Annotated in this window: 62 protein-coding genes, 3 tRNA genes and 1 riboswitch (2 of these 66 only partly in view); of the genes, 24 read left to right on the forward strand and 41 right to left on the reverse strand. The window is 65.5% G+C overall.

Annotated elements, in window-relative coordinates:
- From MTR62_RS01120 to MTR62_RS01130, 3 genes are all read right to left on the reverse strand, one after another.
- On the reverse strand, positions 1-123 hold the 5' portion of the coding sequence (locus MTR62_RS01120; protein WP_244016433.1) for a hypothetical protein. It extends 18 nt beyond the left edge of the window; only the first 123 of its 141 coding nucleotides appear in the window; its start codon is at positions 121-123; the stop codon falls past the left edge of the window.
- 3 nt (positions 124-126) lie between these two features.
- Positions 127-867, reverse strand: coding sequence for a heme ABC transporter permease CcmC (gene ccmC / locus MTR62_RS01125; protein WP_244016434.1), 741 nt, complete (start codon positions 865-867; stop codon positions 127-129).
- Between the two features lie 111 nt (positions 868-978).
- Positions 979-1,055, reverse strand: a tRNA-His gene (locus MTR62_RS01130).
- Positions 1,056-1,236: 181 nt separating this feature from the next.
- Between MTR62_RS01130 and MTR62_RS01135 the strand changes: the two genes are divergently transcribed.
- The gene (locus MTR62_RS01135) at positions 1,237-1,869 is read left to right on the forward strand and encodes a prolyl hydroxylase family protein (protein ID WP_244016435.1); all 633 of its coding nucleotides are present in this window, start codon (positions 1,237-1,239) and stop codon (positions 1,867-1,869) included.
- A 295-nt stretch (positions 1,870-2,164) separates the two neighbouring features.
- The gene (locus tag MTR62_RS01140) at positions 2,165-2,536 is read left to right on the forward strand and encodes a PilZ domain-containing protein (RefSeq protein WP_244016436.1); all 372 of its coding nucleotides are present in this window, start codon (positions 2,165-2,167) and stop codon (positions 2,534-2,536) included.
- 82 nt (positions 2,537-2,618) lie between these two features.
- Here the strand turns inward: MTR62_RS01140 and rpmE are convergent, their stop codons facing one another.
- From rpmE to MTR62_RS21550, 11 genes are all read right to left on the reverse strand, one after another.
- Complete coding sequence (gene rpmE / locus MTR62_RS01145) at positions 2,619-2,846, reverse strand: 50S ribosomal protein L31 (RefSeq protein WP_244016437.1); 228 nt, start codon at positions 2,844-2,846, stop codon at positions 2,619-2,621.
- A gap of 144 nt (positions 2,847-2,990) precedes the next feature.
- Positions 2,991-3,443: a 3-hydroxyacyl-ACP dehydratase FabZ gene (fabZ, locus tag MTR62_RS01150; RefSeq protein WP_244016438.1), complete on the reverse strand. Its 453-nt coding sequence runs from the start codon at positions 3,441-3,443 to the stop codon at positions 2,991-2,993.
- A gap of 35 nt (positions 3,444-3,478) precedes the next feature.
- Positions 3,479-4,195, reverse strand: a complete 717-nt coding sequence (locus tag MTR62_RS01155; protein ID WP_244016439.1) for an OmpH family outer membrane protein — start codon at positions 4,193-4,195, stop codon at positions 3,479-3,481.
- Positions 4,195-6,870 (reverse strand): outer membrane protein assembly factor BamA, encoded by a 2,676-nt coding sequence (gene bamA / locus MTR62_RS01160; RefSeq protein ID WP_244016440.1) that lies wholly within the window; start codon positions 6,868-6,870, stop codon positions 4,195-4,197. Before bamA ends, MTR62_RS01155 begins: the two co-directional genes overlap by 1 nt.
- Positions 6,871-7,027: 157 nt before the next feature.
- Positions 7,028-8,413, reverse strand: coding sequence for an RIP metalloprotease RseP (gene rseP, locus MTR62_RS01165; protein WP_244016441.1), 1,386 nt, complete (start codon positions 8,411-8,413; stop codon positions 7,028-7,030).
- A 58-nt stretch (positions 8,414-8,471) separates the two neighbouring features.
- Positions 8,472-9,623: a 1-deoxy-D-xylulose-5-phosphate reductoisomerase gene (locus MTR62_RS01170; protein ID WP_244016442.1), complete on the reverse strand. Its 1,152-nt coding sequence runs from the start codon at positions 9,621-9,623 to the stop codon at positions 8,472-8,474.
- 20 nt (positions 9,624-9,643) lie between these two features.
- Positions 9,644-10,420: a phosphatidate cytidylyltransferase gene (locus tag MTR62_RS01175; protein WP_244016443.1), complete on the reverse strand. Its 777-nt coding sequence runs from the start codon at positions 10,418-10,420 to the stop codon at positions 9,644-9,646.
- The gene (uppS, locus tag MTR62_RS01180; protein ID WP_244016444.1) at positions 10,407-11,096 is read right to left on the reverse strand and encodes a polyprenyl diphosphate synthase; all 690 of its coding nucleotides are present in this window, start codon (positions 11,094-11,096) and stop codon (positions 10,407-10,409) included. The genes MTR62_RS01175 and uppS overlap by 14 nt, the downstream gene beginning before the upstream one ends.
- Before the next feature lie 31 nt (positions 11,097-11,127).
- Positions 11,128-11,685: a ribosome recycling factor gene (gene frr, locus MTR62_RS01185; RefSeq protein ID WP_244016445.1), complete on the reverse strand. Its 558-nt coding sequence runs from the start codon at positions 11,683-11,685 to the stop codon at positions 11,128-11,130.
- Position 11,686: 1 nt separating this feature from the next.
- Positions 11,687-12,409 (reverse strand): UMP kinase, encoded by a 723-nt coding sequence (pyrH, locus tag MTR62_RS01190; RefSeq protein WP_244016446.1) that lies wholly within the window; start codon positions 12,407-12,409, stop codon positions 11,687-11,689.
- A 108-nt stretch (positions 12,410-12,517) separates the two neighbouring features.
- Complete coding sequence (locus tag MTR62_RS21550; RefSeq protein WP_456152703.1) at positions 12,518-13,225, reverse strand: winged helix-turn-helix transcriptional regulator; 708 nt, start codon at positions 13,223-13,225, stop codon at positions 12,518-12,520.
- Here MTR62_RS21550 and MTR62_RS01205 point away from each other — a divergent pair.
- Positions 13,116-13,724: an NAD(P)-dependent oxidoreductase gene (locus tag MTR62_RS01205; RefSeq protein WP_244016447.1), complete on the forward strand. Its 609-nt coding sequence runs from the start codon at positions 13,116-13,118 to the stop codon at positions 13,722-13,724. The genes MTR62_RS21550 and MTR62_RS01205 overlap by 110 nt on opposite strands.
- Positions 13,725-13,732: 8 nt before the next feature.
- Here MTR62_RS01205 and MTR62_RS01210 read toward each other — a convergent pair whose 3' ends face one another.
- From MTR62_RS01210 to MTR62_RS01240, 7 genes are all read right to left on the reverse strand, one after another.
- Positions 13,733-14,263, reverse strand: coding sequence for a P-loop NTPase family protein (locus MTR62_RS01210; RefSeq protein WP_244016448.1), 531 nt, complete (start codon positions 14,261-14,263; stop codon positions 13,733-13,735).
- 94 nt (positions 14,264-14,357) lie between these two features.
- Complete coding sequence (gene tsf, locus MTR62_RS01215; RefSeq protein WP_244016449.1) at positions 14,358-15,284, reverse strand: translation elongation factor Ts; 927 nt, start codon at positions 15,282-15,284, stop codon at positions 14,358-14,360.
- Positions 15,285-15,409: 125 nt separating this feature from the next.
- A complete protein-coding gene (gene rpsB, locus MTR62_RS01220) occupies positions 15,410-16,165 on the reverse strand; it encodes a 30S ribosomal protein S2 (protein ID WP_244016450.1) in 756 nt (251 codons plus the stop codon).
- A 249-nt stretch (positions 16,166-16,414) separates the two neighbouring features.
- Entirely contained in the window at positions 16,415-16,888 is a 474-nt protein-coding gene (locus tag MTR62_RS01225; protein ID WP_244016451.1) for a hypothetical protein, read from the reverse strand.
- 411 nt (positions 16,889-17,299) lie between these two features.
- Positions 17,300-18,145 (reverse strand): CDP-diacylglycerol--serine O-phosphatidyltransferase, encoded by an 846-nt coding sequence (gene pssA / locus MTR62_RS01230; protein WP_244016452.1) that lies wholly within the window; start codon positions 18,143-18,145, stop codon positions 17,300-17,302.
- Complete coding sequence (locus MTR62_RS01235; RefSeq protein WP_244016453.1) at positions 18,142-18,891, reverse strand: phosphatidylserine decarboxylase; 750 nt, start codon at positions 18,889-18,891, stop codon at positions 18,142-18,144. Before MTR62_RS01235 ends, pssA begins: the two co-directional genes overlap by 4 nt.
- 107 nt (positions 18,892-18,998) lie before the next feature.
- A tRNA-Tyr gene (locus tag MTR62_RS01240) sits at positions 18,999-19,084 on the reverse strand.
- 221 nt (positions 19,085-19,305) lie between these two features.
- Here MTR62_RS01240 and MTR62_RS01245 point away from each other — a divergent pair.
- Entirely contained in the window at positions 19,306-20,046 is a 741-nt protein-coding gene (locus MTR62_RS01245; protein WP_407672567.1) for a TrmH family RNA methyltransferase, read from the forward strand.
- 51 nt (positions 20,047-20,097) lie between these two features.
- Positions 20,098-20,973, forward strand: coding sequence for a hypothetical protein (locus MTR62_RS01250; protein WP_244016455.1), 876 nt, complete (start codon positions 20,098-20,100; stop codon positions 20,971-20,973).
- Positions 20,974-21,209: 236 nt separating this feature from the next.
- On the opposite strand, the gene MTR62_RS01255 is transcribed toward MTR62_RS01250, so the two are convergent.
- The 8 genes from MTR62_RS01255 to MTR62_RS01290 form a co-directional block, all read right to left on the reverse strand.
- Entirely contained in the window at positions 21,210-21,482 is a 273-nt protein-coding gene (locus MTR62_RS01255; RefSeq protein ID WP_039394254.1) for an HU family DNA-binding protein, read from the reverse strand.
- A 387-nt stretch (positions 21,483-21,869) separates the two neighbouring features.
- Positions 21,870-22,238 (reverse strand): 50S ribosomal protein L19, encoded by a 369-nt coding sequence (gene rplS, locus MTR62_RS01260; RefSeq protein ID WP_244016456.1) that lies wholly within the window; start codon positions 22,236-22,238, stop codon positions 21,870-21,872.
- Positions 22,239-22,242: 4 nt separating this feature from the next.
- Entirely contained in the window at positions 22,243-22,980 is a 738-nt protein-coding gene (gene trmD, locus MTR62_RS01265) for a tRNA (guanosine(37)-N1)-methyltransferase TrmD (protein ID WP_244016457.1), read from the reverse strand.
- Positions 22,981-23,599: 619 nt separating this feature from the next.
- Positions 23,600-24,109 carry a ribosome maturation factor RimM gene (rimM, locus tag MTR62_RS01270; RefSeq protein WP_244016458.1) on the reverse strand — a complete coding sequence of 170 codons (510 nt, stop codon included), beginning with the start codon at positions 24,107-24,109 and terminating at the stop codon, positions 23,600-23,602.
- An 18-nt stretch (positions 24,110-24,127) separates the two neighbouring features.
- Positions 24,128-24,544, reverse strand: coding sequence for a 30S ribosomal protein S16 (gene rpsP / locus MTR62_RS01275; RefSeq protein WP_244016459.1), 417 nt, complete (start codon positions 24,542-24,544; stop codon positions 24,128-24,130).
- Between the two features lie 38 nt (positions 24,545-24,582).
- Positions 24,583-26,040 (reverse strand): signal recognition particle protein, encoded by a 1,458-nt coding sequence (ffh, locus tag MTR62_RS01280; protein ID WP_244016460.1) that lies wholly within the window; start codon positions 26,038-26,040, stop codon positions 24,583-24,585.
- A gap of 167 nt (positions 26,041-26,207) precedes the next feature.
- Positions 26,208-26,283: transfer RNA gene (locus MTR62_RS01285), tRNA-Ala, on the reverse strand.
- Between the two features lie 196 nt (positions 26,284-26,479).
- Positions 26,480-26,800 (reverse strand): FYDLN acid domain-containing protein, encoded by a 321-nt coding sequence (locus MTR62_RS01290; protein WP_244016461.1) that lies wholly within the window; start codon positions 26,798-26,800, stop codon positions 26,480-26,482.
- Between the two features lie 187 nt (positions 26,801-26,987).
- On the opposite strand from MTR62_RS01290, the gene aroA reads away from it, so the two are divergent.
- The 6 genes from aroA to gloB all read left to right on the forward strand — a co-directional run bounded on the left by aroA (position 26,988) and on the right by gloB (position 32,746).
- Entirely contained in the window at positions 26,988-28,334 is a 1,347-nt protein-coding gene (gene aroA / locus MTR62_RS01295; protein WP_244016462.1) for a 3-phosphoshikimate 1-carboxyvinyltransferase, read from the forward strand.
- The gene (locus tag MTR62_RS01300) at positions 28,331-28,954 is read left to right on the forward strand and encodes a (d)CMP kinase (protein WP_244016463.1); all 624 of its coding nucleotides are present in this window, start codon (positions 28,331-28,333) and stop codon (positions 28,952-28,954) included. The genes aroA and MTR62_RS01300 overlap by 4 nt, the downstream gene beginning before the upstream one ends.
- Positions 28,955-29,047: 93 nt before the next feature.
- Positions 29,048-29,443, forward strand: coding sequence for an excalibur calcium-binding domain-containing protein (locus MTR62_RS01305; protein ID WP_244016464.1), 396 nt, complete (start codon positions 29,048-29,050; stop codon positions 29,441-29,443).
- Positions 29,444-29,709: 266 nt separating this feature from the next.
- A complete protein-coding gene (rpsA, locus tag MTR62_RS01310; protein WP_244016465.1) occupies positions 29,710-31,416 on the forward strand; it encodes a 30S ribosomal protein S1 in 1,707 nt (568 codons plus the stop codon).
- A gap of 119 nt (positions 31,417-31,535) precedes the next feature.
- Positions 31,536-31,916, forward strand: coding sequence for a hypothetical protein (locus tag MTR62_RS01315; protein WP_244016466.1), 381 nt, complete (start codon positions 31,536-31,538; stop codon positions 31,914-31,916).
- A gap of 68 nt (positions 31,917-31,984) precedes the next feature.
- On the forward strand, positions 31,985-32,746 hold the full coding sequence (gloB, locus tag MTR62_RS01320; protein ID WP_244016467.1) for a hydroxyacylglutathione hydrolase: 762 nt from the start codon (positions 31,985-31,987) through the stop codon (positions 32,744-32,746).
- Between the two features lie 52 nt (positions 32,747-32,798).
- On the opposite strand, the gene MTR62_RS01325 is transcribed toward gloB, so the two are convergent.
- A complete protein-coding gene (locus MTR62_RS01325; protein ID WP_244016468.1) occupies positions 32,799-33,617 on the reverse strand; it encodes a hypothetical protein in 819 nt (272 codons plus the stop codon).
- A gap of 190 nt (positions 33,618-33,807) precedes the next feature.
- Positions 33,808-34,040: riboswitch (cobalamin riboswitch) on the forward strand.
- A 181-nt stretch (positions 34,041-34,221) separates the two neighbouring features.
- Here MTR62_RS01325 and MTR62_RS01330 point away from each other — a divergent pair.
- Positions 34,222-35,316, forward strand: coding sequence for a 5-methyltetrahydropteroyltriglutamate--homocysteine S-methyltransferase (locus MTR62_RS01330; RefSeq protein WP_244016469.1), 1,095 nt, complete (start codon positions 34,222-34,224; stop codon positions 35,314-35,316).
- A 196-nt stretch (positions 35,317-35,512) separates the two neighbouring features.
- Here MTR62_RS01330 and MTR62_RS01335 read toward each other — a convergent pair whose 3' ends face one another.
- The 8 genes from MTR62_RS01335 to MTR62_RS01370 all read right to left on the reverse strand — a co-directional run bounded on the left by MTR62_RS01335 (position 35,513) and on the right by MTR62_RS01370 (position 42,377).
- Positions 35,513-36,088 (reverse strand): F0F1 ATP synthase subunit B family protein, encoded by a 576-nt coding sequence (locus MTR62_RS01335; protein WP_244016470.1) that lies wholly within the window; start codon positions 36,086-36,088, stop codon positions 35,513-35,515.
- Complete coding sequence (locus MTR62_RS01340; protein WP_244016471.1) at positions 36,081-36,575, reverse strand: F0F1 ATP synthase subunit B family protein; 495 nt, start codon at positions 36,573-36,575, stop codon at positions 36,081-36,083. Before MTR62_RS01340 ends, MTR62_RS01335 begins: the two co-directional genes overlap by 8 nt.
- A gap of 113 nt (positions 36,576-36,688) precedes the next feature.
- A complete protein-coding gene (locus MTR62_RS01345; RefSeq protein WP_039394300.1) occupies positions 36,689-36,916 on the reverse strand; it encodes a F0F1 ATP synthase subunit C in 228 nt (75 codons plus the stop codon).
- Positions 36,917-36,967: 51 nt separating this feature from the next.
- A complete protein-coding gene (locus MTR62_RS01350) occupies positions 36,968-37,753 on the reverse strand; it encodes a F0F1 ATP synthase subunit A (RefSeq protein WP_244016472.1) in 786 nt (261 codons plus the stop codon).
- A 55-nt stretch (positions 37,754-37,808) separates the two neighbouring features.
- Entirely contained in the window at positions 37,809-38,129 is a 321-nt protein-coding gene (locus MTR62_RS01355) for an AtpZ/AtpI family protein (protein WP_244016473.1), read from the reverse strand.
- A gap of 329 nt (positions 38,130-38,458) precedes the next feature.
- Positions 38,459-38,863 (reverse strand): YdbL family protein, encoded by a 405-nt coding sequence (locus MTR62_RS01360; RefSeq protein WP_244016474.1) that lies wholly within the window; start codon positions 38,861-38,863, stop codon positions 38,459-38,461.
- On the reverse strand, positions 38,863-39,147 hold the full coding sequence (locus MTR62_RS21555) for a YnbE family lipoprotein (protein ID WP_407672563.1): 285 nt from the start codon (positions 39,145-39,147) through the stop codon (positions 38,863-38,865). The genes MTR62_RS01360 and MTR62_RS21555 overlap by 1 nt, the downstream gene beginning before the upstream one ends.
- Positions 39,144-42,377: an intermembrane phospholipid transport protein YdbH family protein gene (locus MTR62_RS01370; protein ID WP_244016475.1), complete on the reverse strand. Its 3,234-nt coding sequence runs from the start codon at positions 42,375-42,377 to the stop codon at positions 39,144-39,146. Before MTR62_RS01370 ends, MTR62_RS21555 begins: the two co-directional genes overlap by 4 nt.
- 53 nt (positions 42,378-42,430) lie before the next feature.
- Here MTR62_RS01370 and radC point away from each other — a divergent pair, with 53 nt between their 5' ends.
- From radC to MTR62_RS01400, 6 genes are all read left to right on the forward strand, one after another.
- Entirely contained in the window at positions 42,431-43,207 is a 777-nt protein-coding gene (gene radC / locus MTR62_RS01375) for a RadC family protein (RefSeq protein WP_244016476.1), read from the forward strand.
- Positions 43,208-43,561: 354 nt separating this feature from the next.
- Complete coding sequence (locus tag MTR62_RS01380; protein ID WP_244016477.1) at positions 43,562-45,358, forward strand: SLC13 family permease; 1,797 nt, start codon at positions 43,562-43,564, stop codon at positions 45,356-45,358.
- 133 nt (positions 45,359-45,491) lie between these two features.
- Positions 45,492-46,805, forward strand: a complete 1,314-nt coding sequence (gene purB / locus MTR62_RS01385) for an adenylosuccinate lyase (RefSeq protein WP_244016478.1) — start codon at positions 45,492-45,494, stop codon at positions 46,803-46,805.
- 154 nt (positions 46,806-46,959) lie between these two features.
- Positions 46,960-47,331, forward strand: a complete 372-nt coding sequence (locus MTR62_RS01390) for a LapA family protein (protein ID WP_244016479.1) — start codon at positions 46,960-46,962, stop codon at positions 47,329-47,331.
- Entirely contained in the window at positions 47,328-48,005 is a 678-nt protein-coding gene (pyrF, locus tag MTR62_RS01395) for an orotidine-5'-phosphate decarboxylase (RefSeq protein WP_244016480.1), read from the forward strand. Before MTR62_RS01390 ends, pyrF begins: the two co-directional genes overlap by 4 nt.
- A 183-nt stretch (positions 48,006-48,188) precedes the next feature.
- Positions 48,189-48,956, forward strand: coding sequence for an SIMPL domain-containing protein (locus MTR62_RS01400; RefSeq protein ID WP_244016481.1), 768 nt, complete (start codon positions 48,189-48,191; stop codon positions 48,954-48,956).
- 48 nt (positions 48,957-49,004) lie between these two features.
- On the opposite strand, the gene MTR62_RS01405 is transcribed toward MTR62_RS01400, so the two are convergent.
- Positions 49,005-49,427: a DUF4019 domain-containing protein gene (locus tag MTR62_RS01405; RefSeq protein WP_244016482.1), complete on the reverse strand. Its 423-nt coding sequence runs from the start codon at positions 49,425-49,427 to the stop codon at positions 49,005-49,007.
- Between the two features lie 57 nt (positions 49,428-49,484).
- Between MTR62_RS01405 and MTR62_RS01410 the strand changes: the two genes are divergently transcribed.
- Positions 49,485-50,141 carry a phosphoribosylanthranilate isomerase gene (locus MTR62_RS01410; protein WP_244016483.1) on the forward strand — a complete coding sequence of 219 codons (657 nt, stop codon included), beginning with the start codon at positions 49,485-49,487 and terminating at the stop codon, positions 50,139-50,141.
- A 32-nt stretch (positions 50,142-50,173) separates the two neighbouring features.
- On the opposite strand, the gene MTR62_RS01415 is transcribed toward MTR62_RS01410, so the two are convergent.
- Together MTR62_RS01415 and MTR62_RS01420 are read right to left on the reverse strand one after the other, a co-directional pair.
- Entirely contained in the window at positions 50,174-50,659 is a 486-nt protein-coding gene (locus MTR62_RS01415; protein WP_244016484.1) for an outer membrane protein, read from the reverse strand.
- A gap of 499 nt (positions 50,660-51,158) precedes the next feature.
- Complete coding sequence (locus MTR62_RS01420) at positions 51,159-51,632, reverse strand: outer membrane protein (protein WP_244016485.1); 474 nt, start codon at positions 51,630-51,632, stop codon at positions 51,159-51,161.
- Positions 51,633-51,900: 268 nt separating this feature from the next.
- Between MTR62_RS01420 and trpB the strand changes: the two genes are divergently transcribed.
- The 5 genes in view from trpB to MTR62_RS01445 are tightly spaced (at most 35 nt apart) and all read left to right on the forward strand, a layout consistent with a single transcriptional unit that may run on beyond the window.
- Positions 51,901-53,157 (forward strand): tryptophan synthase subunit beta, encoded by a 1,257-nt coding sequence (gene trpB, locus MTR62_RS01425; RefSeq protein WP_244016486.1) that lies wholly within the window; start codon positions 51,901-51,903, stop codon positions 53,155-53,157.
- The gene (locus MTR62_RS01430; protein WP_244016487.1) at positions 53,154-53,345 is read left to right on the forward strand and encodes a hypothetical protein; all 192 of its coding nucleotides are present in this window, start codon (positions 53,154-53,156) and stop codon (positions 53,343-53,345) included. Before trpB ends, MTR62_RS01430 begins: the two co-directional genes overlap by 4 nt.
- A gap of 35 nt (positions 53,346-53,380) precedes the next feature.
- Positions 53,381-53,695, forward strand: a complete 315-nt coding sequence (locus MTR62_RS01435) for a cupin domain-containing protein (protein WP_244016488.1) — start codon at positions 53,381-53,383, stop codon at positions 53,693-53,695.
- Positions 53,692-54,468 carry a tryptophan synthase subunit alpha gene (gene trpA, locus MTR62_RS01440; RefSeq protein WP_244016489.1) on the forward strand — a complete coding sequence of 259 codons (777 nt, stop codon included), beginning with the start codon at positions 53,692-53,694 and terminating at the stop codon, positions 54,466-54,468. Before MTR62_RS01435 ends, trpA begins: the two co-directional genes overlap by 4 nt.
- A gap of 28 nt (positions 54,469-54,496) precedes the next feature.
- On the forward strand, positions 54,497-54,656 hold the start of the coding sequence (locus tag MTR62_RS01445; RefSeq protein ID WP_244016490.1) for a bifunctional folylpolyglutamate synthase/dihydrofolate synthase. The gene runs 1,178 nt beyond the window's last position; the window shows 160 of its 1,338 coding nt (coding positions 1-160); its start codon is at positions 54,497-54,499; the stop codon falls past the right edge of the window.

The raw sequence follows: 54,656 nt of genomic DNA on the forward strand, positions 1-54,656 counted from the left end.
GTCGCGGCGGCTTTCGGCGCGGCGCATCGTCATCAGCGCCCAGGCGATCATCGCGCTCGTGCCGCCAACACCGATCGCATAGGCCGCAATCACGTAGGGCCAGGCATCCATCGTTTCGCGCATCGCTCAGTTCCCCTCGGCCATGGCCTTGCGGCGCAGCCGCGCCTCGGCCTGCTGGTTGGCCAGAATGGCCCGCATCCGCGCCATCACCACGCCCGCAAAGATCAGCGTGAAGCCAAGCATCGCGATCAGCAGCGGCCACAGGAAAGCCCCCGACATGGCCGAACCGCCGGTGGTGATGCTGGGCGGCTGGTGCTGGCTGTTCCACCAGATTACCGAATAGTGGATGATCGGGATGTTAACCGCGCCGACCAGCCCGAAGATCGCCGGAGCCCGCAGCGCGCCCGAACCCTCCCCGCCATCGGCCGCCTCGCTCGCCTGCGACAGCGCCATCCAGCCAAAGTAGAGAAACAGCAGGACCAGCATCGAGGTCAACCGCCCATCCCACACCCACCATGTCCCCCAGGCCGGGCGGCCCCAAAGCGAACCGGTGATGAGGCAGATGGCGGTAAACACCGCACCGGGCACGGCGCAGGCGCGCGCGGCGATCCCGGCGAGCGGATGGCGCCAGACCAGTTCGGTAAAGCTTGCCGCGGCAATCCCCATCCAGCCCGACATGCCCAGCCAGGCGGCGGGTACGTGCAGGTAGACGATGCGCACCGTCTGCCCCTGCAACCGCTCGGCCGGCGCCACGAACAGGCCCCAGGACAGGGCAGCGAAAGCGATGGCGATGCCCGCGACCAGACACACCGGCATCAACCAGCGAGCCAGGCGCAAGAAACGGGCAGGATTGGCAAAACCGTGCATGATGCGGGCTTTCTAAAGACCGCGACGAAAGGAGCAAGAGGCTCGACGAAAAGCGCAACGCTTTTCAGTGCCCTATTGGTCCAAAGCATCAGATGCAAAAGGGGGGAAGAATGGGGCGATTGATGGGATTCGAACCCACGACCTCCGGTACCACAAACCGGCGCTCTAACCAACTGAGCTACAATCGCCACACAGCCCGGCGTGGACTGGCCACGCTGCGGGAAAGCCGCCTCGATGCGTTCGTGCGAGCGTCATCAGTGCGGGAGCGCGCCTTTGCACAAGGATGAGCGACTTGCCAAGCGAAAAAAGCGCCTCCTGCAAAAACAGGTGCGATTTTCTTGTGTCGGCACCGGGGCTAACCTTGTGCGCATGACCTTTCGCAGCGAATCGTACCCCGTTCCGATCCAGGCCCATCCTGAAGCGCGCGCGCTCGCCTCGGCACGAATCGAAATGTACACGCTGCCCGGTTTTCTCAACGCACAGGAATGCGCCGGACTGATCGCACGGATCGAGGCGCATCATCGCCCCTCGACGATCACCGGCTACAGCGGCGACGATGCCTTTCGCACCAGTTCGACCTGCGACCTGCCCGCCAGCGACCCACTGGTGGCCCGCGTGCGCCAGAGGCTCTGCGCGTTGGCCGGGTGCCCCGAAAGCCACGCCGAACCGCTTCAGGGCCAACGCTACGCGATCGACCAGGAGTTCAAGGCACACACCGACTATTTCGAGCCCGACCGCCCCGAATTCGCGCAATACTGCTCCCACGCAGGGCAGCGGACCTGGACCTACATGGTCTATCTGAACGCCGTCGACGCGGGCGGCGCAACCCGCTTCAAGGTGCTCGAACGCATCATCCAGCCCGAAACGGGCAAGCTGGTGTGTTGGAACAACCAGCGCCCCGATGGTTCGCCCAACGCAGCAACGCTGCACCACGCCATGAAGGTGCGCAGCGGGCGCAAGTACATCATCACCCAGTGGTTTCGCGAACGCGCCTGGGGCTAGAGCCTTTTTCCGGTCAGGCAAAAACATCGGACGGTTCCAAAAGTGCGCCAAGACAAAGGCCCGGAGCGGCCTAGCGGCTCCCGTCCGATCGAAAGCCCTCCAGCACCACCCCCTTCGCGCGCCGCCCTTCGCGCGCCTCGCTTCGCAGCGACCATCAGGGCATCGCCCGAGGCAATCCTTAACGCGGCTCTCGCCCGGCGCGCGCGATAACCGGACCAGGGCGTTTTTTCCGAGTCACTTCGTGTTCCACTGCCATCGAAAAGCGCTCCACAACCCCGACAGGAGCACCCGACCGGTGAGCCAACGCCTGGCCCGACTGCCTTCCATCCACACGCTCAAGCCCGCCGAGCGGCGCCGCGAGGGGCGTCACCCCAGCCGCCATGGCGTCGTCGTGCGCTGCGACGCCGCACTGCGCGGTTCGGCCTGGCTGATCGACATTTCGCCCTATGGCTGCGCGCTGTGGGGGCGCGGCCTCGCGCTGCGCTGCGGCGTCGTCGTCACCCTGCGCCCGATCGAGGCGCCCCACAGCGCAGAAACCGATCTGGACGCCATCGTGCGCTGGATTCGCGAGGACACTGCGGGTCTCGAATTCCTGCGTCCGCTAACCGGCTCGGCCAAACGCCCGGCCGCCGTGTGGCAGGCCATCGTCAGCGAGAGCCCCCCCTGACCCGCCCCGAACAGCCCCAAAACGAAAAAAAGGCGGCCCGAAGACCGCCCTTTCCCGAATTCGTGTCTGGCGAAACGCCCGCTCACTTCTTGTTGAGCGAGAGACCACCGAAACGCTTGTTGAACTGGGCAACGCGGCCGCCTTCGTTGACGCGCTGCTGACCACCGGTCCAGGCCGGGTGCGTGGTGGGATCGACGTCGAGGACGAGCGTGTCACCTTCCGAGCCCCAGGTCGAACGGGTCTGGAACGTGCTGCCATCGGTCATCTGCACGGTGATCATGTGGTAGTCGGGATGCGTATCGGCCTTCATCGTCGTAATCTCTCTTGCATATGGCCGGTTCCGACCGGCCTGCCTAGGAAAGCGGGGCGCTTACAGCGAACCGCGCAAAATAGCAAGCCCTACCCGCTCCGCCGCGACCACCAGAGCCGCGTGCGCAAACGGGCAGGTCCCGGATCAGGCGTCGGCAATCATCGCGGTGAAGTTGACCTCGCAGGTCACCTTTCCATCGATCGACGCCTTGCCCCAGAACTTGCACACCCGCGCGCGCTTCTGAACGAAGCCGACCTTGAGGTCGAGCAGGTGGCCAGGCGTCACGGGCGAGCGGAACTTGGCTTCCTCGATCGCCATGAAGAACACCAGCTTGCCCGAACCCGCCAGGCCCAGAGTCTCGATCGCGAGGATACCGGCGGTCTGCGCGAGCGCCTCGATCTGGAGGACGCCGGGCATGATCGGACGACCGGGGAAATGGCCCTGGAAGAAATCCTCGTTGAAGCTCACAGCCTTGACCGCGTGGATCTCCTCCTCGTCGAAGGAGACGACGCGATCGACCAGCAGCATCGGATAGCGATGCGGCAGCGCCTCGAGAATCTTCGGGATGTCGTAGACCAGTTCGCCCGGTTCGCTCATTTCACTCAACTTTCAGATAAGGTGTGATCGGTCGATCAACGACCGGTCTGCTGAGCCGCACCGGCAGCCGGAGCAGCCTGGCCAGCGGCCGCGGCGCGACGGGCGCGCTCTTCACGAACCTGGCGCGGTTCCCAGCCCTGCGGCGGAACGAGCTGCGCCGAGGGGATCGCCGTGTTCAGCTCGTTCAGGATATCCTGGTTGAGCGAATAGGCGCCGTTGGTCATCGCCAGCACTGCATCGGGGCTGAGCAGAAGGGTGATGCCCTTCTTTTCCATCGCATTCTTGATCGCGTCGTTCAGCTTGTCCTCGATCTGCTCGGAGACATAGGCGCGCGAGAGCGAAACCGGCGCGAGGATCTGCTGCAGTTCCTGCTGGCCCTGCTGCTGGATCTGCTGGATCTGCTGGCCCTGCTGCTGGAGCGCGGCCTCATTCGGCTTCGCGGCCTGGCTATCGGTCTGGTACTTGGTGATCAGCGGCTGAAGCTGCGCCTCGATCGCCGCCTTGCGCGACTTGGCCTGATCGATCTGCGCCTTGTAGGTGGTCTCACGCTGCGTTTCGGCGGTCTTGAACGCGTTCGAGTTGGCGATGATCGCGTTGAAATCGGCGACGCCGATCCCGGCGACGACCGAACCCGTGGGCGCTGCAGGAGCGGCGGGAGCAGCAGCGGCCTTGGCGTTTGCAACCATCGGGCTGGCCGCCGCGGCGAGAGCAAGGCCTGCGACCAGAGCGGCGGACTTGATAGTCTTGTTCATCAGAATTGCGTTCCCACGTTGAATGTGAAGACCTTGGTGTCATCACCCTTTTCCTTGAGGATGACCTTCGAAATATCGATGCGGAACGGGCCAAAGGGCGAGTTCCAGTTGACCCCGAAACCAACCGCGAGACGCGGCAGCCAGGTGTCACCGACATAGGACTCGGTGAAGTAGCTGGTGCTGCCCACCTTGGTGTTGGCAATGCCGTTGGTGGTCGAAGAAGTGGTCGTCGTGCTGGTGTAACCGCTCGAGGTGCCGTCGTTGACGTAATAGAGCTGGTTGCCGTCGGAATCGCGCGAACCGATGAAGCAGCCGTCCGAGCAATCGCTGGTGTCGGGCTTCTTGGTGCCCCAGACCGCGCCGACGTCGGCGAAGATCGAGGGACGCAGGCCCATCTCACGCGCACCCGAACCCAGCGGGATCTCCATTTCGGCGCGCCCCTTGTAGTAGTACTTGCCGCCCAGCGCGTCGTCCGAGGTGCTCGACACGGTCGAATCGTCGTCGACCGTCGAGCTGTAGTACTTGCGCAGCACGCGCGGGCCGACGCCGCGAATACCGAAGCCGCGCATGCTCGGCTCGCCGAGGTAGAAACGGTCGGTCAGGCGGACCGAATCGCCACCCCAGCCCTCGATCACACCGCCCTCGCCCTGCAGCGAGAAGATGAAGCCCTTGCCCAGCGGCCAGTACTTCGCCGCGTTGGCGCGCAGGCGCACGTACTTCACGTCGCCACCCAGGCCGGCAAGGTCCACGCTGATCTGCGCGGTCTCGCCCTTGGTCGGGCGCATGCGGTTGTCGAGCTTGTCGTAGACCAGCGAGAAGCCCAGGATCGAGCTGACGCGGTTGCCGATGGCATCGCACAGGTAGCGGCCAGCACGCAGCGGATCGCAGGTCGAGTTGCCGTCGCTGTCGGTCGAGTAGAACTGGCTCTTGCTCAGCGAGACCTGGTCGTAGTTGAGCGTGTAGCGGCCGATCGCGGTGATGTACTCGGTGACCGGGACACCCGCGCGGACCTGGAAGCCCGTCGTGGTCTGCTCGTAGGTCGTGTTGCGGTCCGAGTTGTAGTAGTTGAAGTTGTTGTAGTCGCGCCGGTAGATGTCGACGCCGAGCGAGACGTTCTTGTCGAACAGGTAAGGCTCGACGAAGCTGGCCTGGACCGAGCGCGAGTACGACGAATAGCTGCCCGAAAGGCCCACCGTCTGGCCGCGGCCGCGGAAATTGTTCTGCTTGATCGAGGCCTGGAAGATGAAGCTTTCCAGGCTCGAGAAACCGGCCGAAAGCTGGAGTTCGCCGGTCGGCTTTTCCTCGACGTTGGCTTCGAGCACGATGCGGTCATCGGCATCGCCCGGCTTCTGCTCGACCTCGAACTTCTCCTGGAAGTAGCCGAGCGACTTGATGCGGTTGGTCGAACGCTTGACCTGCAGCGAGTTGAACGCATCGCCCTCGGCGAGACGGAACTCGCGGCGGATGACCTTGTCCTGAGTCAGCGTGTTGCCGTTGATGTCGATGCGCTGGACGTAGACGCGCGGCGCCTCGCGGATCACGAAGGTCAGCCCCATGGTGAGGTTGTCCTTGTCGCGATCGTACTGCGGGCGCACGTCGGCAAAAGCGTAACCGAACGCGCCGGCGGTCGTGTTGAGGTTGTCGATGGTGTCTTCGACGAGCTTGGCGTTGTACCAGTCGCCCTTCTTCATCGGCAGGTTGGCCGACATCTTCTTGCTGTCGAAGTCGCGGATCTGGCTTTCGACCTTCACGTCCCCGAACTTGTAGCGCTTGCCCTCCTCGACCACGTAGGTGAGGATGAAGTCCTTCTTGTCCGGGGTCAGTTCGGCAACCGCCGAGACGACGCGGAAGTCGGCATAGCCCTGGGTCAGGTAGAACTGGCGCAGCTTCTGCTGGTCGAACGCCATGCGATCGGGATCGTAGCTGGTCGCCGAGGAAAACAGGCGGAAGAAGCGCGATTGCTTGGTCACCATCTGCGTGCGCAGCTCGGCGTCGGAAAATTCCTTGTTGCCGATGATGTTGATCTGGCGGACCTTGGACTTGTCGCCCTCGGTGATCTCGAACACGATGTCGACGCGGTTCTGATCGAGCGCCACCATCTTGGGTTCGACCGTCGCGGCGTAGCGGCCCTGGCGCTTGTAGAGCTCGATGATGCGCGCGACGTCGGCGCGGACCTTGGACCGGGTGAAGATCTGGCGCGCGGCCAGCTTGATCTCGGGCAGGATCTTGTCGTTCTTGATCCGCTTGTTGCCTTCGAGAATGATGCGGTTGATGACCGGGTTTTCCTGCACCGTGATGACCACGTTGCCATCGGTGTTGGTCACCTCGACGTTCTTGAACAGCTCGGTCGCGTAGAGATCCTTGAGCGCGGCGTCGGCGGCGGTCTTGGTGTAAGGCTGGCCGACGCGAAGCTTGGTGTAGGACAGCACGGTCTGCTGCTCGAGACGCTCGGCACCGGCAACGGTCAGCGAGGTGATCGGCGGGCCGGCCGGCTCGGCGGGAGCGGCCTGCTCGGTGGGAGCGGCCTGCTGCGTTTCGCCGGGGCCCGCGCCATCCTGGTCCTGTGCGAACGCCGACATGGGCAAACCCGCAAGGATCGTGGTCCCAAGGAGGACGGCCGCGACGTGCGACGAGCGGCGAGCCTCAGTGCTGCGAACCATTTCCAATCCCATCATTTGCAAGCAATTTCCCGATAGTCGCTTTCGCGAGCCTATTAAACACCCGCAGGTTCGCACCAAAACCTGCGCAAGACCGCAGCCATCTGCCCGATGGACGCCGTCCGATCAAGCAGCCAAACTTGGCAACACTAAGATCCCAGAAAATTTTTCCCGCCTATCCCCCGAAAATCGGCAGAGAAGCCAGATCGTTGACCGTCACGAACACCATCAGCGCCAGCACGAATACCACGCCGGTACGGATGGCCCACTCCTGACTGCGACCGTCGAGCGGCTTGCGGCGAACCCATTCGGCTACGTAAAAGGCCAAATGCCCCCCGTCGAGGCCAGGGATTGGCAGCAGGTTGATGAATGCCAAGTTAATCGAAATGAGCGCCACGAAGTGGACGAAGGCTTCCCAGCCAAGCTGGAACTGCGCGCCCGAATACTGCGCGATCTTGATCGGACCGCCCAGCTCCTTGACCGACCGTTCGCCCAGCACCATCTGCCGCAGCCCGGTCACCATGTCGCCCATCACCTGGAAGCTGCGCGAGACACCGATGCCCAGCGCCTGAAGCGGGCCCACGGGCACGGTGTGCCCCACCCGGCCTGCCACGCCGATCATCCCGACAGGGCGGACATGCCCCTTCCCGTCAGGCGCCTCGACCGACTTGACCGGCACCTGGAACACCCGCGCATGGCCGCCCCGAAGCACCGTGAAAGGCAGCGTCTGCCCCGCCTGCGGCTGGACGGCGGCAATCACGTCCTCGAAGCTGGTGACGTCGGCATCGCCCACGCGCACGATGCGATCCCCCTCCTCGAGCCCGGCCGCACGGGCCGGGGAATCGGGTGTGAACCCATCGACCACCGGCTGGTCGTAGGTCAGGCCAAGATCGCCGATCCGCGCGGTCTTGCCAAAGCCGTCGCTTTCCTCGCGGCTGGCGATGGGGACCGGGAAGGTCATCGTATCGCCGTCGCGGTCGACGGTGACGGAGACGGTGCGCCCCGGCCAGGGCAGCGTCAGGCGCACGACGTCCTGCGCGTCCTCGACCTTCTGACCATCAATCGCGGTGATCCGGTCGCCTTCGCGCAGCCCCGCCTCGCGCGCGGTGGAGCGAGGGCTGAAATCGGCGATCTGGGGATCGATCACCAGCTTGCCCTGGACCAGCGTGAACGCCGCCAGGATCGCCACGCAGACGAGGAAATTGGTCATCGGCCCGGCCAGCACGATCAGCGCACGCTGCCACAACGGCTTCACGTGGAAGGTCTGCGCCCGTTCGCGCGGCGACAGCGCGGCGTCGGACGCGGCGGGCATGCTCGCGGGGTTCATGTCGCCGGCGAACTGCACATAACCGCCCAGCGGCAGCATCGAGAGCTTCCAGCGCGTCCCGCGCCGATCGGTCCATCCCGCGATTTCCTTGCCGAACCCGATCGAGAAGGCATCGGCCTTCACCCCGAACCAGCGTCCGACCAGATAGTGCCCCAGCTCGTGGATCAGCACGAGCGGCCCCAGGAGGAGCGCAAAGGCGAGGATCATCGTCAGAAAACCGGGGGAACCGCTCACGGCAAGGTGTCTCCGTTCTGGGACAGGATATCAGCGACGGGCCGCAAGAGGCAGGATTTTAGCCACACGGCATCAACGCCAGCGCCCGCCGGCGCGCTTCGGCATCGACCGCAAGGACTTCATCGAGCGTCTGCGGGGCGCACGGCGCGAAAGTTTCGAGCACATGCTCCACTTCTGCGGCGATCCGGGTGAATGCAATCTGACCACGCAGGAAGGCTTCCACCGCGATCTCGTTGGCCGCGTTGAGCACGGCGGGCATCGCCCCGCCCGCCTCCGCCGCCGCGCGGGCAAGCCGGGTCGCGGGGAAGCGGTCCTCGTCGGGCGCGAAGAACGTCAGCTGGCCGATCGCGGCCAGATCGAGCGGGTCGCAGGGCGTTTCCATGCGCGCGGGCCAGGCCAGCACCGACGCGATCGGCACGCGCATGTCCGAAGGCCCCAGCTGCGCCAGCGTCGAACCGTCGCGGTATTCGACCATCGAATGGACGATCGACTGCGGGTGGACGACGATGCGCAGCGCATCGAGCCTGACCGGAAAGAGGTAATAGGCCTCGATCAGCTCGAGCCCCTTGTTGAACATCGTCGCCGAATCGACGCTGATCTTGGCGCCCATGTCCCAGTTGGGATGCCTGACCGCCTGCGCGGGCGTTGCCGCGGCAAGCTGCGCCGAGCTCCAGTCGCGAAACGGCCCGCCACTGGCAGTCAGCGTGATCGAACGCACATCGCGCGAGCAGTTGCCCTGCAGGCACTGGAAGATCGCGTTGTGTTCGGAATCCACCGGCAGCAGCGTTGCTCCCGTGCGTGTCACCGCCGCAGTCATGATCCCGCCCGCCGAGACCAGCGCTTCCTTATTGGCAAGCCCGATCAGACCGCCCTGTTCGATCGCGGCCATCGTCGGGGCCAGCCCCGCACAGCCCACGATGGCGGCGATCGTCATGTCCGCGCCGCGCGCCGCCGCCTCGACCAGCGCCTGCGCGCCACCGGCAGCCTCGATCCCGCTGCCGGCGAGCGCTTCGCGCAGCGCGGGCAGGCAAGCTTCATCGGCAACAACGGCCACTTCGATGGCGAATTCGCGCGCCAGCGCGGCGAGCGCCTCGACGTTGCGGTTGGCGCTCAGCGCGACGACGCGCCAGTCCTTGCGGTTGCGCCGCACGAGATCGAGCGTGGAGCTACCGATGGACCCGGTCGCGCCCAGAATGGAGAGAGTACGCACGGCGTCTTTCATTGGCGCGATCATGGCTGAAACAGGATCGCAAGAGCAAGCAGGAAGAGCACGGCAAGCAGGCCGTCGACCCGGTCGAACAGCCCGCCGTGGCCCGGAATGAGGTTCCCCGAATCCTTGACCCCGGCGCGGCGCTTCATCCAGCTTTCGAGGAAATCGCCTGCCTGCGCACAGACCGCCAGGATGATGCCGAACAGCAGGCACTGCGCAAAGAGCGCGATCGGGCTGGCGGTCAGGAACCAGCAGCTGTCCGACCCGAAACAGCCGCGCGATGCGGCCGGATCGCCGATTGGCACGATCGCGATCGCCCCGTTCTTCCACGCCATGGCCGCGCCGAACAGCACCAGCGTCGCCCCGGCGCAGCCGCCCGCAAGCCCCGACCAGGTCTTGGAGGGGCTGATCGCGGGCGCGATCTTGGGGCCGCCCAAGCTGCGCCCCGCAAAATAGGCGCCGACATCGACCCCGATGACGGCCAGCAGCACGGTCATCAGCGGCGCCAGCGTGAAAGCCGAATTGTGCAGGAACAGCAGCATCGCCGCGCCCACGCCCACGTAGAGCATCCCGGCAAAGTTCCACAGGCCGCGCTGCATCGCCTCGCGCGCCACGGGCCGCGTCAGGCGCACCCATTCCCACAGCACCCCGATCGCCACCGCGCCCACGAACGCCATCCACAGCGCCCCGCCGACCCACAGCGCCGTGCCCGCCACGGCCAGCATGACGACAGCCGAAGCCGCGCGCACGCCCAGATCGGAACGCTTGCGCGCCCCCACAGGCTCAACGTCCGCCATAACGCCGCTCGCGATTGGCGAAGCAGCCAAGCGCTTCCTTGAGGTGATCGAGCGTGAAATCGGGCCACAGCACGTCGGTGAAATAGAGCTCGGCATAGGCCGCCTGCCACAGCAGGAAGTTCGACAGGCGCACTTCGCCCGACGTGCGGATCAGCAGGTCGAGCGGCGGCAGATCGGCAGTGTCGAGTTCGACCGCGATCGTCTCGGGCGTGATCGGCCCCTTGGCCGCAGCCTTGGTCGCCGCGCGCGCGATCTCGTCCTGCGCGCCATAGTTGAGCGCAACGGCCAGCGTCGTCCCGGTGTTTTGGGCGGTGCGCGCGATCGCCCCGTCGATCAGCTCGACGACGTCGGGCTTGAAGGCCGAATAGTCACCGATGATCCTGAGGCGCACGCCCGCGCGCGCGAATTCGTCGAGGTCGGACAGGATGAAGCGCTTCATCAGGCTCATCAGGTCCGAGACTTCTTCTTCGGGCCGGCGCCAGTTCTCGGTCGAGAAAGCGTAGAGCGTGAGCGCTTCGAGCCCCAGCTCGCGCGCGCCGCGCACGACCCGGCGCACCGCTTCCACGCCGCGCTGGTGCCCCATTGCGCGTGGCAGCAGGCGCTTCTTCGCCCAGCGCCCGTTGCCATCCATGATGATGGCGACGTGGCGCACCGTTGCGGGTTCGTCGGTTCCCATCAGGCCTCTCCCGAGACGAACGCGTCAGGCATCACTTACCGAGGATTTCCTTTTCCTTGTGCGCGTACGCCTCGTCGACGGCCTTGATCTGGTCGTCGGTCAGCTTCTGCACGTCGGCTTCGGCGCGCTTGCGCTCGTCCTCGGAAATTTCCTTCTTGTTCTCGTCGGCCTTGAGCGCTTCCATGCCGTCGCGCCGCACGTTGCGGATCGCGACCTTGGCCTTTTCGGCGTACTGCCCGGCGATCTTGACCAGATCCTTGCGGCGCTCCTCGGTCAGATCGGGGATCGGCAGGCGCAGCGTGTTGCCATCGTTGATCGGGTTGAGCCCGAGGCCCGCCGAACGGATCGCCTTTTCCACAGGCCCCACATTCGACTTGTCCCACACCTGCACCGAGATCAGGCGCGGTTCGGGAACCGAGACGGTGGCCACCTGGTTGAGCGGCATCTTCGAGCCGTAGACCTCGACCGTCACCGGATCGAGCAGCTGGGTGCTGGCGCGCCCGGTGCGCAGACCGGTAAGATCGCCCTTGAGGGATTCGACCGCCCCCTTCATGCGGCGTTCGAGATCGTCCTTGTCGTACTTGGCCATGTCAGGCTCCTTTCTGCACGATCGTCTTGGTGCCCTCGCCCGCCAGAACAGCGGCCAGGTTGCCCTGCTCGCGGATCGAGAAGACGACGATCGGAATGGCGTTGTCGCGGCACAGGGCCACGGCGGATGCGTCCATCACCTTGAGGTTGTCGGCGAGGACGGTGTCGTAATCGACGCTGCTGTAGCGCACGGCGTCGGGGTTGGTCTTGGGATCGCTGTCGTAGACGCCATCGACGCTGGTGCCCTTGAGCAGCGCATCGCACTTCATTTCGGCGGCGCGCAGCGCGGCGCCGGAATCGGTCGTGAAATAGGGAGCGCCAACGCCCGCGGCGAAGATTACCACGCGGCCCTTTTCCAGATGGCGCTCGGCGCGGCGGCGGATCACCGGCTCGCACACCTTGTCCATCTCGATCGCGGACTGCACGCGGGTGGGCACGCCCAGCTGCTCGAGCGCGTTCTGCATCGCCAGCGCGTTCATCACCGTCGCCAGCATCCCCATGTAGTCGGCCTGAGCCCGGTCCATGCCCTTGGCTGCGCCCGCCATGCCGCGAAAGATGTTGCCGCCACCGATCACCAGGCAGATCTCCAGCCCGGTGTCCTTGGCCGCCTTCACTTCCTTGGCCATTTCGGCCACGAATTCGGGATCGATGCCAAACGGCTGCGAGCCCATGAGAACTTCACCCGAAAGCTTGAGCAGAACGCGTTTGTAAGGGGTGGAACTCATTGCCGCACGGTCTCCTGAACTTGGGTCGGCAAGGGCTTTAGGAGGGTGGCCCGGTGTTGCCAAGGGCGAGAACTTAGATTTCCGGGCGGATACTGTGATCGACCCGCCTCAGTCGACAAAAGCCACGCGGCGATCAAACGCGCGCTGCGCCTGCGCCACATCGCCCATGCGCCGCTCGGCCCAGTCGATCATCGCCTGGAGCGCATCGATCAATTCCGCGCCAAGCGGCGTGATCGCGTAGCTGACCTTGACCGGGATGCTCGCCACCACGCACCGCTCGACCAGCCCGTCGCGTTCAAGCGCGCGCAGCGTCTGGCTCAGCATCTTTTGCGAGATACCCGCGATCCGCCGTCGCAGCGCGTTGAAGNCCACCACGCACCGCTCGACCAGCCCGTCGCGTTCAAGCGCGCGCAGCGTCTGGCTCAGCATCTTTTGCGAGATACCCGCGATCCGCCGTCGCAGCGCGTTGAAGCGCATCGCCTCCCCGCCCAGCGTTATCAGGATGAGCACGCTCCACTTGTCCGCCACCCGGTCGAGCAGCTGGCGCGTGGGGCAATTGGCGGCAAAGACGTCGGGGCCGAGCCCCGCCTCGTTCGCGATGCGGGTTACCGACAGGTTACCGAGTGCGGAAAAAGTGCCTTCTTGCATGACCGCTATCGATAGCACACTTGGTAACCATTCGATACCACTCATGGAGACAGGACCAATGAAGATTGCCGTTTTGGGCGCCAGCGGACGCGCCGGATCGCAAATTGCGACACAAGCTGCCGCCCGCGGCCATGAAGTGATCGCCATTGCGCGGCGCCCGGAGGCCATCCCCACCGCGCCGGGCATCCACGCAAAGCAAGGCGACGCCTCCGACGCGGCCGCCCTCGCCCCGCTGATCAGCGGATGCGAGGCCGTCATCAGCGCGCTGCATTTCGACGTTCCGGCAGCAACTCTGCTCACCGCCCTGCGCGAAGCGGGCGTGCCGCGCCTCCTCGTCACCGGCGGCGCGGCCAGTCTCAAGGGTCCGGACGGCGTGCGCCTGATCGACGGTCCCGGCTTTCCCGAAGACTGGAAGGGGGCAGCGCTGGGCGGCATCGCCTTCCTCGACGACCTCAAGGCGGTGTCGGACATCGACTGGACGTTTTTCTCCCCCGCGATGATCATCTTCGAGGGCGAGGCGCTCGGCCACTATCGCAAGGGCGGGGACGATCTGGTCCTCGATGCAAACGGTGAGAGCAAGATCAGTTTTGCCGACTACGCCACGGCCATGGTCGACGAACTAGAGAACCACGAACACAGCCGCCAGCGCTTCACCGCCGCCTACTGACCGCTGGCCTACCTTAATCCCTCGCGGCGGTAAAACGCCGCGAGGGCACCCGGCGAACCCAGAAAAAGCGCGGGAAGACCACCCTGCCCGACAAGCCCCCGGTAACGCGCGCCGTTGCGCCGTCCCGGCCCGATCATGAAGGCAAGCATCGCCCACTTCACCGAATCGCGCCCGCCTTCGAGCCCGCCACACCGGTCGCGCTCGAACCAGCATCGCCGCACATAGCGCCACAACCGCAGGAGGAGCGGCGCGTCGAGCACGATCAGCCCGCTCGCCCGTTCGAGCCGCTGTGCCAGACAGACCGAATAGTTCCCGTCCATCACCCAGCGCTCGGTTGCGAGCGCTGCGGCGTGCAGCGCGAGAAACTCGGCCTGCGGACGCTCGACCCAGTCGGTTCCGGGCAAATGTCGGAAGCGATCGAGATGCACCACCGGCAGCCCCTGCCTTGCCCCGATCGCGCAGGCCAGTGTCGACTTCCCCGCGTTCGACGGCCCCATCACGCAGATGCGAGCCCCCAGATCCTCCAGTTGCACCGGCACGCGCCCTTCTCCTTCGCACCGGTAATACCAAAAAGGGGCCGCAGGAGCGATTGCTCCTGCGGCCCCTCTTGAATTTGGCCGATCCGGGTGAGGATCAGATGCCGGCAGCTGCCGCCACTTCAGCCGCGAAGTCCGAGACTTCCTTCTCGATGCCTTCGCCCAGCTGGTAGCGCACGAAGTCGACGAGCTCGATCTTCGCGCCCGCTTCCTTGCCCGCTGCGTTGACGACTTCGAGGATCGGGGTCTTGTTGTCCATCACGAAGACCTGCGACAGGAGAGCGTTCTCCTTGGCGTACTTCGCGATCGCACCGTCGACCATCTTGGCCTGAACCGCTTCGGGCTTGCCCGATTCGGCCGCCTTTTCCTCAGCGATCTTGCGCTCGCGAGCGATCAGCTCGGCGTCGAGATCCTCGGCGGTCAGCGCGAGCGGGAAAGCGGCGGCGATGTGCATCGCGATCTGCTTGCCCAGCGTTTCGAGCACGTCGGCCGAAGCTTCCGATTCAAGCGCGACGAGCACGCCGATCTTGCCCAGGCCCGGCGCCGCGGCGTTGTGCATGTAGGGGACGACGAGGCCCTGCTTGACCGAAACGGTCTTCATGCGGCGAACCTGCTGGTTCTCGCCGATGGTCGCAACGTTGTTGGTCAGCTTGTCGGCAACCGAGCCACCATCGGGGTAGGCCGCTGCCTTGAGCGCTTCGACATCGTCGCCATCGACGCCCAGGGCCACGGTCGTGGTCTTGCGCACGAAGTCCTGGAACTGCTCGTTCTTGGCAACGAAGTCGGTTTCCGAGTTGACTTCGACGGCAACGCCCTTGGTGCCTTCGACGGCAACGCCGACGAGACCTTCGGCCGCGGTGCGGCTCGACTTCTTGGCGGCAGCCGCCAGACCCTTGGCGCGCAGCGCGTCAACCGCGGCTTCGATGTCGCCGTTGGTTTCGTCGAGGGCCTTCTTGCAGTCCATCATGCCGGCGCCCGAGCGCTCGCGCAGGGTCTTCACGTCTGCGGCGGTGTAAGCAGCCATCGCTCAAATCCTCTTGTTTGGTGTGAACCGCGTCGTCGCGGTTTCCGAATACAGGTGCGCGCCGAGCCCCATGGACCCGGCGCGCGACAATTCCATGACGAAAGTGTCGTGAAACGCCGGGGCTATCAGGCCTCGACAACCGCCTCGGCGGTGGGCTCGTCCATCGCGCCAACGTCGACACCGCTGTCGTAAATGGCGTCCTGGCCACCCTTGGTCGCGGCCTGCGCGATCGCGTCGCAGTACAGACGCACGGCGCGGCTGGCGTCGTCGTTGCCCGGGATCGGGAACGCGATGCCCTGCGGGTTCACGTTGGTGTCGAGCACGGCAACGACGGGGATGCCAAGCACGTTGGCTTCCTTGATCGCCAGCTCTTCCTTGTTGGCGTCGATCACGAACATCACGTCCGGGATGCCGCCCATGTCGCGGATACCGCCGAGCGAGAGCTCGAGCTTGTCGCGCTCACGGGTGAGCTGAAGGATTTCCTTCTTGGTCAGGCCGTGGGTATCGCCAGCGAGCTGCTCTTCGAGCGCCTTGAAGCGCTTGATCGACTGCGAAATGGTCTTCCAGTTGGTGAGCATGCCGCCCAGCCAGCGGTGGTTGACGAAGTGCTGACCGCAAGCGCGCGCGGCTTGAGCGATCGGCTCCTGCGCCTGGCGCTTGGTGCCGACGAAGAGAACCTTGCCGCCAGCCTGAACGGTGGCCGACACGAAGTCGAGCGCGCGCGCCATGAGCGGCACGGTCTGCGACAGGTCGATAATGTGGATGCCGTTGCGCGCACCGAAGATGTACGGCTTCATGCGCGGGTTCCAGCGGTGGGTCTGGTGGCCGAAGTGGGCGCCAGCTTCGATGAGCTGCTGCATCGTGACGGTAGGAGCCGCCATAGGATAATTCCTTTCCGGTTATACCTCTGGAAAACAGGAACCGTGGGGCAAGACACCCGCTGCGGCACCGGTATGTGCGCTTTCCATGTGGACTAGCCTTTGGCCCGTGCCCCGCGAATTCGGGACATGTGCCGTTCAGGCGCGCCGCCCTTAGCCATTTTGGCGCCGCGATGCAAGCGCCGTTTCGAACGCCGCCCCAAGCGGCCACCCCAAGAGCCTACCCCAAGCGGACGTTCGTCAATCGCGCGATCAGTGAACGCGCAGCGAACCGGTAACCCCAAAGGCACGGTCGATCGCGAAATCGTCGGCCGGCTCCCCCTGCTCCACCACACCCTCGAGCAAGGATACCGTCTGATCGATGATCGATTGCATCTGCAGCAAGGTCTCGCCGATCGCCTCCACCGACTGCGCCGCACGCGGGAAATCCGCGACGATCACCAGGCCATGCTGCTGGTCGATCGAGAAGCGGCAGCCCAGCAAACGATCGTGCAAGCGGGCCAGGGTCAGGCACAAACCAAGCTCGGGCTCGACATCCTCGAGCACCAGCCCCTTGACCTGCAACCAGTCCTCGACCCGGAACAGCGACCAGGAACTCCCCGTGCTGTGATCGGTCAGGAATACTTCGTCGGCCCCGATCTCCTCGATCTCGAACGCGTTCTGGGCGCACCAGTCCGCCAGACCGTCAAGGGTGATGAGCCGCACCGGAAGCCCGCCAATAGTCATGCGCAATCCTAATTTGCCGAACGCAACGCCTCGGCCGCACACCGGCCAGGACGCCCCGTCCCCTCTACCCGAAATAGCCCTTGACAACCATGGAACAAATCAGGAACAAGGAAATGGTTGGAACATTGATAGAACAGATTCGTGTTTTCCACAAGTCATCCACAGCCCTCCCCACGGGAGCCGAGCCAGCCAGGGAAACGATCATGAGTGCCTTTGCCGCCAGTCTCTTCGCCCTCGCCGCCATCGTTTCGGTGCTCGCCATGGCCCATAGCTGGATGCATTACGGGCGCCGCATGCTGGCCCTGCACAACCAGTTGCACGGCGAACGGCACGGGGCCCGCGCGATGTTGGACGTGGCACCGGCCGCGCCACCCCGCCTTGCGCTGCAGGACGAAGCGCGCGGCGGCGCGATCAGGACGGACCAAGCGGCGCGCCGCTCGCGTCCTCAACATAGCCAGGCTCGATGCCCGGCTCGTTCGCGGCTGGTCCTTGCCGCCTGACACGGGCGTAGAGCACCCAGCCATAGGGCACGAGCAGAAGGTAGCCCACGGTCAGGACGACCAGCGTCCACCACGGATCGGTCAGCAGGAAGGCCATCGTCAGGCTGACCAGCAGCAGCACGAAAAGCCTCAGGCGCGGCGGTGGCCGCAGCCGCTGCCAGCTGAGCGTTGGCAGGTTCGAGATCATCAGGACCGCGATCAGCACCATCCACAGGCTGACAGCGACCGGATCGGCAAATTCGGGCCGCGTGCTGGCGATCCACAGGTCGAGCGGCAAGAACGCAAGATAGGCGCCCAGCGGCGCCGGAACGCCCGTCAGGAACCCGGCGCGCTTGTGCGGCTGATCGTCCATGTCGAGCCGCGCGTTGAAGCGCGCAAGGCGCAGCACGCAGCAGATCGCAAAAGCCAGCGCCGCCACCCAGCCCATGCTCGGCAGCGCGTGCAGCGTCCACAGATAGACGATGAGCGCGGGCGCCACGCCGAACGAAATCGCATCGGCCAGACTGTCGAGCTCGGCTCCGAAACGCGACTGCGCCTTCAGAAGACGCGCCGCGCGGCCGTCGATCCCGTCGAGCACCCCGGCCAGGATCACCGCCAGCACCGCACGCTCGAAATCACCTGCGATGGCAAAACGGATGCCCGTCAGGCCCGAGCACAGCGCGGCCGCGGTAATCGCGTTGGGCACCAGCGCGCGCAATGTCAGGCCGCGCACCGCCCGCGGCGCGGGCGCGGACGTGACCTGCGGGTCTTCGCTCACTGCGAAACACCTTCGATCAGCGGAGCCGAACCGACCTCGCCCAGGACCGTCTCACCCGCAACGATACGCTGGCCCATCAGCACCTTGGGCTCGGTACCGGCGGGAAGGTAGACATCGACCCGGCTGCCGAAACGGATGAGGCCGATGCGTTGCCCCGCCGCGATGATGTCGCCCGGCTTGACGAAGGGAACGATACGCCGGGCAACGAGGCCCGCGATCTGGGTGAAGCAGATCGACAGGCCATCGCCGCGCTCGATCAGGATGTGCTGACGCTCGTTCTCCTCGCTCGCCTTGTCGAGGTCGGCGTTGACGAACTTGCCCGGAATATAGACGACGCGGCGCACCGTGCCGCCGATCGGGGCGCGGTTGATGTGGACGTCGAACACACTCATGAAGATCGAGACGCGGGTTACCGGCTCGGACGAGAGCGGCGAACGGCCGCTGCCATCGTCGATGGTCAGTTCGCGCGGCGGCGCGACCTTCTGGATCAGCGTAACAAGACCGTCGGCGGGCGCGATGATCGCGCGATCGTCCTGCGGCGTGACGCGAACCGGATCGCGGAAGAAAGCCAGCACGCACAGCGTGAGTACCGCCAGCGGCCACCCGAACCAGGGGCCGAAGAAGAACCACACGCCAAGCGCCACGACGCCCGCGATCGCGCCGAACTTGCGTCCTTCGCTATGAATGGAAGGCCACTGCCACGTGGCGTCGCCACGACCCTGGTTATCAAGAATTTCTGAAGACATTGCTTTTCTCTAGTGAGTGCTCGCTGAGACCGCAATGCCGGGAAGAAGGCTGTGTTCCCTGCAGTGCCGCTCGCTTTATAAGGGGGCCTGCCGTGGGAGAAGTCTGGTGGTGGACAGGGCTGGATTCGAACCAACGTACGCTTGCGCGGGCAGATTTACAGTCTGCTGCCTTTAACCACTCGGCCACCTGTCCACACCAGTCATCTGGCTGGGATTTTCCTGCTGGATCATCCCGTTGGTCGAGGGCTTTCGTTGCGCCCCCGTTGCCGAGGACCGGCCCAATGCCGAAGTGAGCCTTGCCTGTCAACGCCCTCGCTGGCAGGAGCGCAAAAAAATTTGAACTTTTTTGAAAAAGGATCGATCGAAATGAGCAAGCGCGGACAGGGCAAGGCGCTTCGCGGACGGGCCGGACGCATGAAAAACGGCCGAGGATCGGGCCGCGCCAGCAGTGGCATGGTGCGTCTGTGGGGTCGTCACGCAGTAGAGGCCGCACTCAAGAATCCGAATCGCGTGCACCGCAAACTTTGGGCAACGCGCGAAGGAGTGGAATCACTCGACGGCGAATTGCCCGTCGATTTCCCCGTGGAATGGGCCGACGTCGCCGATCTTGCGCGACTCGTCGCACGCGATGCGCCCCATCAGGGCCTGGTGCTCGAATGCGAGCCGATGGACGATCTGTTCCTCGCCGATGTCCTCGAGGGCGATCCGGCGCGCCCGGTCGTCGTGCTCGACCAGGTCACCGATCCGCACAACGTGGGGGCGATCCTGCGTTCGGCGGCCGCGTTCGATGCCTGCTGCATCGTAACCCAGGATCGCCATGCGCCGCCCGAATCGGGCACGCTCGCGAAATCGGCTTCGGGCGCGCTCGAAGTGGTGCCCTGGATCCGTGTGGTGAACCTTGCGCGCGCGCTCGAGGAAATTGCCGAAGCGGGCTACTGGCGCATCGGCCTTGACGGTGAAGCCGACACCACCCTGGGCGAAGCGCTTCCCACCGGGCCGGTGTGCCTCGTCCTGGGCGCCGAAGGCGACGGGATGCGCCAGAACATCATCCACCACTGCGACGCCATCGCCAAGCTGCCGATCAGCTCCGCGATGGAAAGCCTCAACGTCAGCAACGCCGCCGCCATCGCGCTTTACGCAGCGGCCACGCGTTAACGCACTAACGCGTCCAGCGCAGCCTGCACGAACAGGAAGAAGGAAAGCGCCATGCCCGCATCGCCCGCCAGCAGCACACCGCCCCGTCGGCATCGGCGCGCCCTTTCCGGACTGGTGCTTGCGGCGGGCACCCTCTTCCTGCTCGCCGGGTGCCTGTTCACGCCCGGCCGCTTCAACTCCGAACTGGTGCTTCGCGCCGACCACAGCTTCCACTTCCACTACAAGGGCGAGATCATCATGATCCCGCTCCTTGAAGCGCAGAAAAAGGCCCGGGCGCGCGCCAGCTTCACGCCCGATCCTTGCACGGATGAGCTGACCGGCGATGAACGCCCCTGCTCCGCCGACGAGATCGCCAGACAAAAGGCGCAATGGACCAGCGCACAGGCTAGCGAACTGACCTCGCAGCGCCAGGCCGAACAGATGCTGCTCGGCGGGATCGACCCCGCCGACCCCGAGGCTGGTCCGCGAATCGCCCACCAGCTCGAAAAGCGCGCGGGCTGGAACAGCGTCACTTATACCGGCGAGGGCACCTTCGACGTCGATTTCACCGCTCAGGGCCCGCTCGATCGCGACTTCACCTTTCCCACCTTCGAGGATTTTCCGATGGCCAACGCCTTCGTTCAGGTCCTCGTGCGCAAGGACGGTAGTGTGCGCGTCAATGCCCCCGGCTTCGGGGCCTCGCCGCAGGGTGATGGCGGCGCCGGACTGATGGGTGGCCTCAGCGCATCCGGCGATGCATCGCAAGCCAGCGAAACCGACGCCGCGCAACGCATCCACGGCACCTTTACCCTTCGCACCGACGCCAGGATCCTCGCCAACAACACCGAGGAAGGTCCCGTCCCGCAAGGCACCGACAGCGTGCTGAGCTGGGCCGTCTCGCCGCGCGCGAAGGACGCTCCAACCGCGTTGATCCAGCGACCACGATAGCGACCGACGCGGACCAGACAGCGACGATCACACAAAAAATTCAAGCGACTAGCGCTGGTTCCAGACGAACTGTCGCCCCCCGTGCGTCCCAGCCAGAACCCCATGAGCGTGTCGCCCCCTTCCCCGCACTCTCCCGCAACGGACATAAAAAAACGCCGCATCGGGCTAACCGACGCGGCGTTCTCTAATTCAAGGATCGTCGGCCCGCGAGGCGAGGCAAGCCGAAGGTCAACCTATCAGTTGACGGCGTCCTTGAGGCCCTTGCCGGCCTTGAACTTGGGCTGCGACGAAGCCGCGATTTCCATCGGCTCGCCCGTACGCGGGTTGCGGCCGGTCGAAGCCTTGCGCTTGGCGACCGAGAAGGTGCCGAAACCGACGAGGCGCACTTCGTCGCCCTTCTTCAGCGCGCCGGTGATGGCGTCGAACACGCCTTCAACAGCCTTGGTCGCGTCGTTGCGGGTCAGGCCGCTGGTTTCTGCGACGGCGCTGATGAGATCGTTCTTGTTCATTATAGAACCCCCTACCTTTCAGTGGAACAGGATATGATTGGGAAGCTGGATTCGCCTCGTGATTGGGGTCGGAATTGAGCGGTTTTTGCGGACGGTGTCAAAGCCTAAACCGACCGAAATCCGCAGTTTATCGTGTTTTTCCGCCACTTTGCGCGTCCAACACGATTTTGCAGCGCAGCATGCCCGCAAGCGCAATCGCCTGAGGGAAAAGCGAACTCGTCATGCCGCGATGCAACACCCCTTCCCGAGGCGCCGGCGATGCTGGTGGATTTGCCGGAGCGGGAGCGCAGGTCCGACCTTGCGCGCCCGGGCTCCGAACAAAAAAGGCGGCTCGCATGCGAACCGCCTGATTGCCGCCTCGTACGAGCCAAGGCGAAGTCGGGCCGATCAGCCCTCGGTGCGAACGTCGCGACGCTCGGCGATGCGCGCGCGCTTACCGGTACGACCACGCAGGTAGTACAGCTTGGCACGACGCACGATACCACGGCGAACGACCGTGATGCTGTCGATGTTGGGCGAGTAGAGCGGAAAAACGCGCTCCACGCCTTCACCGAAGCTGATCTTGCGAACGGTGAAGTTCGAACCCATGCCGCGGTTCGAACGCGCGATCACGACGCCTTCGAAGTTCTGCACGCGGGTACGGGTGCCTTCGACGACCTTCACGCCGACGCGGACGGTATCGCCAGCGCGGAATTCGGGGATGTCCTTGGCGGCCTTGGCAATTTCCTCGGCCTCGATCTGCTGAATCAGGTTCATGAACCTAGTCCTTCGTCTTTTTGCCGCGCATCAGAGGCAGACGGTCCCGAACGCCGACATGACGTTCCCAAAGGTCCGGCCTGCGTGACCGTGTATGATCTTCGGCCTGGGCTTGGCGCCAGGCCGCGATCTTCGCATGATCCCCCGATCGCAGCACTTCAGGGATCGTGCGCCCTTCCCATTCTACGGGTCGGGTATAGTGCGGATACTCAAGGAGGCCGTCCTCGAACGATTCCTCGGTACCGCTGGAAGCCGCGCCCATTACGCCGGGAATCAGCCGAATGCAAGCATCGAGTACCATCAGCGCCGCGCATTCGCCGCCCGACAGCACGATGTCGCCCACGGCGACTTCCTCGACACCGCGCCCCTCGAAAATGCGCTCGTCGAAGCCCTCGAACCGCCCGCACAGGATGATGGCGCCGGGCCCTTGTGCGAGGTCGCGAATGCGCGCCTGGCTGATCGGTCGACCGCGCGGCGTCATGGCCAGCACGGGAGCGCCGGGATTGCTTGCCCGCGCGTGGTCGATCGCGCTGGCCAGCACATCGGCCTTGAGCACCATGCCCACCCCGCCGCCTGCGGGCGTATCATCGACGGTGCGGTGCTTGTCGGTCGCGAAATCGCGGATCTGCACCGCGTCCATCGACCAGTCCCCGCGTTCGAGCGCGCGGCCCGCCAGGCTGATGCCGAGCGGCCCCGGAAACATGTCAGGGTAAAGCGTGAGAACGGTCGCAGCGAAAGTCATGCCTGCCGCAAAGCGCAAATCGCCCCGGTGGGCAAGAGGCGATCGGCACAACGCGGCTCAAAAAGGCTCCCACGCCCGTTCCGGAAGGAACCCCGCGGTCAGTCTCGAGTTCTTCGCGCAACCATTCGCGCAGACGTTCAACCTTGCGCACCCCCCGCCGCGCGCCGGCGGCGGCGTGCCGATGCCGACCGCCGCGAACCACGCCGCCCACGCTTCATCGTTGGGCGCGATACGCTCGACCGTGAGCAGATCCTGCGTCGCGGTAATGCGATACCAAGCAAGGAACGTTGGCGAACAGACCCGCGTATAATGCTGCCGAAAAAGGAACTCGCTGCACAGCCCAGGCCAGGCGCCCATGCCGCCCGGCCGCCTCAAAGGCCCGTCAGCAGACCGCTCCCAGCGCGGTGCCCGAAGCGCTGTTCACTCGGACGCGAACACCTGGCGGTTCAAGAAAGTGCGTTAGAACGAAAACCTGGAGCGATCGCCCTGAGGCATCCGGGTCGCAAGCCGCGCCGAGGCCCGCTTAAAGCCGCGGTTGCCCCGATTGCAGGCCGCTATCGTCCGGATGGAAAGGTGCGGGGGCCGGGACGCGCCCTGCCCGTCCGCGATCGGCGCCGCGCTATTCGGCCGCGAACGCGGCGGTGACGACGAGCTTTTCATCGTCCCAGGCGGGCACCGCCGCCGGGGTCATGGGGACCATGAAGCGCTGCACGCGCCCCTTCGCGTCGGGTTCGGCGCGCTCGATCTCGAGCACGTCGCCTGCGCCGAAATTTTCGACCGCGATCACCGTGCCGAGCGCCATGCCCTCGTCCGAAACGGCGGGCAGACCGATCAGATCGGCGTGGTAGTATTCGCCCTCGGCCAGCGCGGGCATCGAGGAGCGCGGTACGACGAGCAGCGTTCCGCGCAGCTTCTCGGCCGCCGTGCGGTCCGTGATCTGCTCGAAGCGGGCAATCGCCCCGCCCTTGCCGTCGTCCTTGATCCGGCTCGCCGTCAGCGTGGAATCGTTGAAGGCGCGGTAGCGCTTGAGCGCCGCCACGCCTTCACCGAACAGCTTGAGGCGAACTTCGCCGGTCACCCCATGCGCGCCGGTGATGGCGGCAAGGGTAACCGGCTTGTCCTTAGCCATAAACCGTATCCCGAAAGATCAGGCTTCGGTCGCTTCGTCAGCAGCCGGAGCTTCCTCGGCGGGAGCAGCCGAAGCCGCAGCGGCCGCCTCGGCAGCTTCACGAGCCTTCTCGGCCTTTTCCTCGGCGCGGTCCTTGGCCTTCTCGCCGGGCTCGCCCTTCTTGGGGTTGTTGGTGGCCTTGCGCTCCTTGATGCCCAGCTTGTCGAGCATGCGGGCAACGCGGTCGGTCGGCTGCGCGCCAACGCCGAGCCAGTAGCTCACGCGATCGGCGTTGATCTTCACGCGGTTCTCGTCGTCCTTGGCGAGCAGCGGGTTGTAGGTGCCGACCTGCTCGAGGTACTTGCCGTCGCGCGGCGCGGTCGCGTTCGAGACGACGATCTTGTAGTAAGGACGCTTCTTCGCACCACCGCGCGACAGACGGATCGAGACTGCCATGATTTTACCTTTCTTCTAAACTTTACAAATGCTTGAAATTATTTCTTGAGAAACTTGCTGAGATCGGGACCGCCCGGACCGCCAAGCCCCGGCAGTCCGCCGGCAGCGCCGCCCAGGCCCTGACCGCCCAGTCCGGGCATCGCGGCATCGAGGCCACCCTTGCCGAACATCGCCGCGAGCCCCTTGAGGCCGCCCATCTTCTTGATCTGCTTCATCGCCTTGGACATCTCGAGGTGCATCTTGAGCACCTTGTTGACGTCCTGGACCTGGGTGCCCGAGCCCTTGGCGACGCGAATCTTGCGCTTGGCGTTGAGCAGCGCGGGATTGGCGCGCTCCTTCGCGGTCATCGAACCGATGATCGCTTCCATGCGCAGCAGGACCTTGTCGTCCATGCCCGAAGCCTGCATCGCGGCCTTGGCCTTCTTCATGCCCGGCATCATGCCCGCCAGCATCCCGATGCCGCCCATGTTCTGCATCTGCTTGAGCTGCATGCGCAGGTCGTTCATGTCGAACTTGCCCTGCTCCATGCGCTTGGCGAGCGCCTCGGCCTCTTCGACCTTGACCGCCTCGGCGGCCTTTTCGACCATCGAGACGATGTCGCCCATGCCCAGGATGCGGTTGGCGACGCGGCTGGGGTGGAACACCTCGATGGCGTCCATCTTTTCGCCGGTGCCCGCAAACTTGATCGGCTTGCCGGTGACCGCGCGCATCGAAAGCGCCGCACCGCCGCGCGCGTCGCCGTCCATGCGGGTCAGCACGACACCGGTAAGATCGACTTCGCCCGCGAAGCTCTGCGCAACGTTGACGGCGTCCTGGCCAGTCAGCGAATCGACCACCAGCAGCGTCTCGCGCGGGGTGGTGATCGCGGCGACCGCCTTCATCTCGTTCATCAGCTGCGCATCGACGTGCAGACGCCCGGCGGTGTCGAGCATGAGCACGTCGACAGCCTGCAACCTGGCCGCCTGAAGCGCGCGCGTGGCGATCTCGGTCGGCTGCTGGCCGGGAATGATCGGCAGCGTGGCGACGCCGGTCTGCTCACCCAGGACGCGAAGCTGTTCCTGCGCCGCCGGACGATTGACGTCAAGCGAGGCCATCATGACCTTCTTGCCCTGCTTGTCCTTGAGCAGGCGCGAAATCTTGGCGGTGCTGGTGGTCTTGCCCGAGCCCTGGAGGCCGACCATCATGATGACGACCGGAGGCGCCGCGTTGAGATCGAGCTCGGCGGTCTGTTCGCCGCCCAGAGTCTCGATCAGCGCGTCGTTGACGATCTTGACGACCTGCTGGCCCGGCGTGACCGAACGCAGCACCGACTGGCCCACGGCCTTTTCGGTGACCTGGTCGACGAAGCGGCGAACCACGGGAAGCGCGACGTCGGCCTCAAGCAGAGCGATGCGCACTTCGCGCATCGCGTCGCGCACGTCCTGCTCCTTGAGCGCACCGCGCCCACGCAGCTTGTCGAACACACCGCCGAGACGATCGGAAAGGCTGTCGAACACTCGCCAAACTCCTATTCGATAGGGAAGGACCCCACCGGAACGCCAAAAACGCCGGTGGGCGAAACCTCGCTGACCGGCGTGTGCAGGAACGTTATGCGAAAAACGCCGGTGGACGAAAACTCGTCGACCAGCGTATCGCAATTCCTCGCGAAATCAAAATGTTGAAATGGTGGAGCCTAGCGGGATCGAACCGCTGACCTCTACAATGCCATTGTAGCGCTCTCCCAGCTGAGCTAAGGCCCCGCGCCATTTCAGAAGAAAACCAACCTGGGAAAGCTTGGTTTCCGTCACCGTTTGGAGCGTCGCCCCGTCCGGTGGAGGGCCATCTAGGTGGGATCGTTCAGGCTGGCAAGAACTTTTTTCGAGGGATCGAATTTTTTTCTCCGACCCCTCGGAAAAGCGCCGGCCGCACACCCAAAGATGGCGCCCTTACCGCGACTTACTCGTCGCGATCGTCGTCGTCGTCACCGCCGGCGATGCCCAGATCGTCGTCGCCACCAAGGTCGACGTCGTTGTCGGGCGAGTCACCATCGTCGTCGATGTCCAGATCGTCATCGGCAAGATCGCTGTCCTGCTCCTCGATCTTTTCCTTCTTCTCGATTTCCTCGTAGGGGATCGGCTGCTTGGACTTGAGCACCGGCTCGGGGTTCCAGGCGTACCCGCATTCGATGCAGGTCACCGGGTCGTCCTTGCCCAGATCGTAGAAACGGGTGCCGCATTTCGGGCAGCCGTGCTTGGCGCCCCATTCAGGCTTGGCCATGGAATGTCCTCGTCTTGGGCGACCCGCGAAGGCACGGGCGCTGGAATAACCGTATAGTGATGGAAAGACCGGCCCGTAAAATCAAGCGTTCCGGCCACATCAGGGCGCGCGCCTTGCCATAGGCGGCCCGCGCTGTCAAAAGCCGCCGCGAATTTCCGTCCCTTCAGCCACGAAAGTGCCTCTTTACGTGACCCACGCCGACCCCGCCTCCGTCCGCCCGCGCCGCTTTGCCCCCCAGGGCCCGCTCAAGGGCCGTATCCGCGTCCCCGGAGACAAGTCGATCAGCCACCGCTCGATCATGCTGGGCGCGCTGGCCGTGGGCGAAACGCGCGTGACGGGCCTGCTCGAAGGCGAGGACGTGCTGGCAACCGCAGCGGCGATGCGCGCGATGGGCGCCACGGTCGAGCGTACCGGCGAAGGCGCCTGGACCATCCACGGCGTGGGCGTGGGCGCGCTGCTCCAGCCCAAGGGCCCGCTCGACATGGGCAATTCGGGCACCTCGACGCGCCTGCTCATGGGCCTCGTCGCCTCGCACCCGATCAACGTCAGCTTCACCGGCGACGATTCGCTCTCCAAGCGCCCGATGAACCGCGTCATCACGCCGCTTTCGCAGATGGGTGCGAGCTTCGATGCCAGCGAGGGCGGCCGCCTTCCGCTGATCGTGCGCGGCGCGAGCCCGGCGGTGCCGATCACCTACACCCTGCCCGTCGCCTCGGCCCAGGTGAAGAGCGCGATCCTGCTGGCTGGCCTCAACACACCGGGCAAAACCACCGTGATCGAACCGGTCCCCACCCGCGACCATTCCGAACGCATGTTGCAGGGCTTCGGCGCCGAACTGACCGTCGAAACGCGCGAGGACGGCGCGCGCGTCATTACCGTGACCGGCGAGGCCGAGCTCAAGCCGCAGGTGATCGACGTTCCCGGCGACCCGTCTTCGGCCGCGTTCTTCCTCGTCGCCGCGCTGGTGACGCCGGGCAGCGACGTGATGATCGAGAACGTCGGCCTCAACCCGACCCGCGCCGGTCTTGTCGAAGTGCTGTGCCAGATGGGCGCGGACATCACCAAGTGCGATGAGCGCGTCGTCGGCGGCGAGCCGGTCGCCGACCTGCACGTGCGCCACTCGCCCCTCAAGGGCATCGTCGTCGACCCGGCCATTGCGCCCAGCATGATCGACGAGTTCCCCGCCCTCTTCGTCGCCGCCGCGCTCGCCGAGGGGACGACCACCACCAGCGGCCTCGACGAATTGCGCGTCAAGGAATCGGACCGTCTCTCGGCGATGGCGACCGCGCTCGTCGCGGCGGGCGCCGATGTCGAGGAACGCGCCGACGGGCTCGTCATCAAGGGCACGGGGGGCGTCCCCCTCGCCGGTACGCGCCCCGGCTTCGAGGTCACCACCCATCTCGACCACCGCATCGCGATGGCCATGGCGATCGCCGGACTGGCAAGCGGTGACGGCGTGATGATCGACGACACGCGCCCCATCGCCACCAGCTTCCCGGTGTTCGAGGCCATGCTCGACGGGCTGGTCGCGTGATCGTCGCGGTCGACGGCCCGACCGCCTCGGGCAAGGGCACCATCGCCCGCGCGCTGGCCGCGCATTATGGATTGCCGCATCTCGACACCGGGCTGCTCTACCGCGCGGTCGGGCGCCAGTGCGCGCTCAACGGCGGCAATCCCGACGATGCGGGCGACGCGCTCGCGGCCTGTTCCTTTGCTGACAGCCTGCTTGACGACCCCGAACTGCGCTCCGAGGCCAGCGGCGGCCTCGCCAGCCGCGTCTCGATCCATCCGCCGGTGCGCCAGGCGCTCTACGAACGCCAGCGCGCTTTTGCGACGCAGGCGGGCGGCGCGGTGCTCGACGGGCGCGACATCGCCAGCGTTATCGCGCCCGAGGCCGAGGCCAAGCTCTTCGTCACCGCCAGCGTCGCCGCGCGGGCCGAGCGCCGCTTTCTCGAAATGCAGGGACAGGACCGCGCCGTCAGTCTCGAGGCGATCACCGCCGATCTCGCCGCACGCGACGAACGCGACCGCACCCGCAAGGACGCCCCGCTCGTCGTCGCCGAGGGCGCGCTGGTGATCGACACCTCCGACCTCAAGCGCGAGGAAGCCATTGCCGCGGCCATCGCGGCGGTCGATGCGATGGCGGGCAATTGATCGCCCCCCTTTCCGCCGCCATTTACCCGGCGCCAAGACTTCCCGCTTAAGCTGAAGTCGAAGGGCAGCGGAAATACCTGCGGGAAGACCTCCATGGTATCGAATGTCACGTCCATCACGGACGCCTTGCGGGTGCGACGCAGGCGCACAGCGGCATTCCGTCGCGTTGCGCTCTGCACCCTTCTGGGTGCGGTGATCGTGGGCAGCGCCCTGGGCTACGGGCTGGCCCGCGGCGAGCCGACGCTGAGCGAGTTCTTCGTTCACGCCCGCGGCCTGATCCCCACCTTCTCTCCGTATTATCGCTATTGCGACGATGCACGCCTCGCCGGAACGGCCCCGCTTCATCGCGGGGAACCGGGTTATCGCCCCGAACTGGATGCCGATGGCGATGGCATCGCCTGTGAACCAGTGCCATCAGGCTCCCAGCACAACGGCCTGCCCGAGCTGGGCCACGACAGCCGAACCTTGCGGCGCCTGCTCGCGCACTGACCGACCGCGGACGAGCGCACCACCCGGCCTCGTAGGCAGAACAGGCAACCGCCATTTCCCTTGCATTTCGGCTGCCACGCGCGTAGGGGCCGCCGGTCCGAGACATGCGCAATCCCGCGCATGACGAGGACGCTGCGCATGGTATCCGGCCTGCGTGGCAGTTCGGCCCCTTTTGGCCCGCCGATGCAATGGTGCGGATGGCGGAGAAAGACCGGCGGATAAAACCGCCTGGCCGGAAAATTAGACAAACCGAGGATACCCTCCAAATGGCTACTTCTGCCAACCCGACCCGCGACGATTTCGCCGCGATGCTCAACGAGCAGCTCGGTGGCGTTGCTGACGACGGCTTCGAAGGCCGCGTCGTCAAGGGCACGATCACCGCAATCGAAAACGACAAGGCCGTCATCGACGTAGGCCTCAAGAGCGAAGGCCGCGTGCCGCTGCGCGAATTCGCGCGCGGCGAAGACGGTCACGGCCTCAAGGTCGGCGACGAAGTCGAAGTCTATGTCGACCGCGTCGAAAACGCCGACGGCGAAGCGATGCTCAGCCGCGACCGCGCCCGCCGCGAAGCCGCCTGGGACAAGCTCGAAAACGAATTCGGTGAAGGCAAGCGCGTCGAAGGCGTGATCTTCGGCCGCGTCAAGGGCGGCTTCACCGTCGACCTCGACGGCGCCGTGGCCTTCCTCCCCGGCTCGCAGGTCGACATCCGCCCCGTGCGCGACGTCACCCCGCTGATGGACGTGCCGCAGCCCTTCCAGATCCTCAAGATGGACCGTCGCCGTGGCAACATCGTCGTGTCGCGCCGCGCCGTCCTCGAAGAGACCCGCGCCGAACAGCGCAGCGAGCTCATCGACAAGCTGAGCGAAGGTCAGGTCATCGACGGCGTCGTCAAGAACATCACCGACTACGGTGCGTTCGTTGACCTGGGCGGCATCGACGGCCTGCTCCATGTCACCGACATGAGCTACAAGCGCGTCAACCACCCGAACGAAGTGATCGCCATCGGCGACACCGTCACCGTTCAGATCATCCGCATCAACCAGGACACCCAGCGCATCAGCCTTGGCATGAAGCAGCTGGAAAGCGATCCCTGGGAAGGCGCGGCGGTCAAGTACCCGGTCGGCGCCAAGCTCACCGGTACGGTCACCAACATCACCGAATACGGCGCCTTCGTGGAGCTGGAGCCGGGCATCGAAGGCCTGGTCCACGTTTCGGAAATGTCCTGGACCAAGAAGAACGTCCATCCCGGCAAGATCGTTTCGACCTCGCAGGAAGTCGAAGTCATGGTGCTCGAGGTCGACTCGGACAAGCGTCGCATCTCGCTCGGCCTCAAGCAGGCTCAGCAGAACCCCTGGGAAGGCTTCGCGGAGCGTCACCCGGTTGGCTCGACCGTCGAGGGCGAAGTCAAGAACGCGACCGAATTCGGCCTGTTCATCGGCCTCGATGGCGACGTCGACGGCATGGTTCACATGTCGGACATCGCCTGGGGCATCTCGGGCGAGGACGCTCTGGCCCTGCACCGCAAGGGCGAGATGGTCCAGGCTGTCGTTCTCGACGTCGACGTCGACAAGGAACGCATCAGCCTTGGCATGAAGCAGCTTGAGCGCGGCGCTCCGGCGGCTGGCGGCACCCCCACCGGCGGCAGCTCGCTGCGCCGTGGCGAAACCGTCACCGTCACCGTTCTCGAAGTGCGCGACGGCGGCCTCGAAGTGCAGGCTGGCGACGATGGCGCCACCGGCTTCATCAAGCGTTCGGACCTCGGCCGCGACCGCGACGAGCAGCGCCCCGACCGTTTCCAGGTCGGCCAGAAGCTCGACGCGATGGTCACCGGCTTCGATCGTTCGAAGAAGCCCAACTTCTCGGTCAAGGCGCGTCAGCTCGCCGAAGAGAAGGAAGCGGTGGAACAGTACGGTTCGTCGGACTCGGGCGCTTCGCTCGGCGACATCCTCGGCGAAGCTCTGAAGGGCCGTTGATCGGACCCTTCGGCTCTCACCGAAGACACCTAACGAAGGCCCGTCCGGAGCGATCCGGGCGGGCTTTTGTTTTGGCGTTTTGTTTGGCATGGCGCGGGACGCAGGTTACTAACACCGTCATGCGCGTCGCCATCGACAACCTCACGGCAGGCTTGCCGGTCGCCTTGCTGGTCCTGACATGGGGTCTGATGGTGAACGCCTTTCTGGCAGGACCGGCCATGCCGTTCGGGCTCAAACTGGCCATTGTCTTGCCGTGCCTCGCCCTCTTGCTTGTCGAAGTTTTTGCGTCGGCGCCGCCAGGCGACAATACCACGGCCACCAGCACGCCCCTTTCCAGGGAGCGGTTGCTCGCGATTGCCGTTCTGAGCACTTGCCTCGTCCTTGCCTGGGACGGGTATTTGGGCGCCGGGCGGATGGACGGGATTTCCTGGATTCCGCTTGTGGCCGTCGTACCGGCCTACCATTTTCATCGGATGCGTAGGGCGCGCCAAGCTCTCTAGAAATCGCGCAGGCGCTCCCTTTCCCGACCTTGCCCGAGCGCCTACACTGCCGCGGCAAGGAGGCCCCGATGCTCGAAGTTCACCAGTTCCCGTGCCTTAGCGACAACTACGGCTACCTTCTCCACGACAGCACCTCCGGCGAGACCGTCTGCATCGACACGCCCGATGCCGACGAATACCTCAAGCAGGCGGGGCACAAGGGCTGGCAGATCACCCAGATCTGGAACACCCACTGGCACAAGGACCACGCGGGCGGAAACCGTGCGATCAAGGCCGCGACCGGCTGCACGATCACCGCACCGCAAGGCGATGCCGCGCGGATCGAAGGGGTCGATCGCACGGTTTCACAAGGCGACATCGTGACCATCGGCGAGCGCGAGGCGAAGGTACTCGACGTGGGCGGGCATACGCTGGGCCACTGCGCCTACTGGCTCGCCGGGGCGCGCATGGCGTTCGTCGGGGACAGTGTCTTTGCGCTGGGCTGCGGGCGCATGTTCGAAGGCACCCCGCCGCAGTTCTGGCGCAGCCTCGAGCGCCTCAAGGCGCTACCCGAGGAGACGATGCTCTACTGCGCGCACGAATACACCGAGGCGAACCTGCGCTTCGCGCTCCACGCCGATCCCGACAACGCCCAGCTCGCCGCCTATGCCACGGACATCGCGCGCCTGCGCGCCGAGGGACTGCCCACCGTGCCCACCAAGCTCGAACGCGAGCTGGCGACCAATCCCTTCCTGCGTGCAGACGATCCCGCAATGGAAGCGCGCTGGGGCCATCCGGGCGATGCGGTCGCCACGTTCGCGGCGCTGCGTACCGCGAAGGATTCGTTCTGATTTCCCCCTCGCTCACCCGAACCGATCGGGTGAGCGAGGGGCTCGCGACATCTCAGTGAACGCTGAAATCGAAAATGCGCGCGGTCAGCGCGCCCGAAGACCCCGCGCCGGCCAGCGCGTAGAGGAAGCCGTACTCGCCGCCGTCGAGCGCCTGGCTGACGTCGATGAGATACACGCCGGGACGAATCACCGTATACGTGAAGGGAATACGGTCCTTGTCCATCACGCCGGTCTTGATCCCTGCGATGTTGCGGCTGCCGATGCGCGCTTCGCGCCGCCCCTGTTTCTCAGTGAGCTTGGTCAGGATCAGCTCCGCAGGGGAGTTCACGCTTGTATTCGCCCCGCTAGCCCAGGCGCCACCGTCATCGCCGTTCGATTCGGCTGAAAAGAAGAAAAACTGCGGCTGCACGCCCATCTTCACTTTCGCGCTCTCGTTCTGAATCGTCGCCTTGATGCTGACCGAGGCGATACCGCCCGTCAGCGCCGCACCGAAGATCCCGCCAGTCTTAGCCTGCGTCGTGACGGTGGCCTCCATCTTTTCCATGCGGTTGCCGTAAAAGGCATAGAAGCCCGCCGGATGCGGCACCTGCGGATCGGGCGAGGTGAGTGATGGCTTGATCGTGTGGTGGTAACGGTTGCCGATCGCCGCCGCGATGACGGGCGAAGACACGCCCTGCTTCTTCAGTTCCACCATGTCGCTCGTCGAAACATCGAAATCGACCTTGTCTGCCTCGATCTTGGCGACGATCGCCTCATCGCCAAGCTTCATCCGGGTCAGCTCGAGCAAGGTCTCGCGCGACATCGGATCGGCCAGAGCCGTGCCCGAAATCCCCGCCAGCCCCAGCGCACACGCCACCGAAAACATCTTCATCAAAAATTCGCCCCCTGTTGCGCGGGACAAACTCATCGCCGCGCTTCGCAGGCGGACTATCCCGGCCAGTTCTCAACAATTTGCAAAATTTGGCCGATTACAAAAATCTAATCGATTTCAATTCGGTGGACTCCTCCAGCACATATAAAGATATCTTTATATCAAACTTGACGGCGCGGCTCGCTTGCGGTCTAACCCGCTGCGTCAAGGTTCCCCACGTCGCTGCGGCGGCATGGGGCTAAGACGGGAAGCCGGTGACAGGCCCCGCTGCGGGGCATGGAGTCCGGCGCTGCCCCCGCAACTGTAAGCGGTGAGCGCCCCTTCCCTTCGCGTGCCACTGCGCCGATTGGCTCGGCGTGGGAAGGCCGGACAGGAGCGCCCCGACCCGCAAGCCAGGAGACCTGCCTTCGACGCGATACCATTCCCGGACGGGGTCGATCCGGCGGATGCGCAAGGGGCAACCCGCCTTCGCCACCGGTCCACGCCGGCCCGGCCCAGGCGGTCCGCCCATCGCTTCCGCCATCGGTGATCGGCTCCCCGCATCCGGGAGTTTCCAGCATGGCGAAGGGCCGTGCGTATCTACGCCCGAAAGGATGCCTACCCAGTGACCAAACCCCGTTTCCGCGCCGACCATGTCGGCTCGCTCCTGCGCCCCGCGCCGATCGCGGCCGCGCGCGCGCAAAAGGCCGATCCCGCCACCTTGCGCGCCGCCGAGGACGCGGCGATCCCCCTGCTCATCGCCATGCAGGAAGAGGTCGGCCTCAAGGTCGTCACCGATGGCGAAGCGCGCCGCGCGTTCTGGCACTTCGATTTCCTCGGCCTGCTCGACGGCATGGAAATGCGCACCCGCGAGGAAGGCGTGCAGTTCCACGGCACCAAGATCCCGCCCGTGCGCCCGGTCATCACCGGCCCGCTCGGCTTTCCCGCCGACCACCCGATGCTCGAACACTTCCGCTTCGTCAAAGACCACACCACGGCCTGCGCCAAGATCTCGATCCCCGGCCCCTCCGTGCTCCATTACCGCACCGATCCCGAGGATGTCCTTCCGGCCGAATACCGCGATCCCGACGCGCTGACCCACGCCATCGCGGCGACCTACAAGGCCGCGGTGGAAGCCTACTACGCCGCCGGTTGCCGCTATCTCCAGCTTGACGACATCTACTTCGCCTACCTCGGCGACCCGGCGCAGCGCGCACTCAAGCAAGCGCAGGGCTACGATCCCGACGCGCTCATCACGCGCTACGCCTGGATGATCAACGAGGCGATCAAGGATCGCCCCGCCGACATGACCATCGCCATGCACATGTGCCGCGGCAACTTCCGCTCCACCTATGCCGCAAGTGGCGGCTACGACGCGGCGGCCGACGCGATCTTCAACCAGACCGACGTCGACATCTACTTCATGGAATACGACAACGAGCGCTCGGGCTCGCTAGACCCGCTGCGCCTGCTGCCCAAGGGCGACAAGCGCGTCATGGCCGGGTTCATCACCACCAAGACCCCCGAGCTCGAGCCGGTCGACGCCATCTGCCGCAAGATCGAGGAGGCGAGCCGCTTCGCCCCGCTCGACCAGCTCGGTATCGCGCCCCAATGCGGCTTCGCCTCGACCGAGGAAGGCAACGCGATCAGTCCGCAAGATCAGCGCCGCAAGCTCGAACTGGTGGTCAAGGTCGCCCAGACCGTTTGGGGCGAAGCGTAAGCGACACATAGGAAGGTCAAGGGGTTCGCCCCTTGACCTCTCAACCGACGGCATCCCCGCACGCGGGGAATTTCCTGGGCCGGGAATGGTGCGGCCTGACTTTAGTGAACCGCCAACCGGCAACGAAAAAGGCCTCCGCGCACGAAGCGCGGAGGCCTTTTTCGGTATCGAAGGGACGCGTTAGCCCCTCCTTGCGTCAGATCCCGGCGATTGCCTGGTTAACCAGCACCTTGTCGGCGTCGGCCGAGTGGTTGCCGGCAATCAGACCACGCGCCGCTGCCGTGGCGGCGTCGGCGGCCTGCATGCGCAGGTCGGCAACGGCGGCCAGTTCGGCGGCCTTGATCTTGTCCTGCGCCATCTTCTCACGGCGCACGATGACATCGGCAGTGTCCGCTTCAGCCTTGGCAATGATCGCGTTGGCTTCGTTGCGGGCATGGTCGAGCATCGCGGCGGCGTCCTTTTCGGCGCCAGCGATCTTGTCCGCGTATTCCTTGCGCAGGGCCTCGGCCTCGGCACGCAGGGTCTTGGCTTCCTCGAGCTGGGCCTTGATGCCCGCGATCTGCGAATCAAGCCCCTTGCCGATCGACTTGGGGACGCCCTTCCACAGGGCGATCGCCAGCAGCACCAGCATCGAGGAACTCACCACCGCGGCGGGCGGAATGAAGCCCAGCAGCATGGGTTCGGGATGCTCGGTCACGGCGTGGGTCTCGCCGCCGGCAGCCATCGCGCCGTCGTGTTCGACGGCCACGGGGGCGGTTGCGGTATCAGCCATGGACCAGGTTCTCCTTCACCGCCGCCCGCACCAGGCCCTCGTCGAGCGAGAGACCGGCCACGCGGCCAATGATGTCGCGCGCCGCATCGGCGGCAACGGTTTCGATCTCGGCGCCGGCGGCCTGACGCGCGGCCGCGATGGCAGCTTCAGCGTCGGCGATCTTGCCGTCAATCGAGCCCTGCGCAGCGGCGAGGCGCTGCTCGGTTTCGCTGGCGGCCTTGGCACGCGCCTCGGCGATCAGGGTCTGGGCCTGCGCGCGGTTGGCGTTTTCACGCACGCGCCAGGATTCCTCTTCGGCGTCCGCCTGCTTGCGCGCGCGTTCGGCGGCGAGAAGGTCGTCGGCAATCTGCTTGTCGCGCTGCGCAACCGTGTCCATGATCTTGGGCACCATTCCGCGTCCGATGACGAAGAAGATGAAGCCGAAAAAGATCAGCACCCAGAAAATCTGGCTGGAATAGGTCGCGGCGAGCTGTTCGATCTGAGGCATTGGTCAGCCCTGTCTCGAGGTGGCCTGAAAAAATCGTTCCGCGGGTCCGCTTGCCCTACCAAAGGGCCGGGGCAGCGGACCCGCGGATCAATGTGCGCTGGGTCTTGCCGCGATTACGCGGCGAAGATCAGCAGCGCAGCGATAACGAACGAGAGAAGACCGAGAAGCTCGGCACCGGCGAAGCCGATGAAGAGACGGCCCTGCTGCGCATCGGCAGCACCCGGATTGCGCAGCGCGCCTTCGAGGAACTTGGCGAACACGTTGCCCACGCCGATCGAGGCGAGACCAGCACCGATAGCGGCGAAACCTGCACCAAGCAGCTTTGCAGCTTCTGCGTCCATTTCAAAAACTCCCTTTGGTATGCCCGAATGAATTGAGCGAAAAAACGTGGATCAGTGAAGATTCTCGGCGTCGTTGAGATAGACGCACGTGAGAAGAGCGAAAACGTAGGCCTGGATCGCGGCGACCAGCAGTTCGAGCGCGCAGATGCCGACCATCAGCACGAAGCTGGGCAGACCGGCGATCGCGAACAGGCCGATGTTGGCGTTGCCCGAATCGATCACGAAGCTGGAGAGCACTTCGAGCAGGACGTGGCCGGCCATCATCGCGACGAAGAGACGCAGACCAAGGCTGAAGGGACGCACCAGGAACGAGACGAGCTCGACGAAGAAGATCGGAACTACCATCAGCGCGGGCGTACCGTGCGGCACGAAGAGCGAGAAGAAGTGCAGCTTGTGCTTGGCGAAACCCACCACCAGGACGATCGAGAAGGACATGATCGCGAGCACGCCGGTGGCCGAGAAGTGGCTGGTGAACGTGAACGCGTGCAGTCCCAGGACGCCGATCGGCAGGAGGCCGAGCACGTTGGCGAACAGAATGAACATGAACAGCGAGAAGATGTACGGAACGTACTTCTTGCCGTTGGGCCCCACGTTCGCGGCCAGCATCCCGTCGATGAACCCGGTAAAGGTCTCGACAGCCATCTGCCAGCGGCCGGGGACGAGCTGGCGCTTGGAGCCGCCAGCCACGAAAATGAGCAGTGCGACGGTGGCAATGGCCATCCACAACGCACTGTTGGTAAAGGCGATGTTGTATCCCGCGATGTTCCAGTGCGCCGAGCCGAACAACGGCTCGATGGTGAACTGGTGCATCGGATCGACCTTCGCTTCGGCTGCCACGCGAATATCCCTGTCGCCTGTGAACGACAGCGCCTTTCCCAACCCCCCTTTGGGTCTAGTCCGGGCGCCGGTTCGTAATCCGGATAATGTTCCTGAAGGCGACGAAAATTCCGAAGAACATCATCCCCAACAGACCCCAGGGGCTCGTCCCTGCGAAATGGTCGATCAACCACCCGAGAAACAGGCCACCTGCAACGCCCCCCAGCAATTCCGAAAGCACGCGGTTGCCGATGCGATAGTTCTCATCGGCCTCCACAGCGGCCTTCGGCTGGCTGCGCATTTCCTCGCGCTGACGCAGGCTAGCAAGCCTTTCGTCGAGCGCACGAACACGCGCATCCTCGCCAACAGGGCCTTGGACGGGGTCCTCATCGTTCATGCCATCGGCTCCTTTTATCTCACAGGAACGTGTGACGCGTTCGACGGTTGCCCGTCCTGGGGCGCCGACCCCTTAGGGTGGGGCTTTTCCCGAGTCAACCATGGCAGAGATGCGACGGCCCCTGCCCGCCCGCCCCGCGATAGTATAAAACGCCCGAACAGCAAGTGAAGTTAGCGATACCTTTTACCACGAAGCCCCGCAAACAGGGCCAATTGCCCACAGCTTTGCGCCGAACCAAGCAAACGGGGTTCTTTCTCCATTCTGGAAAAAGAACCCCGTCTTTATACCTTAGTCGTAGGATGCCCGCGCGCGCCGCGCGAGGCTCCGGTTCAAGGGCACTTGGCGTCGCGTTCGGGAGCGCCGGCCCCGCGCGTCTTCCAGCTACCATCGAGCCCCTGGTACTTTTCGCCAGAGCTGGTCTCCAGGATCAGGCGGCAACCGGTGGTGAAGGCGTATTCGTCGATCGTGCTCGACAGACTGGCCGCCTTGGAGGTGTAGACCGCGCGGCGCTTGTTGTTGATGTCGCGCACCAGGGCCTGGATATCCGCCCCTTGCGTGCCCACCACACCCAGGTATCCGTCGCGCTTCTCGCCGACCTGACCGGCCGCCTTGGCGGCGGCATAGGCCGGATCGCGCGCCTGCGCGCCCGCCGCCACTGAAAGGCCCAGACCGCCCAGCGCTGCCACCAGAGCCAGCGCCGCCGGAGCCGCGAAAGTCTTCAAAGGGGTGCGCATCAGAATATCTCCGGGTTTTCCTCAATCGTGTTCGCCGCGTCCGCGTCGAGACGATAAATCACTTCCTGGCGGATGTTGATATTAAGCTCGATGACTATCGGCTTGTCCGGCGCGGTGACATTAACGCAACCAGCCAGCAGAAAAATCACGCCGCCCACGGCACCCGCCAGTCCCATGGTCCGCATCACCGACCGCTTTCCCTGCTGCTTGTCCAGCGTCCTGCTCCTTGATGAGGGGGCGCTTCTTGCAGCCTTGGGGCGTGCGGTCAATTCGAGTGTCGTCATGGCGTATCCTCGCTGACTGGAGGCTGAATGGAGACGGTTGGAACCGGTTCCTTGCGGATCGGCTTGCCGTTCTTGTCGACCAGACCCAGCGCGCGCGGGTCGGCAACGTAGTTCGAATCGTAGAGCGAGCGCATGTTGCCGAACAGCTGGAAGAACGGCGCCTTGATGTTGACCACGAAGCGGATCGGCAGCTTGGCCACCTGCCGGGTCAGGAAATTGCGCTTGGCCCCCTGCCCCTGGCTGACGCCCGTAAAGCGGATGCGGGTGATGATCTCGCCCGAAAGCGAGCCGTCGAGCTTGATGTCCATCGTCTTGTAGTCGACCGACTTGAGCGAATCGAAGGCAAAGTTGCCCATCGCCGACAGGTCCTTGTAAGTCAGCGCCCCGACGTAGGCGACATTACCGCCGCCGGCGCGCGCGGCGAGCTGGCCGTTCTCGATCCGCCCGCCGCTGGCATCGAAGATCAGCGGCAGCGACCCGTCGAACACGCCGCTCGCGCTCAGGTTGTTCATGTCCATGCGCTGGATCAGGCTTTGCGCGTTGAGCCCCTCGACCACCAGCGTGTAGCGGCGTGTTTCGGCCGCCCCCACGGTCATCGTCACCGGCTCGAGCCGCAAGGTGCCCTGCATGAACGGCCACTGCGCGCCGTGGACGACGAGACGGTAGCCGGGATGCAGGTCGAACGAAGCCACCCCGTCGTTGACCTCGATGCCCGGATTGATCGAGCGCACCTTGATCGTCTGGTTGGGCGCGGTGACAAGGCCGAGCAGGTCGGTGAACGCGACTGTCCCCGAAAGCCCCTGCACCGGACCGAAAGGCGCCGCGAAGTCGAGCCCGTCGCTCGCAAAGCGGCCCGTGCTGGTGATGCCTTTCGCGTTCCAGTCGATTCGACCAGTCCCCTGGACACTGCCCTTGAGCGAGGAGACGAGGCCCATCAGCGTATCGGACAGGGCATCGGGCTGGAGCTTCTTGTCGAACACCAGACCGGGCACGGTGAGCGCGGCATGGCCGCTCGCATCGCCAAGGTGGTGGACGATGTCCGCGCGCACCACCTCACGATCCGATTTCGGCTCCCGCAGCCGCGCGGTGGCGGTGATCGTGTTGTCGGCCAGCCGCAGCTGCGCATCGCGGGCAACCAGCGGCTTGAAGCGCGCGGGCGAAACCCGGTCGCGCAAATCGAAGCGCGCCTTGTCGAGCGTCAGTGCGCCCTCGGCGAAGCGCCATTGCCCGGCGCCGCCAAAGAGATCGAGCGGCACCGCGGCGAGCGCGACATCGGCCTTCGCAAACGTTCCGTGCACGCCGCCCGCCGAATCGCCCGCGCCGATTTCGGCCGAAAGATCGCCGATGACGAAACGCGAACGCGCATCCGCCGGCCCCAGCCCCACAGTGATGGCCCGCGCGCTGAGCGATCCGGGATAGGCCAGCGAGACCGGCCCACTGGTAAGCTGCACCGGCGTATCGCCGAGCTTGCCCGCCAGGTCGAGCGAAGCGGTCGAGGCCGCGAACCGGACGTCGCCCCCCCTGGCCTCGAAAATCGGGTGGCCGCCTGGCGGACACAGCGTCAGGCGGTCGCGTTCAAGCGAGAGATTGGCCGCCTCGAGCCGATCGAACCTCGCGGTGGTGCACCCTGGCCAGAGCGACAGCGCGCCATTGGCCGACCAGCGTCCCGCAACCGGCAGGCGCAAGTTCTCGACCGCGCCGCCCGGCAGCGCCCCGCCCATGCGCACGTCGCCCGCCAGCGCGAGGTTTCCCGCCTTATCCTGGCGCAGCACCAGTTCGGGGATCGCCAGATGGCTCTTGCCGCTCGCGTAATCGTCCATGCGCACATGGAGAGCGGTCTCGCCGTGCCCCTGCGTCTCCATCCGCCCGCTCAGCGAAGGCAGGCCAGGCCCGGCCGAGATGAAATTGGCGCTGAGCTGCGGTGGCCCCTGCACGCCTTGCGGGGCGAGAGCCTGCACCCGCGAAAATTCGACGAGACTGCGCCCGTCACGCGCGCTCAACCGGGCCTGGGGCACCACCAGCGAATCGCCGCGCGCGTTGCGCCGCGCGATCAGATGCGCGGTGAAGCGCCCCTGGTGCAGCTGACGCGCGAGATTGACGCGCAGCTTGTCGGCCAGCGCGGCAAGGAAGGTTCCCTGCGCGGCGGCCGCGCCGCGCTGGAGCGCGCGCGCGATCTCGGGGCCGGCCACCAGATCACGCCCCGACAGGTCGTTCTCGATCTCGATCGTGCGCAGCCCCTTGCCCACCCGCGCCGATCCGCTCGCATCAAGACGCGAAAGCCGCCAGGCGCGGGCGTAGGGATCGCGCAGCGAAAGGTCGTACTGCGCGTTGGCGATGCCATCGTGCACGCTGATCCGGCCCGTGCCGCCCAGCCTCGCATACCCGCCATCGGCCAGCCCGAGCGCCCTGGTGCGCAGGCCAAAGCTCGCATCGGCGCGGTCGAACGCCGCGCCCAGCGTCAGGTCTAGCTTGGCCCCCGCGCCGGCAAGGTGGAGCTTTTGCTGCGGGCACGACAGATCGGCCAGCCGCAGCGGCCCGCTCAGCCTTGGCTTCGCCTCGGTGATCCGCACGGTGCCGTAAAGGCTCGCTCCCGAGCTGTGGCATCCGCCGTAAGAAAGCGCGCGTGCGCTGGCCCCGAGCGCGCCCCGGAAGCCGCCGCGCAAGCCCCCTTCGCCCGCCAGGCTCAGCCCGACCGGCCCGGCGTCGGTTTCGATCCGCGCCCGCCCGTCGACGATGGCCACGTCGAGATCGGGCAGCACCGGTTCGCCGGGTTTCGCCTTACCCGAGAACAACACCTTGTCGAGATAGCCAAAGCTCGCCTTGCCCTGACGCACACGGCCGTAAAGACGCGGTGCGACAACGGTAATGCGCCCGATGCCCGGCCAGCCAAGATAAAGCCGCGTGGCGATGCGCACCTCGCGCACGGTCAGGTCGGGATGCGCGGCATCGCCCACTACCAGATTGCGGAAGACCTGTTCGCCCGGACCGATTCGCACGATGTCATAGGTCGCTGGAAGGCCCAGCGCGGCGAGTTCGCTGCCGACCAGATTGTCGGCGATGTCCTCACGCTCGAACCAGACCGCCCCCAGCCCCGCCAGACTTACCCCCGCCAGGCCCAGCAGCACGGCGCGCACCCTCCGGCGTCGGCGCGGGGCACGCATTTCGCCCCGCGCCGCCTCCGGCGTCTCTTCGCCCGCATTCGCCTCAAGCTGATCTTCGTGTCGCGCCATTCGCTCCATCACTTGCGCTGCACGCGGCAGAAAGGCAATTGTTACCGGCAACAATGCCTGACGATAGTCTCCTCTTCCCTGAACACCCCGACCGCGAGCCCGGTCGCGGCCAGCCGGGCGCGGCGAGCGACGAAGCGCGCGCCACCACGGCGAAGGCCGGCTCCGATCCCAGCGGGCACCGCAGCCGCTTGCGCCAGCGCCTGATCGGCGGCGGGCCGGACGCGCTGGCGGACCACGAAGTGATTGAACTGCTGTTGATGCAGGCGGTTCCCCGGCGGGACATGAAGCCGCTAGCCCGCAGCCTGTTGCAACGATTCGGCTCGCTCGCCGGCGTGCTCCAGGCCGACCCACGCACGCTCGCCGCGCATCCCGGCATGGGCGAGGCCACCGCTGCCGCGCTGCGCATCGTGACCGTCGCGGCAACCCGCCTCGCCCGCCAGAAAGTGCGCGAAGCACCGGTGATCGGCTCGTGGCAGGCGCTGATCGATTACCTGACCATCGACATGGCGCACCTCACGCTCGAACGCGTGCGGGTGCTCTATCTCAACACCAAGAACATGCTCATCCTCGACGATCTGGTCGGCGAGGGATCGATCGACGAAGCCGCGATCCATCCGCGCGAAGTGATCCGCCGCGCGCTCGACATCGGCGCCAGCGCGCTGATCCTGGTGCACAACCACCCTTCCGGCTCGCCCGAGCCAAGCCGGGCGGATATCGAGATTACCAACCGCATTTCCGAAGCCGGACGCCTGCTTGGCGTCGCGGTGCACGATCACGTGGTGATCGGCCGCGAGGGCCACGTCTCGCTGCGCGCCAAGGGGCTGATCTAGGGCGTGCCGGCTGGCCTGCGCGAATCGCCCTCACCACGACGCTTATCGCACCCGCACAACGCTCTGGCGTCTGCCCCCGCACGCCCTCCTTGCCCATAGGCACGGCAGGGTTCATGGTTCGATCGAACACCAAGACAACCAGCAATCGATTTCGCATCTGCTTTCGAGCCCACAAGTTTTTCTTGCCAGCCCCCCCGCTGCAATGAGAAAAATCGACGGCAACGAGCGGGCAGGTCCCGCTTTAAGCCCTTAATTCAACTCACTTAGTAGAAAAATAGACGTTGCGCAGTGCACAATTGGCGCTAGACCAGTCGCGCTCGCGCCCGAATTCTGGCGTTCGATATAGGGGTTCTGATGATTTACGGCCTGGATCTCGCATCGCCGCCCGTGATGGGCTTGTTGCTTGTCCTGCTATTCCTGGCTTTCGCATTTGAAATTGCCGCCCCTGAAGTCGTGGCCCTGGGCCTTGTCGCGATCCTGCTCGTCCTGGGCGTGATCGCCACCGACGACGTGCTCGCGGCGATGGGCAATCCCGCGCCCCTGACCATCGTGAGCATGTTCATCATGTCCTCCGCGCTGGTGCGCACGGGCGCGCTCGACTTTCTCTCGACGCGGATCACCGGCCTTGGCAAGAAGCGTCCACTGCTCTCGATCTGCGTCTTCCTTGGCCTGATCGCGGCTATTTCGGCGTTCACCAACAACACCCCGCTGGTGATGATGATGATCCCGGTGGGCATCACGCTCGCCCGCGAACTCGGCATGCCCGCCTCGCGCATTCTCATGCCGATCTCGTTCGCCGCGGTCCTGGGCGGGACGGTCACGCTGCTCGGCACTTCGACCAACATTCTGGTAGATGGCGTCGCGCGCCGCGCCGGACTCGCCCCCTTCGGCATCTTCGAGATCGCCCCCGTGGGCATCATCGTGGCCACCATCGGCGTGCTCTGGCTGGCGGTAAGCAACCGTCTCCTGCCCGATCGCCAGACCGTCGCCAGCCTTGGCGCGATGAGCAACAACAAGCGCTTCGTCGTCTCGATCTTCATCGAGGCGGGCTCACCCTACATCGGTCAGGCGCCCAAGACGATCGACCTGCTCTCGCGCTCCGAGCGCCGCCTGGTCGACGTGCTGCGCGGGGATCGCTCGCTGCGCCGCAACCTTGCCGAACACACGCTCGAGGAAGGCGACATCCTCGTCCTGCGCACCTCGGGAAGCGACTTGATGACGCTCAAGGAAGGGGGCCGCCTCTCGCTCGCCGCAGCGACACCGCAGGACCCGCATCTGGTCCAGCTCTCGACCCGCAACTCGATCATGGTCGAAACCCTGCTGGCGCCCGGCGCCGAAATCATCGGCCACACCCTGTTCGAACTGCGCCTGCGCCGCCGTTACGGCGTCTATCCGATCGCACTTCATCGCAAGGGAACCAACCTTGAGGACCGCTTCGAACGCGTGCCGCTCCAGGTTGGCGACACCTTGCTGATCGAAGGCGCGCCCGAGGATCTGCGACGCCTTGTCGAGGACCAGCAACTGGTCAACATCGCCGAACCCACGATGCGCGGCTTTCGCCGCAACAAGGCGTGGATCGCGGTGGCGACGATGCTCGGCGTGGTGCTGGGCGCCGCGTTCAATCTCCTGCCTCTCACCGGGCTCGCGGTGATCGGGGTGGCCATCGTGCTCGCCGCGCGCTGTGTCGAGCCCGAGGAAGCCTTCCGCGCCGTAGACTGGCGGATCATCGCGCTGATCGTTGCGATGCTCTCGATCGGCACCGCGCTCGAACATTCGGGGCTGGTCGAGGCGATCGTCGGGCTCGCCACGCCCTGGCTTGGCACGATGGGACCAATCGCCGCGCTTGCCGCGATCTATTTCCTCAGCCTGTTCCTGACCGAACTGGTCACCAACAACGCGGTCGCCGTGGTTGTCACCCCGATCGGCATTTCGCTGGCCCAGGCGCTCCACGTCGACCCGCGCCCCTTTGCGGTCGCCGTCATGTTCGCCGCCTCGGCCAGCTTCCTTACCCCGATCGGCTACCAGACCAACACGCTGGTCTACAGCGCGGGCGGGTACAAGTTTACCGACTTCTACAAGTTCGGCTTTCCGCTCACGATCCTGGTCGCGATCACCACGCTTGTCGTGATCCCGCTGATCTGGCCGTTCTGACCCGCTTCCTGAAGCCGCCACCGGCTTCGGGAAGCACCCCCACTTGCAAAACATGCACAGGGCGCCGCGCACCCTTGCCTTTCGCGAGAAGGAACCCTAGCGGCTGCTCGCGTCAGCCAAAGGAGTTTGCACGATGGTCCCCCGTTACGCCCGCCCTGCCATGACCGCGATCTGGGAGCCCGAAGCGCGCTACCGCATCTGGTTCGAGATCGAAGCGCATGCCGCCGTAAAAATGGGCGAGATGGGGACCGTGCCGGTCGCCGCGGGCAAGGCGCTGTGGGACTGGTGGGCGACCGAGCCCAAGGTCGACGTCGAAGCGATCGACGCCAAGGAAGCCGTGCTCAAGCACGACGTGATCGCCTTCCTCGACTGGGTCGCCGAACAGGTCGGCCCCGAAGCGCGCTTCATGCACCAGGGCATGACCAGCTCGGACGTGCTCGACACCACGCTCAACGTCCAGCTCGTGCGCGCCGCCGACATCCTGCTGGCGGACCTCGACGATCTCCTCGCCGCGATCAAGCGCCGCGCGATGGAACACAAATACACCCCCTCGATCGGCCGCAGCCACGGCATCCACGCCGAACCGGTCACCTTCGGCCTCAAGCTTGCCGAAGCCTACGCCGAATTCAGCCGCGCCAAAAAGCGCCTGATCGCCGCGCGCGAGGAAGTCGCCACCTGCGCCATCTCGGGCGCGGTCGGCACCTTCGCCAACGTTGATCCGGCGGTCGAAGTCTATGTCGCGGACAAGATGGGGCTCGAAGTCGAGCCGGTCTCGACGCAGGTCATCCCGCGCGATCGCCACGCGATGTTCTTTGCAACGCTGGGCGTCATCGCCAGCTCGATCGAGCGTCTCGCGGTCGAAGTGCGCCACCTCCAGCGCACCGAAGTGCTCGAGGCCGAAGAATACTTCTCGCCCGGCCAGAAGGGCTCGTCGGCCATGCCGCACAAGCGCAACCCCGTGCTGACCGAAAACCTCACCGGCCAGGCGCGCATCATCCGCTCCTACGCCATGCCCGCGATGGAAAACGTGGCGCTGTGGCACGAGCGCGACATCTCGCACTCCTCGGTCGAACGCTTCATCGGCCCCGACGCGACGATCACCCTCGACTTCGCGCTCGCCCGCCTCACCAGCGTTATCGACAAGCTGCTCGTCTACCCCGAGCGCATGCAGAAGAACCTCGACCGCATGGGCGGCCTCGTCCACTCGCAGCGCGTCCTGCTCGCGCTGACCCAGGCCGGTCTTTCGCGCGACACCTCCTACCGCCTCGTCCAGCGCAACGCGATGAAGGTGTGGGAATCGGACGGCCAGCTCAGCCTGATGGAACTGCTCAAGGCCGACGAGGAAGTCGCCGCCGCGCTCACGCCCGAGCAGATCGAGGAAAAGTTCAACCTCGACTACCACTTCAAGCACGTCGACACGATCTTCGATCGCGTGTTCGGCGCCTGAGCCGGGCCGCATCCGACAGATTGCGGAGCCGATTGCGGGGCGAAGGGGAGGCTGGGCCTTTCCTTGCTCCGCATTCGGCCCTAGCATTGCCGCCAAGCCCCTCGGCCGCCGCAACAGCGCCGGACCGGTCGCCCAACGGGAAGCAGGAGCAAGCATGAAAGCCGTCCGTACCCTCACCTGGATCCTGGTCACCGCCATTCTGGTGGCCTTCATCGCCATGAACTGGACCAAGGTGGCGGTTAACTTCTGGCCGCTCGACGATGGCAACTACATCCACTTCGAATGGCCTGTCGGCTTTGTCGCCTTCTTTTTCTTCCTGCTCGGCACGGTGCCCGTGTGGCTCTATTTCCGCGCTGTGCGCTGGCGGCTCAACCGCCGCATCACCAGCCTCGAAAATTCGCTGCGCGCCACGTCGATGAGCCCGCTCCACGATACGTCAGACGCCCCGGCCGCGCCCGCCCCTGCGGCCGCGAGCGAGCCGGTCGCAGACCCGCTGCCCCTTACCCCGGAAACCGAAAAGCCATGAGCAACAACCCCGTCTATGTCGCCCTCGACGTTCCGCGTCTCGATGCCGCCGAAGCGCTGGCCAACAAGGTCAAGGGGCACGTCGGCGGGTTGAAGCTGGGGCTCGAGTTCTTCTGCGCCCACGGCCACCACGGCGTGCGCGAGCTGCAGAAGATCGGCCTGCCGATCTTCCTCGACCTCAAGCTGCACGACATTCCCAACACTGTCGCGGCCGCAATGCAGGCGATCAACACGCTCAATCCGGCCGTGGTCACGATCCACGCCGCGGGCGGGCGGGCGATGATGGAAGAGGCCAAGGCCGCCGCGGGCGAGAACACCAAGGTCGTCGCCGTGACCGTGCTGACCAGCCTCGACGATGAGGACCTTGGCGCAATCGGCATCACCGCCCCGCCGATGGAGCAGGCGCTGCGCCTTGCCGATCTGGCGCACGCAGCCGGGCTCGACGGGATCGTCTGCTCGGGCCACGAAGTCGCCGCGATCAAACAGCAGTGGAAGGACGGCTTCTTCGTCGTGCCTGGCCTGCGCCTGCCCGACGCCAAGTATTCCGACCAGAAGCGCATCGTCTCCCCGCGCGAGGCGCGTGACAACGGCGCCAGCCTGCTCGTCGTGGGCCGCCCGATCCGCGGCGCGGAAGACCCCCTGGCAGCGGCCAAGGCGATCGAAGCCACACTCTGAGCCGAACCGGCGCCGGATGGCGCCCGATAGCGAAGCGTGTGGGCCTGTGTCCCGCGCTTGCCTTCGCCTCGCTCCCTGTCTCCCCTATCTGCCTGTTTCGCCACGTTGTCATTCAGCGGGGCGAAACATGCCTCGGGCCAGACCGTTGCTCTGGTCCGACACACGGATGATGGAGTGCGACAGATGAAGACCCTTTCTCGCCTGCTGACAGGCGCTGGCCTTGTAACGCTTGCTCTTGGAGCGCCGCTCGCGGGTGGCGCCCAGGCGCAGGAGGTTGCCTCTTCGGCAATCACCGCAGGCCACACCCTGCTCAACGTTAACGCGCAAGGCAGTTCGACCCGCGAACCGGACATGGCGGTGTTCACTTCGGGCGTCACCTCGCAGGCCAGGACCGCGAGCGCCGCGCTGGCGGACAATTCGAAGGCGATGACCGGCGTCTTCGCCGCGCTCAAAAAGGCCGGGATTGCCGAAAAGGACATCCAGACCAGCAACCTTTCGGTCTCCCCCGTCTATTCGCAGCCTGCGCGCAAGCCTGACGGCAGCTACGATGCCAACGAGCGCACGATCGTCGGCTATCAGGTCAACAACACCGTCACCGTGCGCCAGCGCAAGCTCGACGATTTCGGCGCGGTGATCGACGCACTCGTCTCGGCCGGGGCGAACGAAGTCAACGGACCGACCTTCACCCTATCCCAGCCCGACGCGGCGCAGGACGAAGCGCGTGTCGAGGCGATCAAGGAAGCGCGCCGCCGCGCCGATCTCTACGCCAAGGCCGCAGGCCTGCGCGTGGTGCGTATCGTCTCGATCGCGGAAGGCGGCGGCTATGTCCCGCAGATCCGCGCCAAGTCGGACATGATCCGGCTCAGCGCCGCAAGCGCCCCCGCCCCGGTCGCCGCCGGTGAGCTCGACGTCACGGCGCAAGTCGCCGTTCAGTTCGAACTCGCCCCCTGATCTGCGCCGGGCACGTGGCAGGCACGCGGCAGGCACGCGGCATGGGGTTCAATTGAGCATCATGTCGCGCGACTGAATGTTGTAGCCGACAAGGGTAAGCGCATCGTCCTTGCCCTTGCGGTAGACGAACTGCTCGACCCCGGTGCCCTTTTCGAAGGTGGTCTGCATGGTGGCGGTGAGGAACGTGCCTCCGGTGGTGGCGTTGGTGTTCCAGCCCACCTGCTTGGTCGTCCGGACTTTGCCCAGCTTGGCGTGGACCGCGCCCAGGAGCTTTTCAAAATCGGCCTGGCTGGTCGCCTGGCGCAAGTCGGGATCGGCCGTCGTCCAGATGCGGCCGATCGCTCCAGCGTCGAGTTCCCGATGGAATTGCCCGATCGCCACATCGGCCTTTTCGAACGATTCCTTGATACCGCACCCGCCAAGCGTTGCAGCCACGGCAAATGGGACTAGAAAGCGCATCAGACGGTTCATCGCATGGGGGTCCTCGATCAGGGATGGCCTGCGACAGATGTAGACAGCGGACGGGCAATGCCAACACCGGCGATCAAGATTTGCGGAATTTCAACGCCTGACGCGCTCGACGCGGCGATCGCCGCGCGCGCCGATTACGCGGGCTTCGTGTTCTTCGCACGCAGCCCGCGCAACGTGATGCCGGCACAGGCCGCCGCCCTTTCGGCGCGCGCCGAAGGGCGGATCGCGCGCGTCGGCCTCTTCGTCGATGCGGGTGATGCGCAAATCGCCGAGGCGCTCGCCGCCGCCCCGCTCGACGTTCTCCAGTTGCACGGCGCGGAAACACCCGAGCGCGCCGCCCAGGTGCGCGCCCGCTTCGGCCTCGCCGTGTGGAAGGCGCTGCCGATCGCCAGCGCGGCTGACGTCGCGCGCGCCAACGCCTACGCCGGAGCGGTCGAGCGCGTGCTGTTCGACGCCAAGACGCCCAAGGGCGCGCTGCCTGGCGGCATGGGATTGTCGTTCGACTGGTCGCTCGTCGCGCACTGGAAAGGACCGCTCGCCTGGGGCCTTGCCGGAGGTCTCAATCCCGACAACGTGGGCGAAGCGCTCGCGCGCACGGGCGCCCCGCTGATCGATACCTCCTCCGGCGTCGAAAGCGCGCCCGGCATCAAGGATACCGGGCGCATTGCCGCTTTCGCGCGGGCCATACGCGAAACGGCCGCCGCCTCGCACTGAGACCGCGGCCGTTCCGACGCGCTGGGGCGCCTTCAGAACTTCGTGCCGACACCCACCAGAATGCCGTCGGTATCGTGCCAGGCCTCGTCGGTCGCGAAGGAATGGCGGTATTCGACCTTGGTGTAGAGGTTGTCCTTGATCGGCTGTTCGTACCCGGCGCCCAGCGCGACGTAACCGGTGCAATCGACGCAGTACTTGGTCTTGTACTCGCTCAAGGCGTAGAGCTTGCCACCGGTCGACGGGATCGCGCTGCCGATCCGCCCGCCAAACCCCCACGACACGCGCGTATCCGAGGTCAGCATGGTGTCGGCCGAAGCCTCGAGCCCGATGAAGCCCTTGTCGCCCAGGTCGAAATCGTAACCGGCCAGCACGCCGGTAACCTCATCGGTATTGTTCCGGTTCCAGACCATGCCGGTGTAGGCTTCCACGCGCGCCTCGTCGGCCCGTGCGGGCGCGGCGGCCAGGGCGACACCGGCCAGTACGAAGGAGAGCGAAACGGTCGGTGCGAATCTACGCATAATAGTACTCCTGATCGATGGGGAGCCGGGCTTCCTGACAGGCCCGGCGCGATCAGGGCTAGGCAGCGCCGCCTTGCACCCAGATGAACCGAAAAGGCGCCAAAAACGGGACCTTTTTGATCTGTATTCAAGTTGTTACACTGCACCGCAAAGATCACGAAAGGTTGGTCACACCCGCGTCATCTTGACGCTATCAAGCCGAAGCGCAGGCGGATCTTCGTCCAATCGGTACCGCCCTTGCGACACTGTCGCCGCCGAAAAATCCCACCCGCACGAGCGACGCACTTCGCGCGGCCCGGCACACCAGCCCCGTCGCAAGCCGGTAAGCCACCCTCGCCCTCGCCCTCGCCCTCGCCCCCGTTACGACGCGCCAGCGAACCGCCGGGGCCGGACGACAGGCCGCCCCGCAAGCCTGATACGACAAAGGGCGCCCCGCCGAAGCGAAGCGCCCTTTGGCCTTGGTGCGACCCGAGGCTTATCGGTTCATGACGCGAAGGCTTTAGAACTTCACGCCCACGCCGACGAGGCCGACATCGGCGTCGGGGGTGTTGTCGCCGATCAGCTCGTGCTGGTACTCAGCCTTGACGTAGTAGCGGTTGTTGAGATCCTGCTGGATGCCACCACCGACGCCGACCGCGCTGTTGCAGTAGCGGCAGGTCTTCGACTGCCACTTCGAGCTGGCATAGAGCTTGGTGGTCGGCGTGACCTTCACGCCGGCGCGGCCGCCGACGCCCCAGGTAACGCGCGTGTCATCGGTCAGCAGCTTGTCGGCGGAACCTTCGACGCCAACGAAGAACTTGCTGCCCAGGTCATAATCGTAACCGGCCGCGACACCAGCGGTCGCCTTGCTGCCGTGACTGTCCCACGCCAGGCCGGTGCGCGCTTCGATGCGGGCTTCATCAGCCATCGCGGGCGTGGCAACGGCAGCAGCGACCGAAGCGGCTGCGGCGAGCGAAACGAGTGCAATACGCATAATCTGTAACTCCTAGTACCTTGTCCCCGTCCCTCGTCGGGGGCGGCCCTCTCTGGGGCGAATGAGCCGATGCGCCTCACAGCCTTTCGCGAAAATGAACAAATTGTTGTCAAATGTCCTGAAAACGTCACAATTCTGCGCCATAGAGCAAGATTGTTGCATTGATGCGCCCTGCAGATGCAAACCTTGCACTTGAAACGCCGCCCGGCGCTCCCATGGCCGGAACTGGCTGGACAGGCCCGCGATGCTCTGCCAACGCTCGCGCATCATGACTGAACACCTGCCTGTAAACAGCCTTCGCGCGCTTCCCGATGCCTCCGGTCACTTCGGCCAGTTCGGTGGTCGCTACGTCGCGGAAACGCTTATGCCGCTCATTCTCGATCTCGAGAAGGAATACCGCAAGGCGCAGGAGGACCCGGCGTTCTGGGCCGAATTCGATTCGCTGATGAAGGACTTCGTCGGCCGTCCCAGCCCGCTCTACTACGCCCCGCGCATGACCGAGCATTTCCGGGAACTTGCCCCGGCAGGCCCCAATGGCGAGAAGCGCGGCCCCAAGATCTATTTCAAGCGCGAGGAACTCAACCACACCGGCGCGCACAAGATCAACAACTGCATCGGCCAGATCCTGCTCGCGCTGCGCATGGGCAAGACCAAGATCATCGCCGAAACCGGCGCGGGCCAGCACGGCGTTGCCACCGCCACCGTCGCTGCGCGCTTCGGCCTGCCCTGCACCATCTTCATGGGCGCGACCGACGTCGAGCGCCAGAAGCCCAACGTGTTCCGCATGAAGCTGCTGGGCGCCGAAGTGGTCCCGGTGACCAGCGGCGCGATGACGCTCAAGGACGCGATGAACGACGCGCTGCGCCACTGGGTGGCAAACGTGCACGACACGTTCTACATCATCGGCACCGCCGCCGGACCGCACCCCTATCCCGAACTGGTGCGCGATTTCCAGTCGATCATCGGCAAGGAAACGCGCGAACAGATGCTCGAAAAGGAAGGCCGCCTGCCCGACCGCCTGGTCGCGGCGGTGGGCGGCGGGTCGAACGCGATCGGCCTGTTCCACCCCTTCCTCGACGATCCCGAAGTCAAGATGACCGGTATCGAAGCGGGCGGACACGGCATCGACACCGACAAGCACGCCGCCTCGCTCACCGGGGGCAAGCCGGGCATCCTGCACGGCAACAAGACCTACCTGCTGCAGGACGAGGACGGCCAGATCACCGAGGCGCATTCGATCTCGGCCGGGCTCGACTATCCGGGCCTCGGGCCGGAGCACTCCTGGCTGCACGAATCGGGCCGGGTGGACTACGTGCCGATCACCGATAACCAGGCGCTCGAAGCCTTCCAGCTGTGCTGCTCGCTCGAAGGGATCATCCCCGCACTCGAAAGCGCACACGCGCTGGCCGCCCTGCCCCAGCTCACCGCGCAGATGGACGAGGACCAGCTGCTCGTCGTCAACGTCTCGGGACGCGGCGACAAGGACATCTTCACCGTCGCCGAGGCACTGGGGGTCGACCTTTGAAGCCTGCCAAGGCGATCATCGAGAAGTTCATCCTCAATTTCCTGGCGGTGTTCATCGGCGTCCAGCTGTCGCGGCACTGGATCGAGTTCACCCGCTGGGACTTTGCACGTGGCACCTTGATGCTTTGCCTGATGGCGGCCGTAACGGTCACCCTCGTCGACCTGTGGCGGTACTGGAAGAGCATATGACCCGGTTCGGCCAGCCCCCCTTCGGAGTGCCCCTCGTGAAGATCTTTCGCGCGCACGAATTCACCGCCCCAGCCGCCTGGGGCAGCCAGCTCCTCGCCGATTTCGGTGACGTGACGGCAAAGCTGCACTGGACCGACCAGCCCTACCGCTGGCACGTCAACACCGGTGCCGAAGTCTTCACCGTGCTCGACGGCGTGGTCGAGATGCACAGCCGCGATGCGGGCGGCACCGTCACCGTGACCCGGCTCGGCCCCGGCGAGGGCGTCAGCGTAGAACCCGGTGACGAACACGTCGCCCACCCCCAAGGACCAGCGCGTATCCTGGTCGTCGAAAGAAAAGACAGCGAATGACCCGCTTTGAGAAAGCCTTTGCCAAGGGACCGGCCCTCGTCACCTTCATCACCGGGGGCGATGGCGATACCGCAGCGAACCTCGACGCGCTGGTCGCGGGCGGCGCCGACGTGATCGAACTGGGCATGCCCTTCACCGATCCCATGGCGGATGGTGCGGCGATCCAGCAGGCCAACATCCGCAGCCTCGCCAAGGGCACCAAAACGGCCGACATCCTCGCGCTCGCCAGCGGTTTTCGCGCGCGCCACCCCGACGTGCCGCTGGTGCTGATGGGCTATGCCAACCCGATGATCGTGCGCGGCGCCGAATGGTTCGCCCGGGCCTGCGCCGAGGCGGGCGTCGACGGCGTGATCTGCGTCGACATCCCGCCCGAGGAAGACGCCGAGCTTGGCCCGGCGCTGCGCGCCGAGGGCGTTGCGCTGATCCGCCTGGCCACCCCGACGACCGATGCCGCGCGGCTCCCCGCCGTGCTCGAAGGCTCCTCGGGCTTTCTCTACTACGTCTCGGTCGCGGGGATCACCGGCACCCAGACCGCCGCGCAGACCTCAATCGAGGAAGCCGTCGCCGCGCTCAAGGCCGCCGCGACCATCCCCGTCGCGGTCGGCTTCGGCGTGCGCACGCCCGAACAGGCGCGCGCCATCGCGAAAGTGGCCGATGGCGTGGTGGTCGGGTCGGCGCTGGTCGATCTGGTCAAGGAGCACGGCGATGAGGCCGCGGGCCCCTTGCGCGAACTGACCTCGGCGCTTGCCGAGGCGGTGCACACCGCGCGCTGACCCCGAGCGGCGAGACAAAGGCCCGAGCATGGCCCGCCCGAACGACTTCGCGGTGTCGGACGCCCCCGGTGTCCAGGCGCAGCTTGACCGGCTCGCCACGCTTTCGGTGCCCAAGGGCCGGCTCGGCCTCGACGTCATCCGCGAGCTGTGCGCGCATCTGGATCACCCCGAGCGCGCACTGCCGCCGA

Source organism: Novosphingobium organovorum, from assembly GCF_022832435.1.
Classification (GTDB): domain Bacteria; phylum Pseudomonadota; class Alphaproteobacteria; order Sphingomonadales; family Sphingomonadaceae; genus Novosphingobium; species Novosphingobium organovorum.

Excerpts from the sequence above, each read along its gene's own strand:
- rpmE (WP_244016437.1), bottom strand. The coding sequence starts at position 2,846 with ATGAAGGCCGATACGCATCCCGACTACCACATGATCACCGTGCAGATG.
- fabZ (WP_244016438.1), bottom strand. The coding sequence starts at position 3,443 with ATGAGCGAACCGGGCGAACTGGTCTACGACATCCCGAAGATTCTCGAG.
- MTR62_RS01205 (WP_244016447.1), top strand. The coding sequence starts at position 13,116 with ATGAAGATTGCCGTTTTGGGCGCCAGCGGACGCGCCGGATCGCAAATT.
- MTR62_RS01335 (WP_244016470.1), bottom strand. The coding sequence starts at position 36,088 with ATGGCTGATACCGCAACCGCCCCCGTGGCCGTCGAACACGACGGCGCG.
- radC (WP_244016476.1), top strand. The coding sequence starts at position 42,431 with ATGCCTGACGATAGTCTCCTCTTCCCTGAACACCCCGACCGCGAGCCC.
- MTR62_RS01410 (WP_244016483.1), top strand. The coding sequence starts at position 49,485 with ATGCCAACACCGGCGATCAAGATTTGCGGAATTTCAACGCCTGACGCG.
- trpA (WP_244016489.1), top strand. The coding sequence starts at position 53,692 with ATGACCCGCTTTGAGAAAGCCTTTGCCAAGGGACCGGCCCTCGTCACC.
- ccmC (WP_244016434.1), bottom strand. The coding sequence starts at position 867 with ATGCACGGTTTTGCCAATCCTGCCCGTTTCTTGCGCCTGGCTCGCTGG.
- MTR62_RS01225 (WP_244016451.1), bottom strand. The coding sequence starts at position 16,888 with ATGACTATTGGCGGGCTTCCGGTGCGGCTCATCACCCTTGACGGTCTG.
- MTR62_RS01245 (WP_407672567.1), top strand. The coding sequence starts at position 19,306 with ATGAAAAACGGCCGAGGATCGGGCCGCGCCAGCAGTGGCATGGTGCGT.
- MTR62_RS01380 (WP_244016477.1), top strand. The coding sequence starts at position 43,562 with ATGATTTACGGCCTGGATCTCGCATCGCCGCCCGTGATGGGCTTGTTG.
- pyrH (WP_244016446.1), bottom strand. The coding sequence starts at position 12,409 with ATGAGTTCCACCCCTTACAAACGCGTTCTGCTCAAGCTTTCGGGTGAA.
- uppS (WP_244016444.1), bottom strand. The coding sequence starts at position 11,096 with ATGGGAACCGACGAACCCGCAACGGTGCGCCACGTCGCCATCATCATG.
- tsf (WP_244016449.1), bottom strand. The coding sequence starts at position 15,284 with ATGGCTGCTTACACCGCCGCAGACGTGAAGACCCTGCGCGAGCGCTCG.
- MTR62_RS01355 (WP_244016473.1), bottom strand. The coding sequence starts at position 38,129 with ATGAACGATGAGGACCCCGTCCAAGGCCCTGTTGGCGAGGATGCGCGT.
- rpsA (WP_244016465.1), top strand. The coding sequence starts at position 29,710 with ATGGCTACTTCTGCCAACCCGACCCGCGACGATTTCGCCGCGATGCTC.
- pyrF (WP_244016480.1), top strand. The coding sequence starts at position 47,328 with ATGAGCAACAACCCCGTCTATGTCGCCCTCGACGTTCCGCGTCTCGAT.
- MTR62_RS01290 (WP_244016461.1), bottom strand. The coding sequence starts at position 26,800 with ATGGCCAAGCCTGAATGGGGCGCCAAGCACGGCTGCCCGAAATGCGGC.
- MTR62_RS21555 (WP_407672563.1), bottom strand. The coding sequence starts at position 39,147 with ATGACGACACTCGAATTGACCGCACGCCCCAAGGCTGCAAGAAGCGCC.
- MTR62_RS01420 (WP_244016485.1), bottom strand. The coding sequence starts at position 51,632 with ATGCGTATTGCACTCGTTTCGCTCGCCGCAGCCGCTTCGGTCGCTGCT.
- MTR62_RS01235 (WP_244016453.1), bottom strand. The coding sequence starts at position 18,891 with ATGTCTTCAGAAATTCTTGATAACCAGGGTCGTGGCGACGCCACGTGG.
- rimM (WP_244016458.1), bottom strand. The coding sequence starts at position 24,109 with ATGGCTAAGGACAAGCCGGTTACCCTTGCCGCCATCACCGGCGCGCAT.
- rpsP (WP_244016459.1), bottom strand. The coding sequence starts at position 24,544 with ATGGCAGTCTCGATCCGTCTGTCGCGCGGTGGTGCGAAGAAGCGTCCT.
- trmD (WP_244016457.1), bottom strand. The coding sequence starts at position 22,980 with ATGACTTTCGCTGCGACCGTTCTCACGCTTTACCCTGACATGTTTCCG.
- MTR62_RS01250 (WP_244016455.1), top strand. The coding sequence starts at position 20,098 with ATGCCCGCATCGCCCGCCAGCAGCACACCGCCCCGTCGGCATCGGCGC.
- MTR62_RS01390 (WP_244016479.1), top strand. The coding sequence starts at position 46,960 with ATGAAAGCCGTCCGTACCCTCACCTGGATCCTGGTCACCGCCATTCTG.
- MTR62_RS01345 (WP_039394300.1), bottom strand. The coding sequence starts at position 36,916 with ATGGACGCAGAAGCTGCAAAGCTGCTTGGTGCAGGTTTCGCCGCTATC.
- MTR62_RS01360 (WP_244016474.1), bottom strand. The coding sequence starts at position 38,863 with ATGCGCACCCCTTTGAAGACTTTCGCGGCTCCGGCGGCGCTGGCTCTG.
- MTR62_RS01305 (WP_244016464.1), top strand. The coding sequence starts at position 29,048 with ATGGTATCGAATGTCACGTCCATCACGGACGCCTTGCGGGTGCGACGC.
- purB (WP_244016478.1), top strand. The coding sequence starts at position 45,492 with ATGGTCCCCCGTTACGCCCGCCCTGCCATGACCGCGATCTGGGAGCCC.
- gloB (WP_244016467.1), top strand. The coding sequence starts at position 31,985 with ATGCTCGAAGTTCACCAGTTCCCGTGCCTTAGCGACAACTACGGCTAC.
- MTR62_RS01175 (WP_244016443.1), bottom strand. The coding sequence starts at position 10,420 with ATGGCGGACGTTGAGCCTGTGGGGGCGCGCAAGCGTTCCGATCTGGGC.
- MTR62_RS01370 (WP_244016475.1), bottom strand. The coding sequence starts at position 42,377 with ATGGCGCGACACGAAGATCAGCTTGAGGCGAATGCGGGCGAAGAGACG.
- MTR62_RS01405 (WP_244016482.1), bottom strand. The coding sequence starts at position 49,427 with ATGAACCGTCTGATGCGCTTTCTAGTCCCATTTGCCGTGGCTGCAACG.
- frr (WP_244016445.1), bottom strand. The coding sequence starts at position 11,685 with ATGGCCAAGTACGACAAGGACGATCTCGAACGCCGCATGAAGGGGGCG.
- bamA (WP_244016440.1), bottom strand. The coding sequence starts at position 6,870 with ATGATGGGATTGGAAATGGTTCGCAGCACTGAGGCTCGCCGCTCGTCG.
- MTR62_RS01340 (WP_244016471.1), bottom strand. The coding sequence starts at position 36,575 with ATGCCTCAGATCGAACAGCTCGCCGCGACCTATTCCAGCCAGATTTTC.
- MTR62_RS01315 (WP_244016466.1), top strand. The coding sequence starts at position 31,536 with ATGCGCGTCGCCATCGACAACCTCACGGCAGGCTTGCCGGTCGCCTTG.
- MTR62_RS01325 (WP_244016468.1), bottom strand. The coding sequence starts at position 33,617 with ATGAAGATGTTTTCGGTGGCGTGTGCGCTGGGGCTGGCGGGGATTTCG.
- rpsB (WP_244016450.1), bottom strand. The coding sequence starts at position 16,165 with ATGGCGGCTCCTACCGTCACGATGCAGCAGCTCATCGAAGCTGGCGCC.
- MTR62_RS01400 (WP_244016481.1), top strand. The coding sequence starts at position 48,189 with ATGAAGACCCTTTCTCGCCTGCTGACAGGCGCTGGCCTTGTAACGCTT.
- MTR62_RS01155 (WP_244016439.1), bottom strand. The coding sequence starts at position 4,195 with ATGAACAAGACTATCAAGTCCGCCGCTCTGGTCGCAGGCCTTGCTCTC.
- rplS (WP_244016456.1), bottom strand. The coding sequence starts at position 22,238 with ATGAACCTGATTCAGCAGATCGAGGCCGAGGAAATTGCCAAGGCCGCC.
- MTR62_RS01255 (WP_039394254.1), bottom strand. The coding sequence starts at position 21,482 with ATGAACAAGAACGATCTCATCAGCGCCGTCGCAGAAACCAGCGGCCTG.
- trpB (WP_244016486.1), top strand. The coding sequence starts at position 51,901 with ATGACTGAACACCTGCCTGTAAACAGCCTTCGCGCGCTTCCCGATGCC.
- MTR62_RS01135 (WP_244016435.1), top strand. The coding sequence starts at position 1,237 with ATGACCTTTCGCAGCGAATCGTACCCCGTTCCGATCCAGGCCCATCCT.
- MTR62_RS01415 (WP_244016484.1), bottom strand. The coding sequence starts at position 50,659 with ATGCGTAGATTCGCACCGACCGTTTCGCTCTCCTTCGTACTGGCCGGT.